This is a genomic window from Pseudomonas sp. FBF18, from assembly GCF_024261405.1.
GTDB classification, from domain to species: Bacteria; Pseudomonadota; Gammaproteobacteria; order Pseudomonadales; family Pseudomonadaceae; genus Aquipseudomonas; species Aquipseudomonas palmensis.
This window is the reverse complement of record NZ_QKRS01000001.1, coordinates 715,695-767,683: the sequence shown is the minus strand read 5'-3', so window position 1 is coordinate 767,683 and position 51,989 is coordinate 715,695. Positions and strand designations below refer to the sequence as shown.

47 protein-coding genes and 2 tRNA genes are annotated in these 51,989 nt (G+C 62.4%); 9 read left to right on the top strand and 40 right to left on the bottom strand.

Annotated features, from left to right (window positions below):
• Positions 1–78: 78 nt before the first annotated feature.
• Together DN387_RS03660 and gltX are read right to left on the bottom strand one after the other, a co-directional pair.
• A tRNA-Ala gene (locus DN387_RS03660) sits at positions 79–154 on the bottom strand.
• 297 nt (positions 155–451) lie between these two features.
• Positions 452–1,933, bottom strand: coding sequence for a glutamate--tRNA ligase (gene gltX / locus DN387_RS03655; RefSeq protein ID WP_043862862.1), 1,482 nt, complete (start codon positions 1,931–1,933; stop codon positions 452–454).
• Positions 1,934–2,076: 143 nt separating this feature from the next.
• Between gltX and DN387_RS03650 the strand changes: the two genes are divergently transcribed.
• Both DN387_RS03650 and DN387_RS03645 read left to right on the top strand, forming a co-directional pair.
• Positions 2,077–3,117 (top strand): HlyD family secretion protein, encoded by a 1,041-nt coding sequence (locus DN387_RS03650; RefSeq protein ID WP_043862863.1) that lies wholly within the window; start codon positions 2,077–2,079, stop codon positions 3,115–3,117.
• 49 nt (positions 3,118–3,166) lie between these two features.
• A complete protein-coding gene (locus tag DN387_RS03645) occupies positions 3,167–4,657 on the top strand; it encodes an MDR family MFS transporter (RefSeq protein WP_173925078.1) in 1,491 nt (496 codons plus the stop codon).
• 103 nt (positions 4,658–4,760) lie between these two features.
• Here DN387_RS03645 and uvrB read toward each other — a convergent pair whose 3' ends face one another.
• Positions 4,761–6,776, bottom strand: coding sequence for an excinuclease ABC subunit UvrB (gene uvrB / locus DN387_RS03640; protein WP_043862865.1), 2,016 nt, complete (start codon positions 6,774–6,776; stop codon positions 4,761–4,763).
• A gap of 294 nt (positions 6,777–7,070) precedes the next feature.
• Here uvrB and DN387_RS03635 point away from each other — a divergent pair, with 294 nt between their 5' ends.
• On the top strand, positions 7,071–8,267 hold the full coding sequence (locus DN387_RS03635; RefSeq protein WP_043862866.1) for an amino acid aminotransferase: 1,197 nt from the start codon (positions 7,071–7,073) through the stop codon (positions 8,265–8,267).
• A gap of 61 nt (positions 8,268–8,328) precedes the next feature.
• Positions 8,329–8,404 (top strand) — tRNA-Asn (locus DN387_RS03630).
• Between the two features lie 125 nt (positions 8,405–8,529).
• Here DN387_RS03630 and DN387_RS03625 read toward each other — a convergent pair.
• The 16 genes from DN387_RS03625 to DN387_RS03550 all read right to left on the bottom strand — a co-directional run bounded on the left by DN387_RS03625 (position 8,530) and on the right by DN387_RS03550 (position 21,699).
• Entirely contained in the window at positions 8,530–9,090 is a 561-nt protein-coding gene (locus tag DN387_RS03625) for a DUF1285 domain-containing protein (protein ID WP_043862867.1), read from the bottom strand.
• 10 nt (positions 9,091–9,100) lie between these two features.
• Positions 9,101–9,703, bottom strand: coding sequence for a DUF4823 domain-containing protein (locus DN387_RS03620; RefSeq protein ID WP_043862868.1), 603 nt, complete (start codon positions 9,701–9,703; stop codon positions 9,101–9,103).
• A gap of 78 nt (positions 9,704–9,781) precedes the next feature.
• Positions 9,782–10,750, bottom strand: coding sequence for a GTP 3',8-cyclase MoaA (locus DN387_RS03615; protein ID WP_043862869.1), 969 nt, complete (start codon positions 10,748–10,750; stop codon positions 9,782–9,784).
• Between the two features lie 105 nt (positions 10,751–10,855).
• Complete coding sequence (locus tag DN387_RS03610) at positions 10,856–11,494, bottom strand: TetR/AcrR family transcriptional regulator (RefSeq protein ID WP_054915804.1); 639 nt, start codon at positions 11,492–11,494, stop codon at positions 10,856–10,858.
• 434 nt (positions 11,495–11,928) lie between these two features.
• Complete coding sequence (locus DN387_RS03605) at positions 11,929–12,717, bottom strand: TatD family hydrolase (protein ID WP_054915805.1); 789 nt, start codon at positions 12,715–12,717, stop codon at positions 11,929–11,931.
• Between the two features lie 43 nt (positions 12,718–12,760).
• Positions 12,761–13,747 carry a DNA polymerase III subunit delta' gene (locus tag DN387_RS03600; protein ID WP_054915806.1) on the bottom strand — a complete coding sequence of 329 codons (987 nt, stop codon included), beginning with the start codon at positions 13,745–13,747 and terminating at the stop codon, positions 12,761–12,763.
• The gene (gene tmk, locus DN387_RS03595; RefSeq protein WP_054915807.1) at positions 13,740–14,372 is read right to left on the bottom strand and encodes a dTMP kinase; all 633 of its coding nucleotides are present in this window, start codon (positions 14,370–14,372) and stop codon (positions 13,740–13,742) included. The genes DN387_RS03600 and tmk overlap by 8 nt, the downstream gene beginning before the upstream one ends.
• Before the next feature lie 19 nt (positions 14,373–14,391).
• Positions 14,392–15,543: an endolytic transglycosylase MltG gene (mltG, locus tag DN387_RS03590; RefSeq protein WP_054915808.1), complete on the bottom strand. Its 1,152-nt coding sequence runs from the start codon at positions 15,541–15,543 to the stop codon at positions 14,392–14,394.
• A gap of 3 nt (positions 15,544–15,546) precedes the next feature.
• A complete protein-coding gene (pabC, locus tag DN387_RS03585; protein WP_054915809.1) occupies positions 15,547–16,362 on the bottom strand; it encodes an aminodeoxychorismate lyase in 816 nt (271 codons plus the stop codon).
• A complete protein-coding gene (gene fabF, locus DN387_RS03580) occupies positions 16,362–17,606 on the bottom strand; it encodes a beta-ketoacyl-ACP synthase II (protein WP_043862876.1) in 1,245 nt (414 codons plus the stop codon). Before fabF ends, pabC begins: the two co-directional genes overlap by 1 nt.
• A gap of 104 nt (positions 17,607–17,710) precedes the next feature.
• Positions 17,711–17,947 (bottom strand): acyl carrier protein, encoded by a 237-nt coding sequence (gene acpP / locus DN387_RS03575; protein ID WP_003175607.1) that lies wholly within the window; start codon positions 17,945–17,947, stop codon positions 17,711–17,713.
• Between the two features lie 195 nt (positions 17,948–18,142).
• Complete coding sequence (gene fabG, locus DN387_RS03570; protein ID WP_043862877.1) at positions 18,143–18,883, bottom strand: 3-oxoacyl-ACP reductase FabG; 741 nt, start codon at positions 18,881–18,883, stop codon at positions 18,143–18,145.
• A gap of 16 nt (positions 18,884–18,899) precedes the next feature.
• Positions 18,900–19,838, bottom strand: coding sequence for an ACP S-malonyltransferase (fabD, locus tag DN387_RS03565; protein WP_043862878.1), 939 nt, complete (start codon positions 19,836–19,838; stop codon positions 18,900–18,902).
• A 126-nt stretch (positions 19,839–19,964) separates the two neighbouring features.
• Positions 19,965–20,972, bottom strand: a complete 1,008-nt coding sequence (gene plsX, locus DN387_RS03560; protein WP_082405766.1) for a phosphate acyltransferase PlsX — start codon at positions 20,970–20,972, stop codon at positions 19,965–19,967.
• Positions 20,973–20,975: 3 nt separating this feature from the next.
• A complete protein-coding gene (gene rpmF / locus DN387_RS03555) occupies positions 20,976–21,158 on the bottom strand; it encodes a 50S ribosomal protein L32 (RefSeq protein WP_010223221.1) in 183 nt (60 codons plus the stop codon).
• A 13-nt stretch (positions 21,159–21,171) separates the two neighbouring features.
• A complete protein-coding gene (locus DN387_RS03550; protein WP_054915811.1) occupies positions 21,172–21,699 on the bottom strand; it encodes a YceD family protein in 528 nt (175 codons plus the stop codon).
• A gap of 95 nt (positions 21,700–21,794) precedes the next feature.
• Between DN387_RS03550 and DN387_RS03545 the strand changes: the two genes are divergently transcribed.
• Positions 21,795–22,373, top strand: a complete 579-nt coding sequence (locus DN387_RS03545; protein ID WP_043862881.1) for a nucleoside triphosphate pyrophosphatase — start codon at positions 21,795–21,797, stop codon at positions 22,371–22,373.
• Positions 22,374–22,436: 63 nt separating this feature from the next.
• Here DN387_RS03545 and sppA read toward each other — a convergent pair whose 3' ends face one another.
• From sppA to rluC, 3 genes are read right to left on the bottom strand one after another with little or no spacing between them, the layout of a single operon-like run.
• Entirely contained in the window at positions 22,437–23,420 is a 984-nt protein-coding gene (gene sppA / locus DN387_RS03540) for a signal peptide peptidase SppA (RefSeq protein ID WP_054915812.1), read from the bottom strand.
• A gap of 6 nt (positions 23,421–23,426) precedes the next feature.
• A complete protein-coding gene (locus tag DN387_RS03535) occupies positions 23,427–24,104 on the bottom strand; it encodes an HAD-IA family hydrolase (RefSeq protein ID WP_054915813.1) in 678 nt (225 codons plus the stop codon).
• The gene (gene rluC, locus DN387_RS03530) at positions 24,094–25,050 is read right to left on the bottom strand and encodes a 23S rRNA pseudouridine(955/2504/2580) synthase RluC (RefSeq protein ID WP_043862884.1); all 957 of its coding nucleotides are present in this window, start codon (positions 25,048–25,050) and stop codon (positions 24,094–24,096) included. The genes DN387_RS03535 and rluC overlap by 11 nt, the downstream gene beginning before the upstream one ends.
• A 744-nt stretch (positions 25,051–25,794) precedes the next feature.
• Here rluC and rne point away from each other — a divergent pair.
• Positions 25,795–29,019 carry a ribonuclease E gene (gene rne, locus DN387_RS03525; RefSeq protein WP_054915814.1) on the top strand — a complete coding sequence of 1,075 codons (3,225 nt, stop codon included), beginning with the start codon at positions 25,795–25,797 and terminating at the stop codon, positions 29,017–29,019.
• A 127-nt stretch (positions 29,020–29,146) separates the two neighbouring features.
• Here the strand turns inward: rne and murB are convergent, their stop codons facing one another.
• The 8 genes from murB to DN387_RS03485 all read right to left on the bottom strand — a co-directional run bounded on the left by murB (position 29,147) and on the right by DN387_RS03485 (position 35,969).
• Entirely contained in the window at positions 29,147–30,166 is a 1,020-nt protein-coding gene (murB, locus tag DN387_RS03520; protein WP_043862886.1) for a UDP-N-acetylmuramate dehydrogenase, read from the bottom strand.
• Positions 30,163–30,627 carry a low molecular weight protein-tyrosine-phosphatase gene (locus tag DN387_RS03515; protein WP_054915815.1) on the bottom strand — a complete coding sequence of 155 codons (465 nt, stop codon included), beginning with the start codon at positions 30,625–30,627 and terminating at the stop codon, positions 30,163–30,165. The genes murB and DN387_RS03515 overlap by 4 nt, the downstream gene beginning before the upstream one ends.
• The gene (gene kdsB, locus DN387_RS03510) at positions 30,627–31,391 is read right to left on the bottom strand and encodes a 3-deoxy-manno-octulosonate cytidylyltransferase (protein ID WP_043862888.1); all 765 of its coding nucleotides are present in this window, start codon (positions 31,389–31,391) and stop codon (positions 30,627–30,629) included. Before kdsB ends, DN387_RS03515 begins: the two co-directional genes overlap by 1 nt.
• Positions 31,388–31,573, bottom strand: a complete 186-nt coding sequence (locus tag DN387_RS03505; protein WP_003247142.1) for a Trm112 family protein — start codon at positions 31,571–31,573, stop codon at positions 31,388–31,390. The genes kdsB and DN387_RS03505 overlap by 4 nt, the downstream gene beginning before the upstream one ends.
• 37 nt (positions 31,574–31,610) lie before the next feature.
• Positions 31,611–32,621, bottom strand: coding sequence for a tetraacyldisaccharide 4'-kinase (lpxK, locus tag DN387_RS03500; protein ID WP_054915816.1), 1,011 nt, complete (start codon positions 32,619–32,621; stop codon positions 31,611–31,613).
• The gene (locus DN387_RS03495) at positions 32,621–33,052 is read right to left on the bottom strand and encodes a biopolymer transporter ExbD (RefSeq protein ID WP_054915817.1); all 432 of its coding nucleotides are present in this window, start codon (positions 33,050–33,052) and stop codon (positions 32,621–32,623) included. Before DN387_RS03495 ends, lpxK begins: the two co-directional genes overlap by 1 nt.
• Positions 33,049–33,684, bottom strand: coding sequence for a MotA/TolQ/ExbB proton channel family protein (locus DN387_RS03490; protein WP_162484877.1), 636 nt, complete (start codon positions 33,682–33,684; stop codon positions 33,049–33,051). The genes DN387_RS03495 and DN387_RS03490 overlap by 4 nt, the downstream gene beginning before the upstream one ends.
• 62 nt (positions 33,685–33,746) lie before the next feature.
• Complete coding sequence (locus tag DN387_RS03485; protein ID WP_082405767.1) at positions 33,747–35,969, bottom strand: DNA internalization-related competence protein ComEC/Rec2; 2,223 nt, start codon at positions 35,967–35,969, stop codon at positions 33,747–33,749.
• A gap of 140 nt (positions 35,970–36,109) precedes the next feature.
• Here DN387_RS03485 and DN387_RS03480 point away from each other — a divergent pair, with 140 nt between their 5' ends.
• On the top strand, positions 36,110–36,649 hold the full coding sequence (locus tag DN387_RS03480) for a DUF2062 domain-containing protein (RefSeq protein ID WP_043862892.1): 540 nt from the start codon (positions 36,110–36,112) through the stop codon (positions 36,647–36,649).
• On the opposite strand, the gene DN387_RS03475 is transcribed toward DN387_RS03480, so the two are convergent.
• The 3 genes from DN387_RS03475 to DN387_RS03465 form a co-directional block, all read right to left on the bottom strand.
• Entirely contained in the window at positions 36,617–37,396 is a 780-nt protein-coding gene (locus tag DN387_RS03475; protein ID WP_043862893.1) for an ABC transporter permease, read from the bottom strand. The two genes, DN387_RS03480 and DN387_RS03475, sit on opposite strands and share 33 nt — an antisense overlap.
• Positions 37,393–38,325 carry an ABC transporter ATP-binding protein gene (locus DN387_RS03470; protein ID WP_043862894.1) on the bottom strand — a complete coding sequence of 311 codons (933 nt, stop codon included), beginning with the start codon at positions 38,323–38,325 and terminating at the stop codon, positions 37,393–37,395. The genes DN387_RS03475 and DN387_RS03470 overlap by 4 nt, the downstream gene beginning before the upstream one ends.
• Before the next feature lie 144 nt (positions 38,326–38,469).
• Positions 38,470–39,093 carry a glutathione S-transferase gene (locus DN387_RS03465; RefSeq protein WP_054915819.1) on the bottom strand — a complete coding sequence of 208 codons (624 nt, stop codon included), beginning with the start codon at positions 39,091–39,093 and terminating at the stop codon, positions 38,470–38,472.
• A gap of 187 nt (positions 39,094–39,280) precedes the next feature.
• Between DN387_RS03465 and DN387_RS03460 the strand changes: the two genes are divergently transcribed.
• Positions 39,281–41,728 carry an acyl-CoA dehydrogenase gene (locus DN387_RS03460; protein ID WP_043862896.1) on the top strand — a complete coding sequence of 816 codons (2,448 nt, stop codon included), beginning with the start codon at positions 39,281–39,283 and terminating at the stop codon, positions 41,726–41,728.
• Positions 41,729–41,804: 76 nt separating this feature from the next.
• Positions 41,805–42,218 carry a PA2817 family protein gene (locus tag DN387_RS03455; RefSeq protein WP_043862897.1) on the top strand — a complete coding sequence of 138 codons (414 nt, stop codon included), beginning with the start codon at positions 41,805–41,807 and terminating at the stop codon, positions 42,216–42,218.
• Positions 42,219–42,412: 194 nt separating this feature from the next.
• Here the strand turns inward: DN387_RS03455 and DN387_RS03450 are convergent, their stop codons facing one another.
• The 7 genes from DN387_RS03450 to DN387_RS03420 all read right to left on the bottom strand — a co-directional run bounded on the left by DN387_RS03450 (position 42,413) and on the right by DN387_RS03420 (position 51,639).
• On the bottom strand, positions 42,413–44,410 hold the full coding sequence (locus DN387_RS03450) for a nucleoside-diphosphate sugar epimerase/dehydratase (protein WP_054915874.1): 1,998 nt from the start codon (positions 44,408–44,410) through the stop codon (positions 42,413–42,415).
• Positions 44,411–44,513: 103 nt separating this feature from the next.
• On the bottom strand, positions 44,514–45,812 hold the full coding sequence (locus tag DN387_RS03445) for a hypothetical protein (RefSeq protein WP_236171948.1): 1,299 nt from the start codon (positions 45,810–45,812) through the stop codon (positions 44,514–44,516).
• A 152-nt stretch (positions 45,813–45,964) separates the two neighbouring features.
• Positions 45,965–46,960 (bottom strand): hypothetical protein, encoded by a 996-nt coding sequence (locus tag DN387_RS03440; RefSeq protein ID WP_054915821.1) that lies wholly within the window; start codon positions 46,958–46,960, stop codon positions 45,965–45,967.
• Positions 46,961–46,970: 10 nt separating this feature from the next.
• Entirely contained in the window at positions 46,971–48,725 is a 1,755-nt protein-coding gene (asnB, locus tag DN387_RS03435; protein WP_054915822.1) for an asparagine synthase (glutamine-hydrolyzing), read from the bottom strand.
• A 1-nt stretch (position 48,726) separates the two neighbouring features.
• Positions 48,727–49,281 carry a sugar transferase gene (locus DN387_RS03430; protein ID WP_052504286.1) on the bottom strand — a complete coding sequence of 185 codons (555 nt, stop codon included), beginning with the start codon at positions 49,279–49,281 and terminating at the stop codon, positions 48,727–48,729.
• Position 49,282: 1 nt separating this feature from the next.
• Positions 49,283–50,806, bottom strand: coding sequence for a lipid II flippase MurJ (locus tag DN387_RS03425; RefSeq protein WP_082405768.1), 1,524 nt, complete (start codon positions 50,804–50,806; stop codon positions 49,283–49,285).
• The gene (locus DN387_RS03420) at positions 50,803–51,639 is read right to left on the bottom strand and encodes an aldolase/citrate lyase family protein (protein ID WP_043862901.1); all 837 of its coding nucleotides are present in this window, start codon (positions 51,637–51,639) and stop codon (positions 50,803–50,805) included. The genes DN387_RS03425 and DN387_RS03420 overlap by 4 nt, the downstream gene beginning before the upstream one ends.
• Positions 51,640–51,989 lie beyond the last annotated feature (350 nt).

Below are 51,989 nucleotides of genomic sequence, written 5' to 3'. Positions count from 1 at the left end.
GAACCTTCTTACCACACAACCCGGCTGCTGGAACCCGGTTGAACCCTGAGTTGTATGACCAACTCCGGATAGGGAATTTGGTGGAGCTAAGCGGGATCGAACCGCTGACCTCCTGCATGCCATGCAGGCGCTCTCCCAGCTGAGCTATAGCCCCACAATGTCGCTTTGAACTGAATCGCTTGGCTGGGTGCTTCGCGCTTCGTTTCGTTCATCGCTGTGGACGGGGCGCATATTAAGATCGGATTGAAGACCTGTCAAATAAATTTTCAACAAAATCCAAAAGAAATTTCCGAGATAACAAACACTTACCGGCCTGGGTCAGGAGAGCCCCCGCAAACTCGGGGGTCTCGCCCTTGCAGGAGCCGGCCTTGCCGGCGAAACAGGCGCTGCGCAATACCGGGTACCGCAGCGCTTTGTTCGCCGGCAAGGCCGGCTCCTACGGGAAAAATGCTCAGGCAATGGTGCCCAACAGCTTTTCCCATTCCTTGTTTTCTTTCTTCGACACACCACCCAGCAGGTCCAGCGCCTGGCGCAGGCGGTAGCGGGTCAGGTCCGGCCCGAGGATCTCCATGGCATCGAGCACCGACACCGAGCTGGCCTGGCCGGAAATCGCGGCGAACATCAGCGGCATCGCGTCACGCAGCTTGAGCTCCAGCGCCTCGACCACCGCCTGGATGCAGCCGGTGATGCGATCCTTCTCCCACTGGCGCAGCCCCTCGAGCTTCCACAGGATCAGCTGGATCACCTGGCGTACCTGGTCGGCCGACAGTTTCTTGTGCTCGAACAGCTTGGCGTCGAGCTTGAGCGCACCTTCGAAGAAGAACCCACCCAGCGGCGCAATCTGGCTGAAGGTCTCTACCCTGCCCTGCACGTGCGGCGCGATCTTCATCATGTAGTCGCTGTTGAACGCCCATTTCTGCACGCGCGCGGCAAACTCTGCGACAGGCAGCTCACGCAGCCACTGGCCGTTGAGCCACGACAGCTTCTCGATGTCGAAGATCGGGCCGCCCAGCGACACACGCGACAGGTCGAAGTGCTCGACCATTTCGGCCAGCGAGAACTTCTCGCGCTCGTCCGGCATCGACCAGCCCATGCGGCCCAGGTAGTTGAGCATGGCTTCGGGCATGAAGCCCATGCGCTCGTAGAAGGTCACCGAGGTCGGGTTCTTGCGCTTGGACAGCTTGCTCTTGTCGGGGTTGCGCAGCAGCGGCATGTAGCACAGGGTTGGCTGCTCCCAACCGAAGTACTCGTACAGCTTGATCAGCTTGGGCGCCGAAGGCAGCCACTCTTCGCCACGCAATACGTGGGTGATGCCCATCAGGTGGTCATCGACCACGTTGGCCAGGAAGTAGGTCGGCAGGCCATCGGTCTTCATCAGTACCTGCATGTCCATGCGGTCCCAAGGAATCTCTACGTCGCCGCGCAGCATGTCCGGTACCACGCACACGCCTTCGGTCGGAACTTTCATGCGGATCACATGGGGCTCGCCGGCGGCCAGGCGACGCTGCACTTCTTCAGGCGAGAGCAGCAAGGCGCGCCCGTCATAGCGCGGGGTTTCGCCGCGGGCCATCTGCTCGGCACGCATCTGGTCCAGTTCTTCGGCGGTACAGAAGCACGGGAAGGCATGGCCCAGATCGACCAGTTGCTGGGCGTACTGCTTGTAGATTTCGCCGCGTTCGCTCTGGCGGTACGGGCCGTGCGGGCCGCCGACATCCGGGCCTTCGCTCCATTCGATACCCAGCCAGCGCAGGGCATCGAAGATCTGCTGCTCGGACTCGCGGGTGGAGCGCAGCTGATCGGTATCTTCGATACGCAGGATGAATTCGCCACCGTGCTGCTTGGCGAAGCAGTAGTTGAACAGGGCGATGTAGGCGGTGCCGACATGGGGATCGCCAGTCGGCGAAGGCGCGATACGCGTGCGAACGGTGGTCATGAGAGTCTCGAACAAGAGGTGAAACAAAGGCTGGATGTTAACAGCACGGGGCCACCCGGCTCCAGCAATGGGCACGATCGGCGCTTGTGTTTGCCAAGGCAAACCTTGTTAAATTTGCTTACATTTTTGGAACGATCGTACCCATGCCTGCCCAACTCAAGCGTCGCCTGCTGATTTTCCTGACCCTGGTTCTGCTCATCGGCCTGGGCTTTCTGGCCCACTGGTACTTCAAGGGGCGCTTCTACGAGAGCACCGACAATGCCTACGTGCAGGGCGAGATCACCCGGGTTTCCAGCCAGTTGGGCGCGCGCATCGAGCAGGTGCTGGTCGAGGACAACCAGCATGTGGCCAAGGGCGACCTGCTGGTACGCCTGGAAGGCAACGACTTCCAGTTTGCCGTGGAGCGCGCCCGCGCCACCCTGGCCACCCGCGAGGCCGAGCGCCTGCAAGCCGACAGCCGCCTGACGCAGCAGGCGAGCCTGATCGCCGCCGGCCAGGCACAGGTGTCGGCCAACCAGGCCACGCTTGGGCGTACCCAGCTGGACCTCAACCGTGCACAGGCGCTGCGCAAGCCAGGCTTTGTCTCGGAAGAACGGGTGACCACCCTGTCGGCCGAAAGCAACGTGGCACGCTCCCAGGTGAGCAAGGCCCAGGCCGACCTGCAGGGTCAACGCCAGCAGGTCAACGCACTGGCTGCCGAACTCAAGCGCCTGGACGCCCAGATCGCCACCGCCCGCACCGACCTGGCCCAGGCCGAGCTGAACCTGAGCCGCAGTGAAATTCGCGCGCCGATCAGCGGCATGATCGGCCAGCGCGCGGCACGCAACGGCCAGTACGTGCAGGCCGGCGCCTACCTGCTGTCGATCGTGCCCGATCAGGACATCTGGGTGCAGGCCAACTTCAAGGAAACCCAGATCGGCAAGATGCAGCCCGGCCAGCGTGCCGAGCTGGTGTTCGACAGCTACCCCGACACGCCGATCGAAGGCCGCGTCGACAGCCTGTTCGCCGCTTCCGGCGCGCAGTTCAGCCTGCTGCCACCCGACAACGCCACCGGCAACTTCACCAAGGTCGTGCAGCGCATCCCGGTCAAGCTGACCTTCGCCGCCGACAACCCGCTGCACGGCAAGATCCGCCCGGGCATGTCGGTGACCGCCACCGTCGATATCCGTACCGATGGCCGGTGATCAACTGATCCGTCCCGCCGGCGAACCCAGCCGGCGCGACTGGATCGCGGTGATGAGCGTGATGCTCGGCGCGTTCATGGCAGTGCTCGACATCCAGATCACCAACTCTTCGCTCAAGGACATCCAGGGCGCCCTGTCGGCGACCCTGGAAGAAGGCTCGTGGATCTCCACCTCCTACCTGGTGGCCGAGATCATCATGATCCCGCTGACCGCCTGGCTGGTGCAGCTGCTGTCGGCGCGGCGCCTGGCGGTGTGGGTGTCGGCGGGTTTTCTGGTGTCGTCGCTGCTGTGCTCGATGGCCTGGAACCTGGAAAGCATGATCGTGTTCCGCGCCCTGCAGGGTTTTACCGGCGGCGCGCTGATCCCGCTGGCCTTCACCCTGACCCTGATCAAGCTGCCCGAGCATCACCGCGCCAAGGGCATGGCGATGTTCGCCATGACCGCCACCTTCGCCCCGTCCATCGGCCCTACCCTGGGCGGCTGGCTGACCGAGAACTGGGGCTGGGAATACATCTTCTACATCAATATCCCGCCCGGCCTGATCATGATCGGCGGCTTGCTGTACGGCCTGGAGAAGAAGGAAGCACACTGGGAGCTGCTCAAAAGCACCGATTACACCGGCATCCTGACGCTGGGCGTCGGGCTTGGCTGCCTGCAGGTGTTTCTTGAGGAGGGGCATCGCAAGGACTGGCTCGAGTCGGGGCTGATCGTCACCCTGGGCAGCATTGCCCTGGTCAGCCTCATTACCTTCGTGATCGTGCAGTTCTCGAAACCCAACCCGCTGATCAACCTGCGCATCCTGCAGAACCGCAATTTCGGGTTGTCGAGCATTGCCAGCCTGGGCATGGGCGTGGGGTTGTACGGTTCGATCTACCTGCTGCCGCTGTACCTGGCGCAGATCCAGAACTACAACGCCCTGCAGATCGGCGAAGTGATCATGTGGATGGGGGTGCCGCAGCTGTTCCTGATCCCGCTGGTCCCGCAACTGATGAAGGTGATTTCGCCGAAGATCCTCTGCACCATCGGCTTCGGGCTGTTCGGGCTGGCGAGTTTCAGCTCGGGGGTATTGAACCCGGACTTTGCCGGCACCCAGTTCAACCATATCCAGATCATCCGTGCGCTGGGGCAGCCGATGATCATGGTGACCATCTCGCTGATTGCCACGGCCTATATCCAGCCGCAGGACGCAGGCTCGGCGTCGAGCCTGTTCAACATCCTGCGCAACCTGGGCGGGGCCATCGGCATTGCGCTGCTGGCCACGCTGCTGGATGCGCGCACCAAGGTGTATTTCGACTACCTGCGCGAGGCGGTGGTACCGACCAACGCCGCAGTGGCCGAGCGGTTGACCTTGCTGACCGAGAAGCTGGGCAGCGAAGGGGCAGCGCTGGCCAGGCTGAGCGAGATCACCCATCAGCAGGCGATGATCATGGCGTACAACGATGCCTTCCATTTTGTCGGCATCGGGCTGGCAATCAGCATGGTGGCGGTGCTGTTGACGAAGAAGCTGCCGCAGGGGTTGAAGGCGGGCGAGGCGCACTAGACCGCGTTGAAGTCTTCGCTGGCAAGCCCGCTCCCGCAGGTACTCCATTGCCCTTGGCGTCAATGTGATCCTGTGGGAGCGGGCTTGACCCGCGAAAGGCCCGTCAGACCGTGAGCAGTCGCTCACGCAACTGCGCGATCTCGTCGCGCATCTGCGCTGCAGCCTCGAACTCCAGGTCCCGCGCCAGCTGGTACATCTTCTCTTCCAGCGCCTTGATGCGCTTGGCGATCTCGCCAGGCGAACGCAACTCGGCCTCGTAACGCTCGCGCTCCTCGGCGGCCTTGGCCATGCCCTTGCGCTTCTTGCTGCGCGAGCCGGGCACGTTGGCGCCTTCCATGATGTCGGTGATGTCCTTGACCACGCCCTTGGGCACGATGCCGTTGGCCTCGTTGAAGGCCATCTGCTTGTCGCGGCGGCGCTCGGTTTCGCCGATCGCCCGCTCCATCGAGCCAGTCATGTTGTCGGCGTACAGGATCGCGCGGCCGTTGAGGTTGCGCGCCGCGCGCCCGATGGTCTGGATCAGCGAGCGCTCCGAACGCAGGAAGCCCTCCTTGTCCGCATCCAGAATCGCCACCAGCGAGACCTCGGGCATGTCCAGGCCCTCGCGCAGCAGGTTGATACCCACCAGCACATCGAAGGTGCCCAGGCGCAGGTCGCGGATGATCTCGACTCGCTCAACGGTATCGATGTCCGAGTGCAGGTAGCGCACCCGCACATCGTGATCGGCCAGGTAGTCGCTGAGGTCTTCGGCCATGCGCTTGGTCAGGGTAGTGACCAGCACCCGCTCCTCCACCGCCACACGCTTGCGAATCTCCGACAGCAGGTCATCCACCTGGGTCGTGGCCGGACGCACCTCCACCTGGGGGTCGACCAGGCCGGTCGGGCGCACCACCTGCTCCACCACACGGCCGGCATGCTCGGCCTCGTAGTTGCCCGGCGTGGCCGAGACGAAGATGGTCTGCGGGCTGACCGACTCCCATTCGTCAAAGCGCATGGGCCGGTTGTCCAGCGCCGAAGGCAGGCGAAAGCCGTACTCCACCAGGGTTTCCTTGCGCGAGCGGTCCCCCTTGTACATGGCCCCCACCTGCGGAACGCTGACGTGGGATTCGTCGATCACCAGCAACGCATCCGGCGGCAGGTAGTCGTACAGGGTCGGCGGCGGCGCGCCGGCCGGACGCCCGGACAGGTAGCGCGAGTAGTTTTCGATGCCGTTGCAGTAGCCCAGCTCCAGGATCATCTCCAGGTCGAACCGGGTGCGCTGCTCCAGGCGCTGGGCCTCGACCAGCTTGTTGTGCTTGTGCAGGTACTCCAGGCGTTCCTTGAGCTCCGCCTTGATCCCGTCCATGGCCTCCAGCAGGGTTTCGCGCGGGGTCACGTAGTGGCTCTTGGGGTAGAAGGTGAAGCGCGGCAGCTTGCGGATCACCTCGCCGGTCAGCGGGTCGAAGGCCGCGATGTTCTCCACCTCGTCATCGAACAGCTCGATGCGGATGGCCTCCAGGTCCGATTCGGCCGGGAAGATGTCGATCACGTCGCCGCGCACACGGAAGGTGGCGCGGGCAAAGTCCATGTCGTTGCGGGTGTACTGCAGGTCGGCCAGACGGCGCAGCAAGGCCCGCTGGTCGAGCTTGTCGCCACGGTCCACGTGCAGCACCATCTTCAAATAGGTTTCCGGGCTGCCCAGACCATAGATGCACGACACCGTGGTGACGATGATCGCGTCACGCCGCTCCAGCAGCGCCTTGGTCGCCGACAGGCGCATCTGCTCGATATGGTCGTTGATCGAGGCGTCCTTCTCGATGAAGGTGTCGGAGGACGGCACGTAGGCTTCGGGCTGGTAGTAGTCGTAGTAGGAAACGAAATACTCCACCGCGTTGTTCGGGAAGAATGACTTGAACTCGCCATACAACTGGGCGGCCAGGGTCTTGTTCGGCGCCAGTACCAGGGTCGGGCGCTGCACCTGGGCAATCACGTTGGCGATGCTGAAGGTCTTGCCCGAACCCGTCACCCCGAGCAGGGTCTGGTGCGCCAGCCCGGCCTCGATCCCCTCGACCATCAGGCGAATGGCTTCGGGCTGATCACCCGCCGGCTGGAAACGGGTGACGAGTTGAAACTCGGACATGGTGAACCCCTGGAAATGAACGGATACAGGCAACTGTATTTATAGACAGTACTTATACCCAATTGGTGGTGCCCGGCGCCAGTTTCAAGGCAAACCACGGCCTGTTTCACAGTATTGACCGGCGCAAGCGACTGACGGTCGAAAAATATTCGCGAAAACAGCAGTAAATGCTGCGACAGACTGTCGCCGTGACCGATGGGTATCACTATACTGACTCCCCGTTTGTGCACCGCTTCAGTGCATTCGGCTGGAGCGTGCCACCTCTATCACTCTCCATTCAGAGCCAAGGTAAAAATGAGCCTGTTTTCCGCTGTCGAGCTGGCACCCCGCGACCCTATCCTGGGCCTCAACGAAGCGTTCAATGCCGATACCCGCACCCACAAGGTGAACCTGGGCGTTGGTGTTTACTGCAACGAAGAAGGGCGTATCCCACTGCTGCGTGCAGTCATCGAAGCCGAAACCCAACGCGCCGCCCAGCACGCCTCCCGCGGCTACCTGCCGATCGACGGCATCGTGGCCTACGACCAGGCCGTGCAGAAGCTGCTGTTCGGTGCCGATTCGCCCCTGCTGGCCGCCGGCCGTGTGGTCACCACCCAGTCCGTCGGTGGTACCGGCGCCCTGAAGATCGGCGCTGACTTCCTCAAGCAGCTGTCGCCCAATGCCACTGTCGCAATCAGCGACCCGAGCTGGGAAAACCACCGCGCCCTGTTCGAAACCGCCGGTTTCCCGGTCAAGAACTACCGCTACTACGACGCCGCCACCCATGACGTCAACCGTGCCGGCATGCTCGAGGACCTGAACGCGCTGCCGTCCGGCTCGATCGTGGTACTGCACGCCTGCTGCCACAACCCGACCGGCGTCGACCTGACCCCGGCCGACTGGAACAACGTGCTCGAGGTGGTCAAGGCCAAGGGTCACATCCCGTTCCTGGACATGGCCTACCAGGGCTTTGGCCAGGGCATCGCCGAAGACGCCGCTGCCGTGCGCCTGTTCGCCGAATCGGGCCTGGACTTCTTCGTCTCCAGCTCGTTCTCCAAGTCGTTCTCGCTGTACGGCGAGCGCGTCGGCGCCCTGTCGATCGTCACCGAGTCCAAGGAAGAGGCCACTCGCGTGCTGTCGCAGGTCAAGCGCGTGATCCGCACCAACTACTCCAACCCGCCGACCCACGGCGCGACCATTGTCGCCACCGTGCTCAACAGCCCCGAGCTGCGCGCAATGTGGGAAGCGGAACTGGCCGAGATGCGCCAGCGCATCCACGGCATGCGCAAGCAGATGGTCGAGCTGCTGGCCCAGTACGGCGCACAGCAGGACTTCAGCTTCGTCGGGCGTCAGTGCGGCATGTTCTCCTACTCGGGCCTGACCGTCGAGCAGGTAGCGCGCCTGAAGGACGAGCATGCGATCTATGCTCTGGATACCGGTCGTATCTGCGTCGCCTCGTTGAACCAGAACAACATTCACGTGGTGACCAAGGCGATCGTCGAGGTCCTGTAACACCTGATTGCTCAGGGGGAGCTTGACTTCCCCTTAGCAATCAGTAAGATACGCCCCAGATTCCGCGATAGCTCAGTCGGTAGAGCAAATGACTGTTAATCATTGGGTCCCAGGTTCGAGTCCTGGTCGCGGAGCCAAACATCGTTTCAGAGCGTGCTTGCACAGCTTCTGAAATACTCGAAAAACCCGCCTTTTGGCGGGATTTTTTCGTTTTGGTCTTCAGCCCGGGCCAGGGCTGCCTGGCGATACAGGCTGCGACAGGCTATTGCTGCCCGATCGGAAAGAACTGCCCCGCACTCCATACGCCCAGCCATGGCTGCCCATCGATGTCGCGCGTTACAGCCAGCTCTACCAGCTGGTAAAACACGCTGCGATGGATCAGCGCCTCGAGGTTGTTGCGCATGTGCACGTAAGGCGAAGGCTCCTGTGTCAGCGGGTCGATCACGAAACGCAGCGGGTGCTCGGGCCCGGCCTCGACCACATCCTCCACATTACTGGTGAAGCGCAGCACCTGCTGCTCACCACTGCCCTGCACGTCCATGAGCACCGCCACGAACGGCGCATCATCGACCTGGATTCCGACCTTTTCCACAGGCGTGACCAGGAAGTAGTCATCCCCGTCGCGACGGATGATGGTGGAGAACAGACGCACCATCGGCTTGCGACCAATCGGGGTGCCCAGGTAGTACCAGGTACCGTCGCGGGCGATTCGCATGTCGATGTCGCCGCAGAAGTCCGGATTCCACAGGTGGACCGGCGCCGGACCTTTGCCGACCTTCGGGAGTTGCGCCAACAGGTCATTGGCCTTGCCGGTATCCACCATCATCTGCTCCTCAGCGGCTCATGCCCAACAAACTGCGAGCGTAATCCTCAAGCGGTGCCGCAATCAAATCCTGCGGCTGATTGTCGTGGAACGTCAGCAAACCGCCACGGCTGCGGATGCTCACGGTATCGATCAGGTAGCGGGTACTGGTTTCGATCAGCATCAGCTGAATTCTTCCGGTGTCGACACCCAGGCGGTCCACCGCCTGCTCGTCGTACCACTCGTCACCATTGCCGATACGGTTGTCGGCCTTGGCAAAACGCGCATACAGCAGGTAATGCGCGCCCACGTCGCGCGCCTGGGACAAGGCATCCTCCAGCCCCAGCGGACCCTCGGCACGTCGCACCAGCGGGAAGTACTCGACAAAGGCCTTGAAGGCTTCCTCGGCCACCACGTTGGGCCGCGGATAGGCATTGCCCGGCGGCACGAACACGCCCTGACCGATGAAGACGAACGAGTCGGGCTGCAGGCGCACCGACAACGAACGGCGGGTTTCGCTATGGTCGAGCAGGCCGGCGTCGCTCATGTGGTAGCGCACACCTTCGCCCATATCGCTCACATTCATGCAGCCACCCAGCGCCATCAGCGCCAGCAGCAGAACCAGGCTACGCATCTTTCCTCCAGAAGCCGGTGACGGAAAACCGGCGAACAGCCGCCAGATGCAGGTTTTGCGCCAGCTGGAGGGTATGGCTCAACCGCCGATGATCTTCATCACCGTGGCACCGCCTGAAAATGCCACGGCCTGCTTGTCGCCCAGGGCCTTCATCAACATGCCCTGCAAGGCCGGCAACGCCTGGTGGCGCGGCTTGTCGAGCAGGTCACCGATGAAATGCCGGTTGCTCGACGACAGGCAGCCATGCAGCCACCCGGTAGAAGACAGACGCAGGCGCGAGCAGGTTCGGCAGAACGGCACGCTTTCGTTGGCGATCACGCCGAAGTGGCCTTGCCCCGGCACCCGGTAGCGCAATGCAGTGGCGTCCACTGGCGCATCGGCCTGGGCGTACTCGTGATGCTCGCCGATCAGTTGCAGCAACTGCTCCAGGCTCACGAACTGCTGCAGGAAAGCGTTGTGGTCGCTGGCCAGGTGCCCCATGCGCATCAGTTCGATAAAGCGCAGTTCATAGCCACGGGCCAGGCAGTAGTCGAGCAGCGGCAGCACCTGATCGAGGTTGCGCCCGCGCAGTGGCACCATGTTCACCTTGATCTTCATGCCGGCGTCGCTGGCCTTGTGCATGCCATCGAGCACGCTGGCCAGATCCCCGCCACGGGAGATCCCGCGGAAGGCATCGGCGTCGAGGGTATCAAGGGAGACGTTCAGGCGCCGGATGCCGGCATCCAGCAGCAATGGCAGCTTGCGCGCGAGCAACTGGCCATTGGTGGTCAGGGCGATGTCATCGAGGCCGAGCACCGACACGCCAGCCAGGAAGGCTTCGAGCTTGGGACTGACCAGGGGTTCGCCACCGGTGATACGCAGGCGCTCGATACCGGCAGCTTCGATCAGCCAGGCCACCCCACGCACCATGGCCTGGGCCGAGAGCTCATCCTGCGCTGCGACCAGACGCTTGCCGTCCGGCACGCAATAGGTGCAGGCATAGTTGCACGCCGCGGTGAGGCTGACGCGCAGGTTGCGAAAACGTCTGCCTTGACGGTCGACGATCATGGAGCACTCCGGCAAGTGTGAATCGGGCCTGCAAAACCTGACTCAGAAATCAGTTTTTTGCAAGCCTCTTACCTGAGTATATGCCTGCACGGCGCCAGCGAGCATTCAGCTGCCAGATGGCTCCGGGTCGCGCTTGCGCTTGTTGCCCATGCGCACGCCAATGTCCATGAGGAACTGGAAGAAGCCTTCCTGGTCCTCCAGCACATTGCTCCAGAACGGCGAGTGATACAGTGCCACCGCGCCATGCACCAGGGCCCAGGCCGCGCAGTAGTGGAAATACGGCGGCACGTCCTCGAGCTTGCCCTCGGTGATGCGACCCTTGATCAGCAGGGTCAGGCGCTCGAAGTTGGAGGCACGGATCTTGTGCAGCTCCTCGACCATTTCCGGCACCTGGTTGCCTTTGACCACCTTCTCTTCGAGGCGGTCGAACAGGCGGTAGCGCTGCGGGTCGCGCATGCGGAATTCGAAGTAGGCACGCGACAGGGCCTCCTTGTCGCGATCCACATCGGCAGAGTGCAGCAGTTCGTTCAAATCGCGCTCGTAGTCGAGCATCAGGCGCAGGTAGATCTCCGCCTTGGACTTGAAGTGCTTGTAGATCGTGCCTTTGCCGATACCCACGGCGTCAGCGATCATCTCGACGGTGACACTGTCTTCACCCTGTTCGAGAAACAGCTTGAGCGCGGTATCGAGAATCTCTTGCTCTCGGCGACGAAACTCACGGACCTTACGAGGTTCTTTCTGCATAAGAAGGACTGGATCAAAATCGAAGCCCGTTATTATGCCTAACTTGCGCAAAAATGCACGGATCATCCGCGCATGCCTATGTTTCTTGATGAGTTTGAGCAGGCCGGCGACCCGGTTGCCCGAAGCGGACCTCCCCTTCCCCCTGCCCCAGACGTGCAATCCAGGCGGTCAGGCGCACGGCAGAGCAATGCGTGCTCAGCAGGGCCGCACGTATTCCAAATCTGTTTAAAAAACGATCAACCCTTGGTGGAATCGCGGCGAACCTGACCAATACTTGAGGTGTTGGCGCGACGCATCCCCCCAAGTGACGCGCCGATAAGGGTGAACACGGACCGCTCGCCTTTGTTTTACTCCTAATGGTCTTAACCCGGATTCCCCCCCAGAACCCGGGTTTTTTTTGCCCGCGCGACCGCCACGGCGCCCGCGCAGCGGGGTCAGGCCACCCGCACCCGCGCCAGGGGGAACAGACGCCTGAAGTTCTCGGTGGTCTGTTGCGCCAGCTGCTCGTAACGCTCCCCCCGCACCAACGCGATGAACTCCGCCACGTCACGCACATACTCCGGCAAGTTCGGCTTGCCGCGGTGCGGAATCGGCGCCAGGTACGGTGAGTCGGTCTCTACCAGCAAACGATCTGCCGGCACCTGCCGCGCCACGTCACGCAACGCGTCGGCATTGCGGAACGTGACAATCCCCGACAACGAAATGTAATACCCCAGGTCCAGCGCTGCCTTGGCCATCTCCCAGTCTTCGGTGAAGCAGTGCAGCACGCCTGCCTGCGGCAATGCCGCCTCGCGCAGCAGGGTCAGGGTATCGGCGCGCGCCGCACGGGTGTGGATGACCACCGGCTTGCCGGTGAGCCTGGCCGCCTCCAGGTGCAGGCGAAACGATGCCTGTTGCAACTGTGCAGCCTCGGGCTCGTAGTGATAGTCCAGCCCGGTCTCACCAATGGCCACTACCTCGGGGTGGTTCAGTTCGCCGAGCAGCCAGTCCAGCGCCGGCGCTTCGCCTGGCGCCAGGTCCAGCGGGTGGATGCCGACCGAGCAGTCCACATCAGGGTAGCGCGCTGCCAGCGCCCTGACCTGGGCTGCATTGTCGGCACTTACGCCGATGCACAGGAAATGCCCGACACCCCGTGCCCGCGCGGCATCCAGCGCGGCATCCAGGGAGCCACCATGGGCGGCGAGGTCGAGACGGTCGAGGTGGCAATGGGAATCTACAAGCATGGGCGTAATGACAACACTGAAAATGGAGGATCGAAAGGCCAGCTCAACGCTGACCCGGCAACAGGGCCCAGGAGGCCAGCAACGCTTCGAGCAACAGCACGCGGTTGAGGTTGGCCTTGTTCAGCACCTTCTGGCGCTGCACAAGAATCCAGTCCTGGATATCCAGCACCTTGCCCTGCGGGCTCTTCTGGGCAAGGTACTGCACGACCTTGCGCATGTCGGCCAGCCCCAGGCCCTCTTCGTCCTGGGTCAGCTGATAGCGCAGGATCAGGTTGGACCAGTCGCAGAACCAGTCGAACAGCAACAACAGCGGGATGCTGTTCCAGCCTTCGGCCAACTGGGTCGCGGACTGCTGCTGCTTGAGCAGCTTCTTGACCCCCTCGACCACCTGCGCGCGCTGCTCGCGCACACCCTGGGCCTGCAGGCTGACAGCCAGCAGTGGCGAACCTGCTGCAAGGCTCAGCAGTTCGTGGCGCTCGGCCTCGTCACTGTCGGGTAACGCGGCTGCCAGCCACGCCTCGCTCTGCGCCTGACTTGGCAACGGGCAGGCCTGTTGCTGGCAACGGCTCCTGATGGTCGGCAGCAACCGGCTGGGCTGGTGACTGACCAGCAACAGCACGGTATCGCCCGAAGGCTCTTCGAGGCTCTTGAGCAAGGCGTTGGCAGCGTTGATGTTCATTGCCTCGACCGGCGCGATGAGAATCACCTTGCGTCCGCCCATCTGCGCGGTCTGCACCACGAAGCTGACCAGGTCGCGCACCTGGTCGACCTTGATCGGCTTGTCGGCCTCTTCAGGCTCCAGGATGTAGTTGTCCGGGTGACTGCCCGCCTTCAGCAACTGGCACGACTTGCAGTGCCCGCACGCCTCAAGCCCCTCGGGCTGGCGGCACAGCAGAAACGCCATCAGGCGCTCGGCCAGCGCCCGCTTGCCGATGCCTTGCGGGCCGTGCAACAGGTACGCATGGGCATGCTGTGTGCGCCCGGCCAGTTGCTGCCAGAGCGTCGCCTGCCACGGGTAGGCCTCAGCCACGGCAACGCTCCAGGATCTGCGGCAGCAACGCATCCAGGGCGAGTTGAACCCGGGCCAGCGGTTGCGCGGCATCGACCAGGTGATAGCGCGCCGGGTCGGCGGCTGCGCGGGCCAGGTAGGCCTGGCGAACAGCCTGGAAAAACGCCTGGCCTTCCTGCTCGAAGCGATCCAGCCGCCCGCGCGCCGCTGCGCGCGAAAGGCCGACCTCCACCGGCAGGTCGAACACAAGGGTCAGGTCGGGGCGCAGGTCGCCCTGGACGAAGGTTTCAAGGGTGGCAATGCGCTCGACCGACAGCCCGCGGCCACCGCCCTGGTAGGCATAGGTGGCATCGGTGAAACGGTCGCACAGGACGATGGCGCCCCGCGCAAGCGCCGGGCGGATCACCTGGGCCAGGTGCTGGGCGCGCGCGGCGAACACCAGCAACAGCTCGGTGTCGGCATCCATCGTCTCATCGCTGGGGGCCAGCAACAGTTCGCGTATGCGCTCGGCCAGCGGGGTGCCGCCCGGCTCGCGGGTCAGCACCACATCCAGCCCGTGGGCGCGCAGGTGCTCGGCCAGGTACTCGCGATTGGTGCTCTTGCCCGCGCCTTCGGGACCTTCCAGGGTGATAAACAAGCCGCTCACAGGCAGTCCTTAATCAGGGTCATTGCGGGGTAGGTTCGCTGGCCGGGGGAACATCCGGCTGCACCGAGGGCTCGGCAGGCTGCGGTGCAGCCTGGGGCGCCTCGGATGCAGGAACCTCGTTCGGGGTGTCGCCGGCGCTTGGCGCCGGGCTTGAACGGTAGTCGGCACGCCGCTTGATCTGGTACTCGCGCACGGCAGAATTGTGCGCCCCCAGGTCATCGGAGAACACATGGCTGCCATCGCCCCGGGCGACGAAGTACAGGCTGCTGCCCGGCTCCGGGTTCAAGGCCGCGTGAATGGCTTCACGCCCGACCATGGCAATCGGCGTCGGCGGCAGGCCGGCGATCACGTAGGTGTTGTAGGGCGTGGGCTCACGCAGGTCGGCGCGGGTGATCTTGCCGTTGTAGCGTTCGCCCATGCCATAGATCACGGTAGGGTCGGTCTGCAGCAGCATGCCGATCTGCAGGCGACGCACGAAGACGCCGGCGATCTGACCACGCTCCTGTGGCACGCCGGTTTCCTTCTCGACCAGCGAGGCCATGATCAGCGCCTGGTAAGGGTCGCGATAGGGCGCAGCCGGGGAGCGCTCGTTCCACTCCTTGGCCAGCACCTCCTCCAGGCGCGCGTACGCCTGCTGCAGGAACTCGACATCGCTCATGCCGCGCACGAACCGATAGGTGTCAGGGAAGAAGCGCCCCTCGGGGAACACGCCCGGGTGCCCGAGCTTGTCCATGACCTCGCTGTCGCTCAGGCCATCCAGGGTCTGGCGGATCTTTTCATGTCTGGCCAGTGCCGAGCGCACCTGGCGGAAATTCCAGCCCTCGACCAGGGTCAGGCTGTACTGCACCACGTCACCACGCCGCCACGCCTCGAACAGGTCGCGCACGTTCATGCCGGGGGTCATGCGGTACTCGCCGGTATGCAAAGCCACGCTCGGCATGTTGAAGCGCCAGTAAAGGCGCAGCCAGAAGGCGTCGCGAATCACGCCGTCCTGCTGCATGCGATAGAACATGCGGTTGGGCGTGGTGCCGGTAGGAACATCGAGCAACCGCTCGCCGGTCAGGTGCAGCGGCTGCTCCAGCGCCGAGTGCACCTTCCAGGCCGAGAAGCCCAATAGCAGGCCGGCCAGGATCAACCCGGTCTCCAGCAGCACCAACAATTTACGTCTCACGAATCAGGCATCCAGTAGCGTACGGGCAATGGCCTGCAGTTTACGGGTGAGCGGCCCCGGCGACCAGTTCAGCGATGCAAATGCACGCACCGGCCATACGCCATACACGCTGTTGCACAGCAACACTTCGTCGGCCTGCTCGAGATCGGCCAGCGCCAGGTCGACCACACGGGCCGTGATACCGTGGCGCGGCGCCTCGTCCAGCAAGGCAGCGCGCATTACCCCGGCCACGCCGCAACGCGCCAGGTCGGCGGTGTACAGCACGCCATCGCGCACCACGAACAGGTTGCTGTAGACACCTTCGATCACGCGCCCGGATACATCACGCATCAAACCTTCAGCGTACTCGGCGCCCTGCCACTCGGCCCGTGCCAGTACCTGCTCCAGGCGATTGAGGTGCTTGAGCCCGGCAAGCAAGGGTTGCTCGGCCAGGCGGGTCTGGCAGGCAAACAGCCTTACCCCCTGCTCGGCGTTCTGCGGCGGGTAGCTGGCGGCGGGGCTGGCCTGAAGAATGCGACGCGGCGGTGCACCGGCAGCCGGGGCATAGCCGCGCTGACTGTCGCCACGGGTGAGAATGAGCTTGAGCACGCCATCACCCAGCAAGCCGGCATAACGGCATACCTCGTCGCGGATGAGTAGGTGATCGGCGTCGATCGCCAGGCGCTGGCAACCCAGCGCCAGGCGGTCGAGGTGATACGTCAGCAGCGAGGGCTGCCCGGCCCGCACGGCGATGGTCTCGAACAGACCATCGCCATAGGCCAGCCCGCGGCTGCTCAACGTCAGGGCGTCAGCCGGCAGGCCATCGACCCAGCTGTGCATCACTCGGCGAACCGGCGGAACACCAGCGAGCCATTGGTACCGCCAAAACCGAAGGAGTTCGACAGCACGACCTCGATCGGCATGTTGCGCGGCTGGTGCGGCACGAAGTCCAGGTCGCAGCCTTCATCCGGCTCATCGAGGTTGATGGTCGGCGGCGCCACTTGCCCATTGATGGACAGCACGCTGAAAATCGCCTCTACCGCGCCGGCAGCCCCCAGCAGGTGACCGGTCATCGACTTGGTCGAGCTCACGGCCAGCTTGTAGGCGTGCTCGCCAAACACCGACTTGATCGCTGCCACTTCGGCCAGGTCGCCGGCAGGCGTCGAGGTACCGTGGGCGTTGATGTAGCCGACTTCGCTGGGGTTCACGCCCGCATCGCGCAAGGCGTTGGCCATGCAGCGGGCCGCACCGGCGCCGTTGTCGGGTGGCGAAGTCATGTGGTAGGCGTCGCCGCTCATGCCAAAACCAACCAGTTCGGCATAGATGGTCGCGCCCCGCGCCTTGGCGTGCTCGAGCTCTTCGAGCACCAGCGCACCGGCACCGTCGGACAGCACGAAACCGTCACGGCCCTTGTCCCACGGCCGGCTGGCACGGGTTGGCTCGTCGTTGCGCGTCGACAGCGCACGCGAAGCGCCAAAACCGCCCATACCCAGGCCACAGGCCGCCATCTCTGCGCCACCGGCGATCATCACGTCGGCTTCGCCGTAGGCGATATTGCGCGCCGCCATGCCGATGCAGTGCGTGCCCGTGGTGCAGGCAGTGGCAATGGCGTAGTTGGGCCCCTGTACACCCAGGTGGATCGACAGGAAACCGGAAATCATGTTGATGATCGAGCCTGGCACGAAGAACGGCGAAATGCGCCGCGGGCCTTGCTCGTGCAAGGTCCGGCTGGTTTCTTCGATATTGGTCAGGCCGCCGATGCCCGAACCCATGGCCACGCCGATACGCTCACGGTTGGCATCGGTGACTTCCAGCCCGGCATTGCGCACCGCCTGGAACCCGGCCGCCAGGCCGTATTGAATGAACAGATCGAGCTTGCGGGCTTCCTTGACCGACAGGTACTGCTCGACTTCAAAGCCCTTTACCGAGCCGCCAAAACGGGTGGAGTAGGCAGACAGGTCAGTATGCTCGATCAGACCTATGCCACTGCGGCCAGCCAGAATGCCTTGCCAACTGCTTGGCACATCCGTGCCCAGTGGCGACAGCATACCCATACCGGTGACCACGACGCGTCTACGCGACACAGCACTCTCCTTATTCTATGGTCTACATCTCATGCAAAGAAAAAACCGCACGCCAGTAACGGCAGTGCGGTTTTTCCATGACAAGAAGCGACGACTACAAAGTCTTAAGCCTGGTGGCTGGTGACGTAGTCGATGGCTGCTTGAACAGTAGTGATCTTCTCGGCTTCTTCGTCAGGGATTTCGGTCTCGAATTCCTCTTCCAGAGCCATCACCAGCTCAACGGTGTCAAGGGAATCGGCACCCAGATCTTCTACGAAGGAAGCGGTGTTGACCACTTCTTCTTCTTTAACGCCCAGTTGCTCGGCGACGATTTTCTTGACGCGTTCTTCGATGGTGCTCATACCTAGTTTTCACTCCTAATGGATATATGTCAGGCAGCTGGCCGGTGTGTAAGTTTATAGAAAGACGCCCGCTTTTCAAGCGTAATGCATCCCTCGAACTTCACACCCACCTGCCGCCTAGAATTTGGTTGCAGCTTTATAACGGATTTTAGACAGCTCGTATGACATTTTTTTGAAGCAATCCGTCACATTTAACTACATGTACATCCCGCCGTTGACCGGGACAGTCGCACCGGTCACGTAAGCTGCGCCGTCAGAGGCCAGGAACGCAACCACTTTCGCGATTTCGTCGACCTGGCCCAGACGACCCAGCGGAATCTGGTTTTGCAGCGCTTCACGCTGCGCCTCTGGCAGTTCGCGGGTCATGTCGGTATCGATGAAACCCGGCGCTACCGAGTTCACGGTGATCGCACGTGAGCCGACTTCACGCGCCAGAGCGCGGCTGAAGCCTTCCAGGCCGGCCTTGGCGGCGGCGTAGTTGACCTGGCCGACGTTACCCATGGCCCCAACGACCGAACCGATGCTGATGATACGACCCCAGCGCGCCTTGGTCATGCCGCGCAGCACGCCCTTGGACAGACGGTAGAGGCTGTTGAGGTTGGTATCGATGACGTCGAACCACTCGTCGTCTTTCATGCGCAGCATCAGGTTGTCGCGGGTGATGCCGGCGTTGTTGACCAGGATGGTCGGCGCACCGAACTGCACCTGGATAGATGCCAGGGTGGCGGTGACCGACTCGTCGCTGGTCACGTTCAGCTCCAGCCCGGTACCGGCGATGCCATGCTCCTTGAGGGTCGCGGCAATACGCTCGGCGCCGGAGGCGGACGTGGCGGTACCGATGACGGTGGCGCCCAGACGCCCCAGTTCCAGGGCGATCGCCTGGCCAATGCCACGGCTGGCGCCGGTGACCAGTGCAACTTTACCTTGCAGGCTCATGCAAGTTTCTCCTAAATCAGGCCAGCGCCGCACGGGTGGCGGCGAAAGCATCCGGGGTATTGAGGTTGAAGGTGTTCACGCCGTCGGCGCAGCGCTTGTTCAAGCCGGCCAGCACCTTGCCGGGGCCGCACTCGACCAGTTGCACCGCGCCATTGGCAGCCAGGGTCTGCACGCATTCGACCCAGCGTACCGGCTTGTACAGCTGCTCCAGCAGGTCGCTTTTGAGGGTTTCGAGATCGCCAGCCACGCCCGCACTGACGTTCTGCACCAGCGGGATCTGCGGGGCCTGCCAGTCGATGGCATTCACCGATTCGGCAAACCGCTCGGCGGCCGGGCGCATCAGCTCGCAGTGCGACGGCACGCTGACCGGCAGCGGCAGCGCGCGTTTGGCGCCGGCGGCCTTGCAGGCTTCCATGGCGCGCTCTACAGCAGCCTTGGCACCGGCAATGACAACCTGGCCCGGGGAGTTGAAGTTGACCGCACTGACCACCTCACCCTGCGCGGCCTGAGCACACAGGTCCACGACCACGGCGTCATCCAGGCCCAGAATCGCAGCCATGGCGCCCTGCCCGGCCGGCACGGCCTCCTGCATGAGCTCGCCGCGACGCTTGACCAGCTTGACCGCGTCACCCAGGCTCAAGCTGCCGGCAGCCACCAGCGCACTGTATTCACCCAGGCTGTGCCCGGAAACGAATGCAGGGCGCGCGCCACCTTCGGCCAGCCACAGGCGCCACAGGGCGATCGAGGCGGTCAGGATGGCCGGCTGGGTTTTGTCCGTCTGGTTGAGTTGTTCTTCCGGGCCCTGCTGGGTCAGTGCCCACAGGTCGTAACCGAGAGCCTCGGAGGCCTCACGGAAGGTATCGATGACCAGCGGGTACTGGGCGCCCAGCTCGGCAAGCATGCCGAGCGACTGCGAACCTTGGCCAGGAAAGACGAATGCGAGGGATGCAGACATTGAACAAGCCCCTAATGATCTTGTCGTCGAAAATAGCGCCCAGCCGGGGCTGAGCGCGAGAAAACTGACAATTGGATGGTAACGAGAACCAAGCGGTCACATTTATGCACGTCGTTGTGCCGATGCCTAAGGCAGCAGATCCTCCAGACGGCCGTGCAAGCGCTGCGGCAGGTTCTCCTGGATCTCGATCAGCGCCCGCTGTATCGCGCTCTGGAAACCCTGCACACCCGCCGAGCCATGACTCTTGATGACGATGCCCTGCAGGCCGAGAAAACTCGCGCCATTGTGGCGCGCCGGCGCAAGGTCGGCCTTCAGGCGACTGAGCAGCGGCATCGCCAGGGCCCCCACCGCCCGCGCCATCAGGCCATGCTTGAACAGCGCCTCGATGCGCCCACCGATCATGGTGGCCAACCCTTCGCTGGACTTGAGCAGGATATTACCGACAAAGCCGTCGCACACCACCACATCCGCTTCGCCACGGTACAGGCCATCGCCTTCGACAAAGCCGATGTAGTTGAGGCCGCGGGCATTTTGCAGCAGCGTCGCAGCCAGCTTGACCTGCTGGTTGCCCTTGATGTCTTCGGTACCGATGTTGAGCAGCGCCACACGCGGCCGGGAAATGCCCAGCGCTTGCGCCGCCACCGAGCCCATCACGGCGAACTGGAACAGGTGCTCGGCGCTGCAGTCGACGTTGGCCCCCAGGTCAAGCAGCTGGCAATAGCCGGTCTGGGTCGGTATGGCCGCCACCATCGCAGGCCGATCGATGCCGGGCAGGGTCTTGAGCACATAGCGCGACAACGCCATCAGCGCGCCGGTGTTGCCGGCGCTCACGCAGGCCTGCACCTTGCCATCACGCAATAGTTCGAGGGCCACGCGCATCGACGAGTCGGGCTTGCCACGCAGCGCCTGGGACGGCCGCTCGTCCATGCCGATCACTTCGCTGGCCGGCACAATATGCAGGCGCGCGCGATCCGCTGCCGACTGGCCAGCGATCAGATCTTCAAGGAGGGAGGGTTGACCGACGAGGGTCAGGTGCAGCGAGGGAGTAGCCGACAGGCAAGCAATGCTGGCCTGAACAATGCTGCGGGGACCGAAGTCCCCGCCCATTGCGTCAATCGCGATCTGAGCGGACAAGGATTACTCGTCAGCGCCCTTGTCGATCACTTTGCGACCACGGTATACGCCTTCTGGCGATACGTGGTGACGCAGGTGCACTTCACCAGTGGTTTTCTCTACGGACAGAGCGTTTTCCGAGAGAGCGTCGTGCGAACGGCGCATGTCACGGGCAGAGCGGGATTTTTTGTTCTGCTGAACAGCCATAATTGATTAACTCCTAAACGTTTGGGTCACGCTTTAACTGCGCCAATACACTGAACGGGTTGGACCGCGTTACCTCGTCCTTGCTCGGTTCGGGCTCATCGGCGCCCGCCGGCTGCTGGCATTCTTCCGGATGATGAGCAGGCACGATGGGCAAGGCGAGCAGAAGCTCTTCCTCGACCAATGCTTGCAGATCCAAAGGATCTTCGCCCAGTTCCAGCACGTCATAACCTTTCGGTAACGACTGGGTATTCGCACCCTCTTTCACCACAGCATATGTAGATTCGCTGTGGATCGGCAGGGTGACCAGCTCAAGACAACGCTGGCAAACCATCTTGACCTCGACGGTCAGAGCACTGTGGATAACCACGGTTTTCTGTTCGTCTCGCTCAAAATCGAATTTAGCCTGCACCGTACCGACATCGTCGGAAAGCGGGTCGCAGAGTCTCTCCAAATCGGCGAGTAGCAGAGTTCCTTCGAGAGAAACACCACGATCGGCCAATTTGCGCGGGTCAACGTGAGGTGGAATCGGGTCATTCAACATAGGCGCAGCATTCTAGGGATGCCCCCCGCCCCTGTCAAAGGAAATTCGGCCCCGTTCAACATGTTAGAATCGGCGCACCTGCTCAGGAGTTCATCATGCTGCCCTTGTTACTGGCTTCCAGCTCACCCTACCGGCGCGAATTGCTGGCGCGACTGCAACTGCCCTTTGCCTGGGCAGCGCCCGATATCGACGAACAGCGCATCGGCGAAGAGCCCGCCCCAGAGCTGGTCAAGCGCCTGGCCAGGCACAAGGCCGAGGCATTGGCTGCCAGCCATCCGGGGCATCTTATCATCGGCTCCGACCAGGTTGCCGTGCTGGGCGAACAGATTCTGGGCAAGCCACACACCTTCGAAAAGGCCTGCGAGCAATTGCTGGCTGCGAGCGGCAATCACGTCACCTTCCTGACCGGCGTGGCGCTGCTCAATACCCAGAGCGGCCATTGCGAGGTCGATTGCGTTCCATTTACCGTGCACATGCGCGAACTGGACCTGCCACGCATCGAACGCTACCTGCACGCCGAGCAACCCTATGACTGCGCCGGCAGCTTCAAGTGCGAAGGGCTGGGGGTGAGCCTGTTCCAAAGCACCCACGGCTGCGATGCCACCAGTCTGGTGGGACTGCCGCTGATCCGACTGGTCGACATGCTGCTCAAGGAAGGGGTGAGCATACCGTGAGGGCAAGCCAATACCAGCAATAAAAAACCGGCCATCTGGCCGGTTTTTCATTAATCAGCACACTCAGCGCAGTGCCGGCCCCTGAAAGCCCATCCACATGGCAAGGTGCTCGGCGACGCTGGCACCCAGGCGCTTGGAGAAGCGATCAAACGGCGACTCTTCGACGGTGAAATCAACCAGGGCCTTCTCCCCCACCACCTCACGCGCCACATAATCGGCATTGCCCAGGGCGTCCACCAGCCCTAGCTGCACGGCCTGCTCACCCGACCAGATCAGCCCGCTGAACAGCTCGGGATGCTCCTTGTCCTTGAGCCGCTCGCCGCGCCCCTGCTTCACACTGGCGATGAACTGCTTGTGGGTGGTGTCCAGCACACCCTGCCAGAAGGCCGTTTCGTCCGGTTTCTGCGGCTGGAATGGATCAAGGAAGGCCTTGTGCTCACCCGCCGTATAGGTACGACGCTCGACACCCAGCTTCTCCATGGTGCCGACAAAGCCGTAGCCAGCTGCCGTCACTCCAATCGAGCCCACCAGGCTGGCCTTGTCGGCATAGATCTGGTCAGCCGCACTGGCGATATAGTAGGCACCCGACGCACCCAGGTCGCTGATGACCGCGTACACCTTGACCGACGGCTTGGCGGCCTGCAGACGACGAATCTCGTCATAGATGTAGCCAGACTGCACCGGGCTGCCGCCCGGGCTGTTGATACGCAGCACCACCGCCTTGGTCTTGGCGTCGTCGAAGGCCGCACGCAGGCTGGCTATCACGTTGTCGGCGCTGGCCGGCTCCTTGTCCGCAATGATCCCGCGCACCTCGATCAGCGCCGTATGGCTCGCGCCACGGGCGGCGGTCTTGTCGATATCCATCAGCGGCGAAAACAGGGCCAGGATGCCGAACAGGTACACGAACGTCAGCAACTTGAAAAAAATACCCCAGCGCCGGGCCCGACGCTGCTCCTGCACGCCCGCCAGCAAGGTCTTCTCGAGCAGCTTCCAGCTGGTGCGCTCTTCGTTCTTTTCGGCGTCAGGCGCCTTCCACTCGTCAGTCATGCTCACCTACCCTGGAAATTCGATTGCAGCGGTTCGGCCTAGCCACGCCTGCAATTGTGAAAAGTGCTGTATGGACAACTGCGGCTCGTAAACGCTCAATGCCTCGAGCGACAGCGCCCCATGCCCCACCGCCACCGAATGCATGCCGGCATTGCGCGCCATCAGCAGGTCGAACGACGAATCGCCCACCATCAACGCACGGCTCGCCGGCACCTGGCAATGGGCCAGGATCTCCTCGAGCATGCGCGGGTGCGGCTTGCCCATGGTTTCGTCGGCAGCCCGGGTAATGTCGAAGAACGTTTCCCAGCCATTGGCCACCAGCACCCGGTCCAGGCCGCGACGCGCCTTGCCGGTAGCGACTGCCAGGCGATAGCCATCGGCCCTGAACGACTCGAGGGCCTCGACCACGCCGGGATACAACGGCGACGGCTGGGTATCCAGGGCCATATAGATGTCGGCGTAATGCTGACGAAACGCCATGACTTCAGGCTGATCCAGATGCGGGTACAGCGTGCTGATCGCCTCGGGCAGCGCCAGGCCGATGATGCCCTTGACCGCCTCGTCCGAGCACAGCGCATAGCCGGCACGCTCGGCCGAGCGATGCATCGCTTCGACGATGCGCCCGATCGAATCGGCCAGCGTGCCGTCCCAATCGAAGATCAGCAGGTCGTAATCACGGCGCACTCAAACGCTCCACGGTCTTGGCCCACATGTCGTCCACCGGCGCCTCCAGCTTCAGCTCGCCGCCATCGGGCAACGGCACGGTCAGCGCATAGGCGTGCAGGAACAGGCGCTTGCCGCCCAGCTCGCGGATCTCGCGAGTGAAATCCTCGTCGCCATACTTGCTGTCGCCGGCGATGCAATGCCCGGCATGCAGGGTATGCACGCGAATCTGGTGGGTACGGCCAGTAATCGGGCGTGCCTCGACCATGGTCGCGAAATCGCCGAAACGGCGCAGCACGCGAAACAGGGTGAGCGCCTCCTTGCCTTCGTCGTTGATTTCCACCATCCGCTCGCCGGAACGCAGGTTGCTCTTGAGCAGCGGCGCATTGACCTGCTTCTTGGCCGTGGCCCAGTGACCACGCACCAGTGCCATGTAGCGCTTGTCGACGCCGTCACCGCGCAACGCGGCATGCAGATGGCGCAACATGCTGCGCTTCTTGGCGATCATCAGCAGACCGGAGGTATCGCGATCGAGCCGATGCACCAGCTCCAGCTCCTTGGTATCCGGGCGCAACTGACGAAAGGCTTCGATCACACCGTAGTTCAGCCCGCTGCCGCCGTGCACGGCGATGCCAGCAGGCTTGTTGAGCACGATGAGGGCCTTGTCTTCGTACACGATGGCCGCTTCGAGTCGCTGAAGCAGGCCCTGTGCCAGCGGCACCGGCTCGTCACGCTCAGGCAGACGAACGGGCGGCACGCGCACGATATCGCCGGCCTGCAATTTGTACTCTGGCTTGATCCGTCCCTTGTTCACCCGCACTTCGCCTTTGCGCAAAATGCGATAAATCAAGGTCTTGGGAACGCCCTTGAGTGCAGTGATCAGGAAGTTGTCGATCCGTTGGCCGGCAAGTTCCGGCGCGACCTCGATCAGCTGGACGCCGGAGGTCGGAGGGGTAGTAGTCGTCATTTGCGAATCATAACAATTTTTTATGGATTTGAAGCACTTAATGATTGCTGCTATAGTCGCGAACGCCGCCAAAAGCGGCTGGCCAGCGGACCAATGGCTTTGAGCCGGCCCTGACCTACGCAATTCTCGAGGACGCGAGGCCGTCCGACGGGGCTTTCGCCAGTTTACAGAAGTGCCTGGAATCGCTACCAGCGCCGATGAGAGAAGACCGATAAAAAACAACAAGAGCGGTGTTTGACCCTCCTGCACGTTTTTTTTCGATGCCCACTCCTTCAGTGCAGTCGCTTTCACGCAGTCACGGCGAATGCTTCGGAAATACCAGCCTTAGCCATAGAAAGCGCGGGCTCCCGTATGGAGCTGGCGATAACTGCAACCCGTTGCGGATTCAGCGCGCGGCAGCACCCGAATTATCAGGGATACGTGTAGGGTGGAGATGCACAACCGTCGGACCGTGTAGCACTGCGTCCAGTCCACAGGCCCTCTGGCCCGCGACCGGACCCGGTCTTGATCAAGATGCCCCAGGGTGTCCACGGCCGAAGGCTGATTCCTCCTCCTGACTGAGTGCATTTGACACCACAGCTAGCAGGACGCGTCGTCGCGACTTCGGCAGCACTGGGCGACCAGTCCGACCGCAAGCCGCTGGACACGGGATGGTCCGCCACCCCTGACGCACCCTGACACCGACCGTGAGAAGTCGTGTGTGCCGAACGCCGTTTCCGGCAGCCCGGAAACCGACGGTACTACATGAAAAGAATGCTGATTAACGCGACTCAACCCGAAGAGTTGCGTGTTGCTCTGGTAGACGGCCAGCGCCTCTACGATCTGGACATCGAGTCCGGTGCACGCGAGCAGAAAAAAGCCAACATCTACAAGGGCAAGATCACCCGCATCGAGCCCAGCCTTGAAGCCGCCTTCGTCGATTTCGGCTCCGAGCGCCACGGCTTTCTGCCCCTCAAGGAAATCTCCCGCGAATACTTCAAGAAGTCGCCCGAAGGCCGGGTGAACATCAAGGAAGTGCTGAGCGAAGGCCAGGAAGTCATCGTCCAGGTCGAGAAGGAAGAGCGCGGCAACAAGGGCGCCGCCCTGACCACCTTCATCAGCCTGGCCGGTCGTTACCTGGTCCTGATGCCTAACAACCCGCGTGCCGGCGGCATCTCCCGTCGCATCGAAGGCGAAGAGCGCAACGAACTGCGCGAAGCGCTCAACGGCCTGGTTGCCCCTGCCGACATGGGCCTGATCGTTCGCACTGCCGGCCTGGGCCGCAGCAGCGAAGAGATGCAGTGGGACCTGGACTACCTGCTGCAACTGTGGACCGCCATCAAGGAAGCGTCCCTCGACCGCGCAGCGCCGTTCCTGATCTACCAGGAAAGCAACGTCATCATCCGCGCCATCCGCGACTACCTGCGCCAGGACATCGGCGAAGTGCTGATCGACAGCGTCGACGCCCAGGAAGAAGCCCTGACCTTCATCCGCCAGGTGATGCCGCAGTACGCCAGCAAGATCAAGCTGTACGAAGACAGCGTGCCGCTGTTCAACCGCTTCCAGATCGAAAGCCAGATCGAGACCGCCTTCCAGCGCGTCGTCGACCTGCCATCGGGCGGCTCGATCGTGATCGACCCGACCGAAGCCCTGGTGTCCATCGACATCAACTCGGCGCGCGCCACCAAAGGCAGCGACATCGAGGAAACCGCCCTGCAGACCAACCTGGAAGCGGCCGAGGAAATCGCCCGCCAACTGCGTCTGCGTGACATCGGCGGCCTGATCGTCATCGACTTCATCGACATGACCCCGGCCAAGAACCAGCGCGCCGTCGAAGAAAAGGTGCGCGAGTGCCTGGAAGCCGACCGTGCCCGCGTACAGGTCGGCCGCATTTCGCGCTTCGGCCTGCTGGAAATGTCCCGACAGCGCCTGCGCCCTTCCCTGGGCGAAAGCAGCGGCATCGTCTGCCCGCGCTGCAGCGGCACCGGCATCATCCGTGACGTCGAATCGCTGTCGCTGGCAATCCTGCGCCTGATCGAGGAAGAAGCCCTGAAGGATCGCACTGCCGAGGTGCGTGCCCAGGTGCCGATCCCGGTCGCCGCGTTCCTGCTCAACGAAAAACGCAACTCGATCACCAAGATCGAACTGCGCACCCGGGCGCGTATCGTCATTCTGCCGAACGACCACCTGGAAACCCCGCATTTCGAAGTGCAGCGCCTGCGCGACGACAGCCCGGAAGCCCTGAACAACCAGTCCAGCTACGAAATCGCTGCGACCGAAACCGAAGAAGTGCAACCGGCTGCCGCCACCCGCACCCTGGTTCGCCAGGAAGCCGCGGTCAAGACTGCACCGGCCCGCGCCAATGCTCCGGTACCGGCTCCGGAAGCCCCTGCTGCCCCAGCCGCCCCGGTACACGCCCTGCCAGAGCCAAGCCTGTTCAAGGGCCTGGTCAAGTCGCTGGTCAGCCTGTTCGCCGGCAAGGAAGAACCTGTGGCCGCCGCACCGGTGGTAACCGAGAAGCCTGCCACCGAGCGTCCTCAGCGCAACGAGGAGCGTCGCAACGGTCGCCAGCAGAGCCGCAACCGCAACGGTCGTCGCGATGAAGAGCGCAAGCCACGCGAAGAGCGTGCCGAGCGCGCGCCACGTGAGCCGCGTGAAGAACGCCAGCCTCGCGAAGCCCGTGAAGAGACCTCGACCCGCGAAGAACGCGCACCACGCGCCCCGCGTGAAGAACGTCAGCCTCGTGCCCCACGCGAAGACCGTCGCCCACGCGAAGATCGCCCGGTACGCGAACTGCGTGAGCCTCTGGATGCCACCCCGGCCCCGGCCGTCCGCGAAGAACGTCCTGAGCGCGCCCCGCGCGAAGAGCGTCAGCCACGTGAAGAGCGTGCACCGCGTGAAGAGCGCGCACCACGTGAAGAACGTGCCCCTCGCGAGGAGCGCGCACCGCGTCCGCCACGCGAAGAGCGTCAGCCACGCCCGGCCGAGCCGGTCGAGGATGCGGCCGAAGAGCAACTGCCAAACGAAGAGCTGCTGCAGGATGACAACCAGGAAGGCGCCGAAGGCGATCGTCCACGTCGTCGCTCGCGCGGTCAGCGTCGTCGCAGCAACCGTCGTGAGCGTCAGCGTGATGCCAACGGCAATGTGGTCGAAGGCAGCGAAGACGGCACCGAAGAAGGCGCCGAACAAGCTGGCGAACAACCTGCTGCTGCGGAAAAACGCAGCGAAGGCAATGCGCAGCCTTCGGGCGTGGAACTGGCTGCCGGCCTGGCCGTGACTGCCGCCGTTGCCACCAGCAACATCAGTGCCGACGCCGAGGCCCAGGCCAACGTTCAGGCCGAGCGTGCAACTGCCGCTGTCGATGACACCCCAGCCGTCGTGGCCGAAACGCCTTTCGAGGCCGGCACCGTCGAGCCAGTGGTTGTCGAAACCAGCACCGAGTCGAACGAAACCGTTCAACAGCCCGCTGCCGAAGAACCTGTTGCTGAACAAGCGGCCATCGCCCCTGTGATCGAACAACCGTTCGAAGCACCGGTGCAGGCAGTCGAGTCGAGCATCGAGCCTGTCGTCGAAGTTGCTCCGCAACCAGTCGAGGCCCAGATCGAGACCGAGGCCAAGGTAGAGGCCCTGGTGGAAGCACCGGCTCAAGCCCCTGAGCAGGCGCCAGCTGTCGAAGCGCCCGTCGAGGCACCTGTAGCTGCCGAGCCGGTCATCGCTCTGCCGAGCGAGCCTGAAGCGCCGCCTGCAGTCGAAGCCGAGCCGGTCATTGCCGCTGAGCCAGCACTGGTCGCCGAGGCACAGGCACCGATCGCCGAGCCTGCCGAGGTTGAGGCACCGGTCGTCACGCTGGCCAACGGCCGTGCACCGAACGACCCGCGTGAAGTGCGTCGCCGCAAGCGCGAAGCTGAAGCCGCAGCGGCCGCTGCTGCTGCTGCTGCTGCTGCCGAGCAGTCGCAGGAAGCTGCAGAAGAGCATAAACCGCTCGTCTGACGGCCATTAAAAAGCCCCGCCAGTGCAAACTGGCGGGGCTTTTTAATGCCTGCTGCCTGGTGGTGGATGTGTCACCGACAACGCCGAACCCGCAGGAATCGGCCTTGCCAGCGAACAAGTCGCCCAGTCAATACAAGTTGGGTTCCATCTCCAGCGCGACGCCGAAGCGCGCCAGCACATCAGCCTGAATCCGCTGCGCCAGCGCATGCAACTGCTTGCCACTGGCCTGCCCGTAGTTCACCAGCACCAGCGACTGCAAACGGTGCACCCCGGCATCGCCCTCGCGAAACCCCTTCCAGCCCGCCTGCTCGATCAACCACCCCGCCGCCAGCTTTACCTGACCATCGGCCTGTGGATAACCTACCGCATCCGGATACGCCTCGCGCACGCGCTGCGCCAGCTCGGCGCTCACCACCGGGTTCTTGAAGAAGCTTCCGGCATTGCCCAGCTCGGCCGGGTCTGGCAGTTTCTCGCGACGAATGCTGCAGATGGCATCGCTGACATTCTGTGCGGTCGGCTGACCGATGCCCTGCTCACTCAGCCGCTGGCGTACCGGGCCGTAGTCCAGGTGCAGGTGCTCGGCGCGATTGAGCACGAAGCGAACCCGCAGGATCAGCCAGCGCCCGGGATTACGCTTGAACACACTGTCACGGTAGGCAAAATCACACTGTTCCAGCGCAAACTCGTGCAACTGGCCGGTTTCCCGATCCAGTGCCGTCAGCCCGGCAAACACGTCCTTGATCTCCACGCCATAGGCGCCGATGTTCTGCATCGGCGCCGCCCCGACGGTACCGGGGATCAGGCTGAGGTTTTCCAGCCCCGACAGTCCCTGGGCCAGGGTCCACTGCACGAAGGGATGCCAGGGCTCACCCGCCTCTGCCTCGACCACCACGCGTTGGCCATCATCCGACAGTATCCGCACACCGACACTGGCCATGCGCAGCACCAGCGCCTGGATATCGGCAGTCAGCAGCAGGTTGCTGCCGCCACCGATCACCAGCACCGGCAGGTGCTGTTCGGCTGCGTGCGCCAGCAGCTGGCGCACTTCGTCATCGTTGTGTGCCTGGGCGAAATACTGCGCCTTCACCTCGATTCCGAAGGTGTTGTAAGGCTTGAGTGAAACCTGCGATTGCACCTGCACGCTCATAGCCGGCCCTTCAGCTCGACCACCAGCTTGCTACAAGCCAGCTCAATGAGATCAAGCACCTGTTCGAAGCCCTCTTCGCCGCCGTAGTACGGGTCGGGCACTTCATCCAGCTCACCCTCGTAGCGGCGCAGGAACAGGTCCAGTTCGGCGGTACCGGCAGACGGTTGCAGCGCCTTGAGGTGGCCAAGGTTGCTGGTGTCCATTGCCAGGATCAGGTCGTACCGGCTGAAGTCCTGCGCGCTCACCTGCTGTGCACGCTGTGCGGACAGGTCGTAGCCGCGCGCCAGCGCAGCGCGGCGGGTTCGGCTGTCGGGCGGCTTGCCCACATGCCAGTCTCCCGTACCCGCCGAGGCCACTTCGACCTGATCCTCGAGGCCTGCCAGCTTCAACTGATGGCGCAACACGCCCTCGGCCGTCGGCGAGCGGCAGATGTTGCCCAGGCATACGAACAGGACGCGCATCAGGCCTCCAGCAAGCGCCGAACGCGCTCCAGGTCTTCAGGTGTGTCGACGCCCACAGGCGGCGCCTGCAAGGCATCGGCCACGTGGATGCGCACGCCATTCCACAGCGCACGCAACTGCTCCAGCGACTCGGTCTGCTCCAGGCCGCAGGGGCCCCAGGCGACGAAGTCCTGCAACAGGCCTGCGCGATAGGCGTACATGCCGATATGCCGGCGATAAGGCACACCCGCCGGCAATTGCTCGCGGCTCTGGGCAAACGCATCACGCGCCCACGGCAAGGGCGCACGGCTGAAGGTCAGGGCCAGGCCGTTGCGGTCGGTGCTCACCTTGACCGCATTGGGGTTGAACAGCACTTCGACGTCTTCGATCGGCTCGGCCAGCGTGGCAATGCCCGCTTCAGGATGCGCCGCCAGGTTGGCCGCCACCTGGTCGATGATCGCCGGGGGAATCAACGGCTCGTCACCCTGCACATTGACCACGATCGCATCTGCCGACAGGCCCAGCTGGGTGGCGACTTCGGCCAGGCGGTCGGTGCCCGACTGATGGTCCTCACGGGTCAGCAGCACCTCGGCGCCAAACCCCTGGCATGCAGCGACGATACTCGGGTCATCGGTGGCAATCACCACGCGGGTGGCGCTGCTTCTGCGCGCCTGCTCCCAGACGTGCTGCACCATCGGCTTGCCGGCAATCGACAGCAATGGCTTGCCCGGCAGACGGGTGGAGCGCAGGCGTGCTGGAATCACAACGGTGAAATCCAGGCTCATTTGTCCAGGCGCTCGTCATCGGTCAGGGTTCGGGCTTCGCTCTCGAGCATCACCGGGATACCGTCACGAATCGGGTACGCCAGGCCGGCCCCCTTGCTGATCAGCTCGGTCTTGTCGGCGCTGAGCTTGAGCGGGCCTTTGGTGATCGGGCAAGCAAGGATGTCGAGCAATTTGGTGTCCATGGATATTCCTCAGGCCTGTGGCCGGAAAAAGAAAATGTCAGGGCTGGCGAGGCCCGGGCAGCAGACGCGCCAGCTGCGCGTCGAGCCAGGCCACGAAGGCCGGCGAAGGCAGTGCGTCGACCGCAAGATACCACCAGTCATCGGCGGCGAAAGCACGGCATTTCACCGCATCCTTCTCAGTCATGACCAGCGGCAATGACGGGGTGAAGCTCAGGGCCTGGGCGTTGTACGCCGCATGGTCGGCAAACGCATGCGGCACAGGCTGCCAGCCCAGCCCCTGCAGGGTGTTGAAAAATCGCTGAGGGTTGCCAATGCCGGCCACCGCGTGCAATGCCTGGCCCGGCGCAAAATGCTCCAGGCCTCGGCGCTCGCCGCTGCGCAGGTTGACCAGTGCCATAGGGGCCAGGGTGAAGGCAAATCCATCATCACGGTCGCTGAGGGCGCCGTTGTAGAGCACGGCGTCCACTTCATCCAGGCGCTCCACCGGCTCACGCAGCGGCCCGGCAGGCAGGCAGCGGCGATTGCCGAGGCCGCGGGCCGCGTCGATCAGCACCAGCTCGAGATCACGCGCCAGGCGGTAGTGCTGCATGCCGTCGTCGCACAGGATCAGGTCCAGCGGCTCGGCGTCGAGCAAGGCCCGCACGGCCTGGCTTCGATCGGGGTCGATCATCAGCGGCACGCCGGTGCGCTGCACGATCAGCAAGGGTTCGTCACCGGCCTGTTCGGCCGGTTGATCGGCACGCACGCGCCACGGCAGTTGCGGCGCAGTGGCCCCATAGCCTCGGCTGACCACCCCCACGCGCAGGCCGCGCTGGCGACAGTGCTCGATCAGAAACAGGATAAGCGGGGTCTTGCCGGTGCCACCCACGGTGATGTTGCCCACCACCAGCACCGGCACCGGTGCGCGATAGATGTCGCCCTGCCCGGCCAGAAAACGCTCGCGCTTGCCCCGCACCACCCGACGGTACAGGGCCTCGAGCGGGCGCAACAATACCAATGCCGGGTGGCCGGCATACCAGGCATGCAACAGGCGATCGGCAAGCGCCATCAAGGTGTCCCCTGGGCGGCCTCGACCGTGGTCATGCGCAACTGGCTGAAGCCGAGCTTGCCAGCGGCATCCATGGCGGTGACCACGGCCTGGTGCGGAGTCTTGCCGTCAGCGCTGATCGACAGCGGCATCTTGGTGTCGCCCTGTGATTCCTTCTGCAGGGCCTCGGTCAGGGTGCCCAGGTCGCTCTTGGGCAACAGGTGGTTGTTGACCGAGTACACGCCTTCGGCGCTGATGGTGATTTCCAGCTGCTTGGCCTCGGCGTCGGGCGCCGGAGCGCCGCTGACCGCCTCGGGCAGTTCGACACGCAACTGGGTTTCACGGGTGAAGGTGGTGGTCACCACGAAAAACAGCAGCAGGATGAACACCACGTCGATCAGCGAAGCGAGGTTGATGTCCACGGTCTCCCGTGGCTTGCGCCGGAATTTCACGCCTTGCCCTCGCTCAGGTCGACATCACGGTCCCCCTGGACCACTTCCACCAGCTTGATGGCCTCCTGCTCCATGCCCACCACCAGCTCATCGATGCGCCGTTGCAGGAAACGATGGAAGAATACCGCCGGGATACCCACCATCAGGCCGGCTGCCGTGGTGATCAATGCCTTGGAGATCCCCCCCGCCAATACCGAGGCATTGGTGGTCATGCCGGACCCGGTAAAGGCACTGAAGATATCGATCATGCCCAGCACGGTGCCCAGCAGGCCCAGCAGCGGCGCCATGGCCGCGATGGTGCCCAGTGCGTTGATGTAGCGCTCCAGCTCGTGGATGACACGGGCGGCGGCTTCCTCGATGCACTCCTTCATGATTTCGCGACCATGGCGGGAGTTGGCCAGGCCCGCGGCCAGGATCTCGCCCAGCGGCGAGTCGGCGCGCAGGGTCTTGAGCTTCTCGCTGGTGAGCTGTTTGTCCTTGATCCAGCGCCACACCTGGCCGAGCAGGTGCGGCGGGGTGACACGACTGGCGCGCAGGGTCCACAGGCGTTCGGCGACGATAGCCATGGCAGCGATGGAACTCAGAATGATCGGCAGCATCATCCAGCCACCGGACTTGACCAATTCCCACACAGTAGCGACCCCCTCGAAAAAGTCCGCCACTTTACCATAGGGGGCCACGGGGCCGAACAGCGTCATGTCGGCTCCCGCCAGAAGCGGCGCTGGCTGCGTTGCCCGACCGCCTGGCCAAAGCTGCCCAGCACCAGGCGCACCGCCCCGTGCAGGGCGCTGTCGTGCACGGTGATACCCAGCGCCTGGTAACGCGCCATCACCTGTGCGTGCGGATGCCCGAATGCATTGTGGCGCCCTCGCGAAATCAGCACGCCCCGGGGCCGGGTTCGTTCGAGAAAGGCCTGGCTCGACGAGGTGCGGCTGCCATGATGGGGCGCCTGCAACCAGTCGACCGGGCCGGCTGTCGACTCGCGCAGCCAGGCGCGCTCGGCCTGGGCATCGATGTCACCGGTCAGCAGCAGGGTTTCGCCGCCGGCATCCACATGCAACACACAGGAGCGCTGATTGCTGTCGCCGGCCTGCTGCCAGCGCCACAGGCTGAAGAGCACGCCATCCCACTGCCATTGCTCGCCACTGGCGCAGGCCTGGGCCTGCAGTTGCCCGGGCAGCTCATCCGGGTCGCCGCCCACCACGCGCACCAGCGGCACGCTGCGCTGCACCGCCAGGGCGCCGCTGGCATGGTCGGCATGGGCATGGCTGATCAGCGCCAGGTACAGCTCGCGCACCCCCAGCTTGCGCAGAGTCGGCACGACCACCCGCTCACCCAAGTCGCTGCCACGGGTGGCCGGGCCTGCGTCATACAGCATCGCATGGTGACGGGTACGCAGCACAAACGCCTGGCCCTGGCCGACATCCAGCTGCCACACCTCCAGTTGCCCATGGGCGATCTCGTTGCGAGGCGCACAGCCGGCCAGCAGCAGCAAGGGCCAGCCCAGCACCCGCATCGGCAGCCCGCCCGGCAACAGCAGCAGTACCGCGCCACCGCCCACCATCAACCATGCCCATATCGGCAAGGCGACCGGTGTCCAGGCCGGTTGCCAATGTGCCACCTGTGCCAGTGTCCAGAACAAGGCTGCCAGCAAACCTCCAGCCAGCCACAACAGGGCCTCCCCCAGCAACGGGAGCCCCTGCAGCAGTGTGCCGGCCAGCGCCAGGGGCAACACCGCGATACTGACCCAGGGCACCGCAACCAGATTGGCCAGCGGTGCCGAGAGACTGATCGGCAGCCCCAGCGCCAGCAGCACCGGCAACAGGCCGATCGCGATCAGCCATTGGGCCCGGCACCATGCCAGCCAGGGGTTCCAGGCCCCCAGCCGGCCGCCGAACACATACACCAGCACCGCCACCGCCGCGAACGACAGCCAGAACCCCGGCTGCAGGCTGGCCAATGGCTCCACCAGCAATACACCGTTGAGGGCGAGCAGCAAGGGAATCCAGGCCCCCAGGTGGCGAAAACGCAGGCGCCACAACAGCACCACCGCCAGCATGATGCAGGCGCGTCGTACCGGTACCTGAAAGCCCGCCATCAAGCCGTACGCCAGGGCCGCCGCAAACGCCAGGCCGCACGCCCAGGGTAGCCAGGGCAGCGCCCTGGGCCATGCCCCCACACGTGCCAACCCGGCCACCAGGCCGTACACCAGACCGGCCAGCAAGCCGATGTGCTGACCGGAAATCACCAGCAGGTGCACCGTGCCGGTTGCCTGGAGCACCTGCCAGTCCTCCTGTGCCAGCGCTCCGCCGTCACCCAGCACCAGCGCCGCCAGCGCACCTTCGCGCCCATGGGCCTGAGCCCCGAGCAGGCGCTGGCGCACCGAATCACGCCACGCATGGCTGGCCGGGGCCAGTCGTTCACCTGCCCTTACGCGGCCGGTGGCACCGATTCGCCGAGCCAGCATGGCCGCTTCCTGGTCAGGCCCATGGGGGTTGAGCAGGCCGGAGGGGCGCTGCAGCTGCACCGCCAGGCGCCAACGCTCGCCACTGTTGACCGGCGGCCCGCCAAACCAGCTCAGGCTCAGCCGCTGCGGCAACTGGGCGCGGCGCGAGGAGGCTTCGGCCAGCTCGAAACGCACCGAATGTGGGCCCTGCTGCGCCAGGCCCACTACCCGACCTTCCAGCCACAGGGTGCGCCCCTCCAGCTCGGGCCGCAGTCGATCGTCCAGCGCCCATTGCGCCGAGCAACAGGCCCAGGCAAAACCAAGCAGGAACAGACCGGGCACTGCCCATCGACACACCAGGCATAACATTCCCGTCATGCCGATGCCCCAGAGCCAGCCGACCGACGGCAAGGCAGGTAGCACGTTGAGCGCCAACAGCCCCAAGGCCAGCGCCAACATCCTTGTGCGCATGGGTAAAGCTCCTGAGCAGATCTCACCCCAGAGGCTTAGATCACCCAGGCCCGCACCTTGCTTATTAATTGTCACAAAGTCTGAATTGGCGCTGTTTACAATCCGTGCATACTGGCCACTTCAGAACGCCGAGAGCCCACATGCCGCGTCGACTTTTCAAACGCTACATGCCAGATCCGACGAGCATTCGGGAACATAAATCCTTACGCTTTCTCGGCCGGCTGCTGCACGACCCCAACCTCTGGCACCTGAATCGCCATTCGGTGGCACGGGCCATGGCCGTAGGCCTTTTCGCAGCCTTCATCCCTATCCCGATGCAGATGCTGCTGGCCGCCAGCCTGGCGGTTCTGGTGCGTGGCAACATGCCCATCGCCGTCAGCCTGGTGTGGCTGACCAACCCCATCACCATGCCGCCGGTGTTCTACTGCACCTACCAGGTGGGGGCATGGCTGATGCAGATACCGCCACGCACGCTGCCTGAGGAACTCACCTTCGAATGGATCACCGACCAGCTGTCGACGCTGTGGCAGCCCTTTCTGCTGGGCTCGGTGGTGTGCGGCGTGCTGCTGGGGGCGCTGGCCTACTGCCTGACCATGCTCTACTGGCGCTGGTGGGTGGGCAGGCAGTGGCGCAGGCGCAAGCAGAAATCAGCTGCGCATTCCTCGCCCGCTGACCAGTAGGCGCACGCAGCCGATGTACAGCACCGCGGTGGCCACCAGCATGAAGGTGATGGCCACGCCGATGCGGATGTCCGAGACGCCCAGGATGCCATAGCGGAACGAGTTGACCATGTGCAGCACCGGGTTGGCCAGCGACACGGTCTGCCAGAATGGCGGCAGCAGGGTGATGGAGTAGAACACCCCACCCAGGTACGTCAGTGGCGTGAGCACGAAGGTCGGGATGATCGAGATGTCATCGAAGTTGCGCGCAAACACTGCGTTGATGAAGCCCAGCAGCGAGAAGATCGTCGCGGTCAGCACCACCACCAGCACCGTCACGCCCATGTGATGCACCTGCAGATGGGTGAAGAACAGCGACAGCAGGGTCACGATCACTCCCACCGCCAACCCGCGCAGCACGCCGCCCAGGGTGTAGCCGATGAGGATGGTGTGCGGCGACACCGGCGACACCATCAGCTCCTCGATCGAACGCTGGAACTTGCTGCCGAAGAAACTCGACACCACGTTGCCGTAGGAGTTGGTGATCACCGACATCATGATCAGGCCCGGCACGATGTACTCCATGTAGGTGAAGCCACCCATGTCGCCGATCTGCCGGCCGATGAGGTTCCCGAAGATCACGAAGTACAGCACCATGGTGATCGCCGGGGGCAGCAGGGTCTGCGGCCAGATCCGCGTGAACCGCCGCACTTCTCGATAGACGATGGTATTGAGGGCAACCAGGTTGGCGCGCAGTTCCGAACTCATACCGCCACCTTCGCCAGGTTTTTTTCCACCAGGGACACGAACAGCTCCTCGAGACGATTGGTCTTGTTGCGCAGGCTCAGCACCTCGATGTTCTGCAGGGCCAACTGGCCGAACAGCGCGGTGATGCCCACGTCCTTGTCCACCTGCACTTCCAGGGTGTGCGGAGTGATCAGCCGGCACGGGTAGCCGGCCAGTTGCGGCGCCTGGGCCAGGTCATGCTTGAGGTCGAGCAGGAAGGTCTCCACATGCAACGTGCCCAGCAACTGACGCATGCTGGTGTTCTGCACGATGGTGCCGTGGTCGATGATGCCGATGTTGCGGCACAGCTGCTCGGCCTCTTCCAGGTAGTGGGTGGTCAGGATGATGGTGATGCCCTTCTGGTTGAGCTCGGTCAGAAAGCTCCACATCGAACGGCGCAGCTCGATGTCGACGCCAGCGGTAGGCTCGTCGAGGATCAGCAGGCGCGGTTCGTGGATCAGCGCGCGGGCAATCATCAGGCGGCGCTTCATGCCGCCGGACAGCGAGCGCGATGGCACGTCACGCTTGTCCCACAGGCCCAGCTGGGTCAGGTACTGCTCGGCGCGCTCCCTGGCCACCTTCATCGGGATGCCGTAGTAACCCGCCTGGGTCACGACGATATCGAAGGTCTTTTCGAACTGATTGAAGTTGAACTCCTGGGGCACCACACCGATGCAGCGCTTGAGCGCGGCTGGCTCTCGGTCCAGGTCATGGCCGAACACATTCACCGTGCCGCTGGTCTTGTTGACCAGGGTCGAGAGAATGCCGATGGTGGTGGATTTGCCGGCGCCATTGGGGCCGAGCAAGGCGAAGAAATCACCTTCGGCGACATCCAGGTCGATGCCCTTGAGGGCCTGGAAGCCATTGCCGTAGGTCTTGGTTAGCTGCCGAATGGACAGAGCAGAACTCATAGCAGGTCTACACACCAGGTTGAAGGGTTCACAAGGCAGGCGGTCAGACAGGGCCGACCGCGACGAATGTGGCCATGGTGCTTGCCCAGGCCACGCAAGTACAGTGAAGTGTATCGATATTGACTATCAGGGTAATCGACAGGTTCAGGTCAGCGCGGTCATTACCGCCGCCTGGTAGGCCGGCCGTTGCCTGAGGCGCTCGTACCACGCACGCAGGTGCTTCATTTCCGGACGCTCGATGGGCATCTCGAACCAGGCATACACGAAGCAGCCCAGCGGGATGTCGCCCATGCCGATCGCTTCCCCCGACAGGTAGGGTTGCATGGCCAGGGCCTGATCGGCGATCGACAGCAGTTCGGCGCATTGCTTGTGCGCGGCGTTGATCTGCACCCAGTCCTGCTGGTCAGACGGTGTACGCAGGATGCCCCAGAACAGCGGACGGAATGGCGTAGCCAGCGATGACGTGGTCCAGTCCATCCACTTGTCTGCGCTGGCCCGGGCCGCCGGGTCGGCGGGGTACCAGTCAGTGTTTGGGGCATACCGGCCACACAGGTAGCGAACGATGGTATTGGATTCCCACAGCACCAGCTCGCCATCCTCGATCATCGGCACCCGGCCGTTGGGGTTGAGGGCACGGTAGTGCGGCTCGTCGACCACGCCGAACTCGCCACCGGCATCGATCGACTGGTAACCCAGGCCCAGCTCCTGGGCGCACCACAGCGCCTTCCTGACGTTTGACGAGTTCTTGCGTCCCCAGATCTTCAGCATGACGACTCCTGACATAGGCGGTGGGCACTCAGTCTACCCGAGCTGGCGAGGCTGACAATCGCTGGCCCGCGGCCCGAAAACGCGAACTTCCACAGGTCGCGTCCTGTCACTGTTCTGACGGGTTGTTTGGCACAGGCGGTCTAAGCTCTGTCGGATAGCTATTTCTGGAGCTCACGGAGGAAAGCATATGTTGCTGTTGTGGTTAGTGGTGCTGGTGGTCGGTATTGCCTACCTGGCGCACCGGCGGGTTGCCCCCCTGCCCGCACTGGGCGTGGTTGCCGTCTACCTGGTGGCGATGGGCGCATTCAGCCATGCCCCCGGCTGGCTGTTGACGATCTTCTGGCTGCTGCTGGTGGCCACTGCCGTGCCTCTGGTGCTGCCCGATCTGCGCCGCAAATGGCTGACTGCCCCGCTGTTCGGCTGGTTTCGCAAAACCTTGCCGCCGATGTCGCAGACCGAGCGTGAGGCCATCGATGCCGGCACGGTCTGGTGGGACGGCGAGCTCTTCAGTGGCCGCCCCGACTGGAACACCCTGCTGGCCTATCCCAAGGTGCAACTGAGCGCAGAAGAGCAAGCCTTCATCGACGGGCCCACCGAGGAGCTCTGCGCCATGGTCAGCGACTGGCAGATCGGCCAGGACATGGACCTTCCCGCCGAAGCCTGGGCGCACATCAAGACCCATGGCTTCTTTGCCCTGATCATTCCCAAGGAATACGGTGGCAAGGGCTTTTCCGCCTTCGCTCATTCACAGGTCGCGATGAAACTGGCCACCCGCAGCGGCGACCTGGCCTCCACGGTGATGGTGCCCAACTCGCTCGGCCCGGCCGAACTGCTGCTGCACTACGGCACCGACGAGCAACGCAACCATTACCTGCCCCGCCTGGCCCGCGGTGACGACATCCCGTGCTTCGCCCTCACCGGTCCGCTGGCCGGCTCCGACGCCGGCGCCATGCCCGACACCGGGGTCATCTGCAAGGGCCAGTGGCAGGGCGAGGAAGTACTGGGCCTGCGCCTGAACTGGGAGAAGCGCTATATCACCCTGGGCCCGGTGGCGACGCTGCTGGGTCTAGCGTTCAAGGCCTACGACCCCGATCACCTGCTGGGTGACAAGGAGGAGCTGGGTATCAGTCTGGCTCTCATCCCGACCGACACCCCAGGTGTCGAGATCGGTCAGCGCCATCTGCCGCTGGGCGCCGCGTTCATGAACGGCCCCAACAGCGGCAAGGACGTGTTCGTCCCGCTGAGTTTTCTGATTGGCGGGCAGGAGATGCTCGGCAAGGGCTGGATGATGCTGATGAACTGCCTGTCGGTGGGACGCTCGATCTCCTTGCCGGCAGTCGGTACCGGTGCCGCCAAGTACACCAGCCTGGTAACGGGCCAGTACGCACAGGTGCGCGAGCAGTTCAACGTACCGCTGGCCGCGTTCGAGGGCATTCAGGAGGCTCTGGCCCGCATCGGCGGCAATGCCTGGCTGATGGACAGCGCACGCATGCTCACCGCCAACGCGGTGGACCTGGGTGAAAAACCCTCGGTGCTGTCGGCGATCCTCAAGTACCACCTCACCGAACGGGGGCGCGAATGCATCCAGCACGCCATGGACGTGCACGGGGGCAAGGGCATCATCATGGGCCCGAACAACTACCTGGGTCGCAGCTGGCAGGGGGCACCGATCTTCATCACCGTCGAGGGCGCCAACATCCTCTCGCGCAACCTGATGATCTTTGGCCAGGGGGCGATTCGCTGCCACCCGTTCGTGCTCAAGGAGATGGCCCTGGCCGCACGTGAAGACCACGACCAGGCGCTCAAGGAGTTCGACGCCCTGCTGCTCAGGCATGTGGGCTTTGCGGTGGGTAACGCGGCCAGCACGCTGGTCCTTGGGTTGGGCCTGGGGCGCTTTGAAAAGGCACCCGGCGATGCATTGAGCCAGGGATACTTTCGCGCACTCGATCGCCAGGCGGCGGCCTTCGCCCTGCTGGCCGACCTGTGCATGATGCTGCTCGGTGGCGAGCTGAAACGCCGTGAGCGCCTGTCGGCGCGCCTTGGCGACGTATTGAGCAACCTGTACCTGGGTTCGGCAGCCCTCAAGCGCTACCACGATCTCGATTCGCCCGAGTACCTGCGGCCGCTGTTGCGCTGGGCCATGGAAGAAAGCCTGGGCCAGGCCGAAAAAGCCCTGGACCGCCTGCTCGACAACTTCCCCAATCGGTTCCTCGGTGGCGCGCTGCGCTTGGTGGTGTTCCCGTTCGGGCGCCGTCATACCGGCCCGTCGGACGAACTGGATGCCGAGGTTGCTGCGCTGCTGGGTCGCGCCAAGGGTGATCCGGCACTCGAACAACTGCTGGCTGGCTGCTATCGCCCCACCGATGCAAGCGACCCGGTGGGCGCGTTGCAACAGGCCAGCGACCTGCTAAGGGCCAGCGCCCCGCTGCACAAGAAGCTGCACCAGGCCCACAAGGGCGGCCAATTGGCGCCGGCTCCCGGCGAATCGCTGATCGACGCAGCCTTGCACGCCAACACCTTGCAGGCCGGCGAAGCTCAAAGCCTGCACGAGGCCGAAGCCGCACGGCGCCGTGTGATCGACGTGGATGCGTTCAGCAAGGACGAGCTGCTGCCCACCGAGGGCAAGGTGCGCTGAGCATCACTCCAACGGGACATCGGGCGCGGGGAGCCTTATACTCCCGCGCCCGATTTTGCTCTAGAGGATCGCCCGCATGGCCAACGCCACTGCTCAACTGGAATACCACCTCGCCCTGCTCACCCACCTGCGCACCATCCTTGCAGCCCTGGGTGAGGCCGAACAGGTACCGGAAGAAAGCCACGCGCTGTTTCTGGAGCGTTTCGACGACCTGATGCAACAGTTGCCGGTCGACCCGGAGAGCACCTACCTGGGTCAGGACCTCATCTGCCAGGTCATCCAGCGCTACCCGCAGATCGCGCACCTTATCCCCCGCGACCTGCTGTGGTTCTTTGGCGGCGATTGCCTGCACTACATGCCGGAAGAAGAACTGGCCATGTACCAGGAGCTGGAAGAACGCCGCTACGAAGCCGAGCAGAACGACGAACCGTTCGACTGGAACCAGGAGAAGCAGTTGTTGAGCATGTCGGGCGACGACAGCAAGCACTGAGACATTTGCTACGCATGGCCTGCTACCCATCCTCAAGCGCAGCAAAAGTGCGACATGTCTGCGCTGATAGGCTGGCCATTTCCCAGCCGAGACATACGGGGAGAGCTGCCAGATTGACGGCCTTGCAACAGCAAATTTTTTATCGAAACAAAAAACGCCGTTCACATGAACGGCGTTTTTTCAGCTGGAAGGCGTCAATGAAGTGATTCGCCACCTCCACAGCGCTGCTGATAGATCCAATCGACTATGTCGTCTTCAGGCGTGTATCCACTGACCATTTCCAGCAACAAGGCTCGAATGCGCGGATAGTCATCGGCATCAACCGCGGCGTTCATCTTGGCAAGTATCGCCTTGAGCGCCTCCCAGGTGAGGTGTTCCTCATTGGCACACATGATCATGGGATGCTCGGTGGAGTTGACGTTCTCACCGATCAGCAACTCTTCGTACAGCTTTTCACCGGGGCGCAATCCGGTGAATTCCAGTGCAATATCCCCAGTCGGATTCTTGTGACTACGCACGCTCATACCAGAGAGATGGATCATCTTTTGCGCCAGATCAGCGATAAGCACCGGCTGGCCCATGTCCAGCACAAACACATCTCCACCCTGTCCCATCGAGCCCGCCTGAATCACCAACTGCGCGGCTTCCGGAATAGTCATGAAATAGCGAGTAATCTTGGGATGCGTCACGGTAACCGGGCCACCCGTGCGGATCTGTTCATGGAAACGCGGAATTACCGAGCCGGAAGAGCCCAGCACATTTCCAAAGCGCACCATTGTGAAGCGTGTCTTATTGACGTGATGCACAGCCGCATCATCCCCAAAAAGCACCGGTGCCTGCTCGTGGCTGAGAGCCTGCAAGATCATTTCCGCTACACGCTTGGTACTCCCCATCACATTGGTCGGGCGCACAGCCTTGTCAGTGGAAATCAGCACGAAATTGGCCACCCCTGCCTTCACCGCCGCCTGGGCCGTATGCAGCGTACCGAAAATATTGTTCAGCACTCCCTCGGAGACGTTGTGCTCCACCATCGGCACATGCTTGTAGGCAGCCGCATGATAGATCGTCTCCACACCCCAGGTGTGCAGAACATCGAGCATGCGGGACGGGTTTCGAATCGACCCCAGGATAGGAATCAGTCTGGTAGGCAGTGACTCGCTGGAGATGCGTCGCTCCAGCTCCATGTGCACCGCGTACAGATTGAACTCGCTGTGTTCAAACAGCAACAATACGCGCGGCTGGCTGAACAGGATCTGCCGACACAGCTCCGAACCGATCGAACCTCCCGCCCCGGTTACCATCACCACCTTGTCACGAATACATTGCTGGAACAGGGCCTGCAGTGGCGGAACCGATTCTCGCCCGAGCAGGTCGCTGATATCCACCTCCTGGATATCCTCCACCTTGACCCGCCCGCTGGCCAGATCCATGAAACCGGGCACGCTGCGCACGTGCAGCGGGAAAGACTCGAGCGCCAACAGAACCTCACGTCGACGCGCCCGTGTCGCCGAAGGGATCGCCAGCAAGATCTGGTGTGCACCGGTTTCGTCGAGCATCTGCTGAATATGCTTGGCTGAATACACCCGCAACCCGGCAATTGCACGATTGTACAAGCTGGGGTCATCATCGATGAATGCCACCGGGCGCATAACCCGACCTAACCGCAGGGCGGCGACCAGCTGATTGCCCGCCGCACCTGCGCCATATACCGCGACCTTGGGCAGACAAGCGTCCCTGTTTCTCAAGCGCAAGGGGGAGCCTGGGGAAAACCATTCACCGATAAAGTACTGGCGCAACCCAAGGCGTACGCCACCGATCAGAAAAATGCTCAGCCACCAGTAGTTGAACACCATCGAACGGGGCAATGGCTTGGGTGCGTCAACGTGCCAATAGATGGACAGCGCCAGAAGCAATGCAGAAATGGACACAGCCTTGACGATGGCGATCAGCGCATCGTTCCCCATGTAGCGCATCACCACCCGATACAGGCCAAAGCACCCGAACAGCGGAATGGCAAACAGCGGAGCAAGGGCAAACAACCAGGCATGTTTGCCAAACACATCGATTTCGTCCGCATCGCCGAGGCGCACCACAAAAGCCAGCCACAACGAGACCCACACAAGTACGACATCCACCAGTACAAGAATGATCCGTTTCTGCTTACGGGGCAGATCAATCAAGCGACGCCGCATCTGTTCAGCAAGCCTCAACACCACAACACTCCTTTTCTTCAATTGATCGACCCAGGGGTACTCCCCCGCGACCTGCTTGGTATCCTCCAAGCCATGACCCGTCTTACGAGAGGGGAGAAACCGTGCCTTCTGACCCTAGCAGCGATTCGGCTAGCTCGACGATGTTATGCGTGGCGCTGGCCATCAAGGGACCAGCCGAAACCATTGACGGGCGCTGCTCAGACTTGAGCTGGACGCGGCTCAGCGCCGCGCCCAGCCCTTCAGGTGAGCTCACTTCGGTGGCAATGCCCATTTTCCCGTAGGGCGCATCCTGGTTGAAAACAGATCCACCCACAGAAAGAACACAACGCCCGGCCAGATGCGCTTCGAGGCCCACCGTGGAACTGGTCACGACCACGATATCGAGAGCATGCAGCAAAGTTGCAAGGTCTTCACTGGGTGGACTGAGCTCGACACGCGCCTGGCCTGAGTGGAACTGGGCACTTTCACTGGGGTGATAGCGCAACACCAATCGATAATCTGCATGAGTGCTGACAAACTCCCGCAAGACTGCCTCGATCCTGCGCGGCAATGTCGGATCGCCGATTCGCCCATCGAAAGGATGGCGCTCGGGTTCAACTTGCGAAGCCCACAGAATGACGGTTTCGTCCTTGCCCCAACCTTTGGCAGCACGCATTGCACGTCCCGCTTCCTGTACCTGAGGCTGCTGCAATCGATCGAACGCCGGGTTGCCAGTGACAACTATCGCGTCGGGGTGACAGCCTTTTTCCACGAACATATCCCGTACCTGCTGATTCAGTACACAGATTCGACTCGCATACCCGGGGCGGTTGATCCACTGGATTTCCTGCAGACCAAAAAGATCCACGGCACAGATCGATGCAATCCCCAGCGCGCTGGCGGCTTCGAGCGCGGCTCTCTCGCTACGCGGGGCACTGGTCGCTATAACCAGCGACGGGCGCAGCTCGGCCAGCCACCGCTTGAACAGACCGATCGGACAGAACACCCGGCGTCCCTTCTCGGCGAACAATTGTGCCGCACCTTCCAGACCATGTTCTACCACCAGTTCGCGATAATTCAGCCCCATGTAGGCGACCGATTCGGCCAGCTCAATACTGCCACCGGACGGTAGTTCGCTGGTCAGCTTGCGCCCCCATGCAACGACATCAGCCTGGTCAGCATCCGGCAGGTGCCGGTAGCCAATAAATGGAATGCCCGCACGTTCCAGATACCCGACAGCGGTGGTCAAAGCAAGAACCAACACCGGATGTCCCTTTGCTATAAGACTACGTGCCACCGGCGTCAGCATGGCAACGTGTCCGCCGCCATAGGTAACTATCAAAATCGGGCCTTTCTCTGCAACAGGCAAATCGGCAACAGCTACAACGTCATCACTTGTCATCTAGGGTGCTCATAATACGATCGGCCTGACCTAGTGCAATGCACGGGTACAGGACTCCTCAACCAAACTGTTGCAATCACTCACGCTGTGCTACCCATGAATACTGCATGCAATCAGGCAAACACCTTAAAAGGGTATGGGATCCCTTGCAATCAATCAGTCACATTCAAACCACGGGCACCGACCACTGGAGCAAAAGGTTGACGCTGCAGCCCGAGAAACCTCAATACTCGTCGCATGGCGCTGCCGGCTTCACAGAGCAAGAGCGGTATGGCAAGAGTAAGCACGGTAAAACCGAACAGCCCACCCGCCATTGAGATGATCAACAGCTTGCGTACAGGGCGTATGCGAGGGCCGAAAAAGAAAATCAGAGCTCCAAGGGCACCGATCGGTAGGGCTAACAGCAACAGGATCAGACCCAGACCGCCGTCTGCAAAGAAGATCTTGCCCATCCCATGCTTGAGCATGAGCATCAGGCCCTGTATACCGCCTCCATAGAAGTCCAGGTTCTTCTCGATTGCCACAATGAAGTAGGACAAGAACACATAGCCGCAGAGCATCAGCAGTATCAACGCCACCAGCCCACTGAAGTTCCTGAGCTTGACGCCGCCTGCTTTCCAGCGCTCGAGAAAGAAAAGGAAGATGGCAAACAGCACGATGACGAATACACCTGTACTGACGGTCCCCAGGAAACAGGCAACGGCACCTCGCAAGACCGGCCATTTTATAGGAACCTGCGCCCGACTCATGTCAATGCACAACGAGACGCCCAAAAGCCAGGCGCTCCAGGCGATCACACCGCGCCCGTTCATGAACATGTGAACCAGGAAAAACAATCCCCAGATCACGTAGGACGGGCTGACCTGGTGAGTCTTGCGCACGATAGCCGACCACACCGATGCATTGAGCAACATGAAAAGGCAGCAGTACAGTGAGAATCCAAGCCCCGGATAGTCCCGCTCCAGCATCAACCCCGGATAGGCGACCATGTACCGGAAAAGATGCGGGTGCCCGGTGAGAGTCGCCGGAGTTGCCCGCTGCAGCCACAGGTCCACGACCTGCGGCCACGCTGAAAACTCCTTCACACCGGACAACGTAATGCCCAACAGCAGCAACAGAATCACGAGCGTTGAGATACGTACTTTCATGCTTCGGGTCCTAGCAGTTCTTCTGCCAATGGCTCAAAGCAATAAGCGCACGAATTTCCCGCGTCCTGTTCTCCTCACCTGAAATATGCGCCTCGTTCATGCGGGACATCGCTGCCTGGTCAAACACTCCGACAGGCATGTTTTCACGACAGTAATCCGCTTTGGTGGTCTTGAACCACTCGCCGACTGGCACCGTGAACATCTGCTTCTTGCGGTAGGCCAGGTTATCGCCGATCAGCGGCGCGACCGCTTTTTTGTACAGATACTTTGTGATGCCGTCCTTGAGCTTGAGCGAACCAGGCATGCGGAAGGCGAACTCCATCATGCGGTAGTCCAGGAAAGGCGTACGCGCTTCGAGCGACACGGCCATGCCCATTCGGTCAGGCTTGACCAGATTATTGCCCGAAAGCAGCAATTGCATGTCCAGATACAAGGCCTGGTTGATTCGGTCCTGGTGCGCCACCGCCTTGAAGTAAGGCGCTGCTACGTCGAAGGAATCTATTGCTTTTAACCGCGCCGCGCGCTCCGGCGTGTACAAGGCCTGTTTACCGTGGTGGGTAAACAGCGAAATACTGTCGAAATAGTTGCGTTGAAACTCTTCGTCGGACCAGGTGGCCGCTTCAGGACGCGCGAAGAAATCTCGATGTTTATCATAACCGGCAAACAGTTCGTCGCCGCCATCACCGGTCAGCACTACCTTCACATGTTTGGCGGCCAACGCTGAAACGCGATAGGTGGGCAGGAATGAAACATCCCCGTGGGGCTGGTCGCAGTGATAGGTAGCCATTGGCCACAGATCAAGCATGTCAGGCTCTACTCGCTCCATGACGTGCTCGGCCCCAAAACGCTCGGCAGCTTCCTGCGCGTAGGCTGACTCATCGTAGCGCGGGTCGTCGAAACCGATACAAAAGGTCTTTACCGGATCGGTCATGTGTCGAGCCATCAAGCCAACGACGGTGCTCGAATCAACGCCGCCGGAAAGAAACGCACCGAACGGCACATCGCAACGCAGCCGCAAGCGCACGGCGTCGTCCAAAATGGCGTTGAATTCTTCGATCCATTCCTCCTCGCTGCGTCCGTGAACGGGCTGGACCGCCGCAAGGTCCCACCAGCACGACACCTCGACACCCTGCGAGGTGATCTTCATCAGGTGACCCGGCATCAAATGACGCACACCCTGATACAAAGTGAACGGCGCCGGCACGTAGTTGAACGTGAGGTAGTGGTGCAAAGCCTCTTCGTCCATTGGCGGATGTGGCATGCCAGCCTTGAGCACCGACTTGATTTCCGACGCAAAGGTGATCTGCTCGCCATCATCGTGTACATACAGCGGCTTTACCCCGATCCGATCACGCACCAGGTACAGCGCCTGCTCGCGGGCATCGTAGATGGCGATGGCGAACATCCCATTGAGTTTCTCGACAAAGGCAATACCTTCACGCTCGTAAAGGCGCAGCAGCACCTCGGTGTCCGAATGCGTGCGACAAGCGTATGGTGTGCCTTCCAGCTCCTGCGCCAGCTCAAGGTGATTGAAAATTTCACCATTCTGTACTACGACGATGTTCTGGTCATCGGAAATGAACGGCTGATGCCCACCAGCCAGGTCGATGATGGACAGGCGCTGATTGCCCAGTGCCACACCCGGAGCACTGAATACACCCTGATCATCTGGTCCGCGATGACGAATCGACTCTCCCATCGACCGCACCGTGTCAGGGGCCAGCGACTTGCCCCGGCGATTAAAATATCCAAAAATTCCGCACATTTCAGTTGCCGCCTTTTCCGAAAACCTGTTTGAACGTCAGCATGATGATTTCAAGGTCCTTCATCAGCGACGCCTCTTGGGCATATTGCAGATCCAATTGCTTGCGCTGCTGCTCGGTTGCAGCCGAGCGCAATGTCGCCTGCGCAAGCCCGGTGATACCTGGTCGCACACTATGTCGCACGCGCCACTCTTCTTCCGTGTATAGCGGGCGCTGCGCGGGCACATCCGGGCGCGGCCCGACCACGCTCATGTCACCCAGCAATACATTGAACAACTGCGGCAGTTCATCAAGGCTTGTACGCCGAATGAACCGACCGACCCGGGTGATCCGCGGATCGCCTTCTGCAGTGGAGAACCCGCCGAGACTCTCGGCGTTGAGCACCATGCTTCGGAACTTGTAGATGAAAAACTCACGCCCTGCACGCCCGACCCTCCGCTGCTTGAACAGCACTGGTCCGAAGTCGGAGAAATAGATGACTGCCGCGACCCCGAGTAAAATCGGCGACAACACCACGATAGCCCCACCAGCACAGAACAAGTCAAAAAGCCTTTTCACGTTATCTCCTACGCCTGTCAGCAAAGCGCAACACCAATAGACCCGCAGCCACTGCGCCAGCAAAGACCCCACCCGCGAGCAGCACGCGCCAAATATCAAGGGAACCGGGCAACAGCACGGCAAATGGTTTCACTACCAGAACGTCAGTGAGCCAGCCGACGATAGCGACACTGCCGATGGCGAACAAACAGCTCAAAACTCTATACAACTGCGCACGAGCAGACCGCACGCCTTCGCGGCCCAAGGCCTGCATAAGGCTGATCGCCAGGATACAATGAAACACCGGCAGTGCCCCCATCAGCGCGATGGGGTCGGCCATCAGCAACCCTGGCAGGCACAACAATGGGAACATCAGCATGATCAGGGCAGTTCGGCGCAGCACCTGCGCCGGCAGCCTGCGCGCGTTGAGTGCCGCTGCCGCCAGGCTGGCAATGCCCACCCACGGTACACTCAGCAGGGCGATCTGGGTCAGACTGGTGATGTGCGCCAGCCCATCGACACCGACACGCCCCGCACCAAAGAGTATCGCCACCACCGCGTCGACAAACGGTATTCCGCACAGCACAACGGCGAAAGACAACACCAGCGCACGCTGCAGGCCCGACTTCAGGATACCGTCGAAGGCCGTCGCGTCGTTGTGATCGTGAGCCTCACTCAGGCGTGGAAATGCCACGGTGGCCAAGGTGGTGATCAGGATGCCCAGCGGCAACTCGACCAGCTTTATTGCATAGTTGAACGCCGCCAATTCCCCCTTGCCCAGCCAACTGGCCCCTGCACGCAAAGCCACCGGCACCAGAATCAGCAACGATGCCGAAGCCAGCCCGGCGACAAAACCCTGTATCAGACGACGGTCAAGCAGCAGACCATGATGTGCCTGCATTACCCGTGGTGCGCCTCCACGCAGCGCAATCCACTGGCTGACCCAGCGCAGCAGCGCTCCTGCCAGGATGCCCGCGCAGAGCAACGACAGGTAACTTCTGGACCAGAACATGGCCATCAGTAACGCGGCAATGATGCTCAGATTAAAGAATAGCGTGCCGCATCCGGCCACGAAGAAACGGTCACGGGCGTTGAGTGCTGCTGTGCTGACGCCAGAGAGCGCAGCAAGCGGGATCGCCAGCGCAATGGCATAGATCATCCAGCTGTCCAGCCATTGCGTGGGCGCTTGCAAGCCTGGCGCGAACAGCCAAAACCACAATCCCGGCAGCAACGCAAAACACAGGCCGAACACTGCGAACAAGGCGCCAAATGCCAGTGAAGCCTGCCTGAAAAGGGCCGCAGCCTGTGCCGGGCTTGCCGCGCGCAGCGCCGGGACCAGAGCCACACCGATGCCACCGGAAAGTAGGAGGTTGACCAGCAGATCAGGCACCGTCAACAGCACAATGGCGATATCGGCCTGCTCGGACAATCCCAATGATGATGCCAGCAACACCTCGCGCCCGAAGCCAGCCAGACGCCCAGCCATCAATGCCAGACTCAGGAACAGCCCTGCGCTCAACAAACTACGCTGTCCTGGCGACGTCATTCACCATTCACCCGACGAGCCCGGATCGCGGCGACAATCGCCTGCACACCCGTCTGCACGCTAGCATGAGCGGCTTGCAACTGCTCCGGTGCTGCGCATCGATAGTGCTCATAGACGTCGCGTAACTTCTGCACTTCGCCTGCAAAATCCATCTCGGCCCGGATCTGTTCCACCGAGGAGGCATTGCGATGGAAGGCTCTGGACAGAATTGCCGCGCTGGAGCCAAGCCGTGCATGTTCCGCCACCAGCAATTCGGCCGGCAGCATGCCGTCACCCACCCGCGCAAGACCACCGATACCGAACGGCAGGCCGGCATCGCGCAGTACCGCCGCCAGACCATCTACCGTGCCGTTGGCTACCAGCTCGAACATGAAGTCCAGCCCCTGTTCGAGGTGAAGGTCGTTCAGACCGATATGCACCTCGTCCACGCCCGGCACCCGCACACATTCTGCCAGCGTTGCAGCCGCACCCACTGTCTCGACCAGCAGACTGCAGCGCACCCTGCCCCGTACCGCCTGAGTGAACGTGCGAACTTCGTCAGGCCCCCTGAACATGGGAAGCATCAGGATATCGGCCCCTGCATCAATAGCCTGATCGATCTCGGCCTGGCTGCCTTCGTGGACAGGATTTATGCGCACAAGCAAACGACCTGACGGCACGGCGGGCCTGACACGTCGCACGTCATCGAGGGTGTGCTTGCTGATAACTGTGTTCAGGTGGCCCTGACGTGCCTCTTTGCCAGTGATTTCCGTGTCCACGAAAATGCGGTCTACACCATTCTCGACAGCGAAACCTGCCATCTGCGGGCAGTTGGTGATCATGAGAAGCTTCATTAAGGCTCCCTTGTGCCAGTAATGGGTTTAGCCTGATCTATATGAAAATAGAGGCCACGATTTTCGACGCTATGATTAAGTCCATTAATCTTTCGAGTGAACAAACAGGCGCAAGACAAGCAGCGGGCACCTGTCGGGGTGATCGGCTTCACCTGCATTGAGGGGGCTGAAAATCAACCAGAGCAAGTTCGCACGACCGACAAATAAGAGCGGCATTCTACCTCAATCCGAAGTGTCGGACAGCCCCGCACCACCTGCATCGGAGCACCTTCCTACAGACTTGCGAAAAAAGAACTTTAATCGAGACAAAAAAAAACGCCGTTCATACGAACGGCGTTTTCTTTGAATTT

Excerpts from the sequence above, each read along its gene's own strand:
- DN387_RS03505 (WP_003247142.1), bottom strand. The coding sequence starts at position 31,573 with ATGGACACCAAATTGCTCGACATCCTTGCTTGCCCGATCACCAAAGGC.
- DN387_RS03450 (WP_054915874.1), bottom strand. The coding sequence starts at position 44,410 with ATGCGGCGTCGCTTGATTGATCTGCCCCGTAAGCAGAAACGGATCATT.
- gltX (WP_043862862.1), bottom strand. The coding sequence starts at position 1,933 with ATGACCACCGTTCGCACGCGTATCGCGCCTTCGCCGACTGGCGATCCC.
- DN387_RS03650 (WP_043862863.1), top strand. The coding sequence starts at position 2,077 with ATGCCTGCCCAACTCAAGCGTCGCCTGCTGATTTTCCTGACCCTGGTT.
- DN387_RS03470 (WP_043862894.1), bottom strand. The coding sequence starts at position 38,325 with ATGAGTTCTGCTCTGTCCATTCGGCAGCTAACCAAGACCTACGGCAAT.
- asnB (WP_054915822.1), bottom strand. The coding sequence starts at position 48,725 with ATGTGCGGAATTTTTGGATATTTTAATCGCCGGGGCAAGTCGCTGGCC.
- kdsB (WP_043862888.1), bottom strand. The coding sequence starts at position 31,391 with ATGAGCCTGGATTTCACCGTTGTGATTCCAGCACGCCTGCGCTCCACC.
- acpP (WP_003175607.1), bottom strand. The coding sequence starts at position 17,947 with ATGAGCACCATCGAAGAACGCGTCAAGAAAATCGTCGCCGAGCAACTG.
- DN387_RS03480 (WP_043862892.1), top strand. The coding sequence starts at position 36,110 with ATGCCGCGTCGACTTTTCAAACGCTACATGCCAGATCCGACGAGCATT.
- DN387_RS03615 (WP_043862869.1), bottom strand. The coding sequence starts at position 10,750 with ATGATCGTCGACCGTCAAGGCAGACGTTTTCGCAACCTGCGCGTCAGC.
- rluC (WP_043862884.1), bottom strand. The coding sequence starts at position 25,050 with ATGACGACTACTACCCCTCCGACCTCCGGCGTCCAGCTGATCGAGGTC.
- rpmF (WP_010223221.1), bottom strand. The coding sequence starts at position 21,158 with ATGGCTGTTCAGCAGAACAAAAAATCCCGCTCTGCCCGTGACATGCGC.
- murB (WP_043862886.1), bottom strand. The coding sequence starts at position 30,166 with ATGAGCGTGCAGGTGCAATCGCAGGTTTCACTCAAGCCTTACAACACC.
- DN387_RS03550 (WP_054915811.1), bottom strand. The coding sequence starts at position 21,699 with ATGTTGAATGACCCGATTCCACCTCACGTTGACCCGCGCAAATTGGCC.
- pabC (WP_054915809.1), bottom strand. The coding sequence starts at position 16,362 with ATGCACAGCTGGGTCGATGGCCTGCCGGCTGACGCCCTGACGTTGAGC.
- lpxK (WP_054915816.1), bottom strand. The coding sequence starts at position 32,621 with ATGGCGCTTGCCGATCGCCTGTTGCATGCCTGGTATGCCGGCCACCCG.
- DN387_RS03425 (WP_082405768.1), bottom strand. The coding sequence starts at position 50,806 with ATGACGTCGCCAGGACAGCGTAGTTTGTTGAGCGCAGGGCTGTTCCTG.
- DN387_RS03460 (WP_043862896.1), top strand. The coding sequence starts at position 39,281 with ATGTTGCTGTTGTGGTTAGTGGTGCTGGTGGTCGGTATTGCCTACCTG.
- DN387_RS03475 (WP_043862893.1), bottom strand. The coding sequence starts at position 37,396 with ATGAGTTCGGAACTGCGCGCCAACCTGGTTGCCCTCAATACCATCGTC.
- DN387_RS03485 (WP_082405767.1), bottom strand. The coding sequence starts at position 35,969 with ATGCGCACAAGGATGTTGGCGCTGGCCTTGGGGCTGTTGGCGCTCAAC.
- DN387_RS03455 (WP_043862897.1), top strand. The coding sequence starts at position 41,805 with ATGGCCAACGCCACTGCTCAACTGGAATACCACCTCGCCCTGCTCACC.
- DN387_RS03545 (WP_043862881.1), top strand. The coding sequence starts at position 21,795 with ATGCTGCCCTTGTTACTGGCTTCCAGCTCACCCTACCGGCGCGAATTG.
- DN387_RS03440 (WP_054915821.1), bottom strand. The coding sequence starts at position 46,960 with ATGAAAGTACGTATCTCAACGCTCGTGATTCTGTTGCTGCTGTTGGGC.
- DN387_RS03620 (WP_043862868.1), bottom strand. The coding sequence starts at position 9,703 with ATGCGTAGCCTGGTTCTGCTGCTGGCGCTGATGGCGCTGGGTGGCTGC.
- DN387_RS03605 (WP_054915805.1), bottom strand. The coding sequence starts at position 12,717 with ATGCTTGTAGATTCCCATTGCCACCTCGACCGTCTCGACCTCGCCGCC.
- DN387_RS03445 (WP_236171948.1), bottom strand. The coding sequence starts at position 45,812 with ATGACAAGTGATGACGTTGTAGCTGTTGCCGATTTGCCTGTTGCAGAG.
- uvrB (WP_043862865.1), bottom strand. The coding sequence starts at position 6,776 with ATGTCCGAGTTTCAACTCGTCACCCGTTTCCAGCCGGCGGGTGATCAG.
- DN387_RS03515 (WP_054915815.1), bottom strand. The coding sequence starts at position 30,627 with ATGCGCGTCCTGTTCGTATGCCTGGGCAACATCTGCCGCTCGCCGACG.
- DN387_RS03610 (WP_054915804.1), bottom strand. The coding sequence starts at position 11,494 with ATGCAGAAAGAACCTCGTAAGGTCCGTGAGTTTCGTCGCCGAGAGCAA.
- sppA (WP_054915812.1), bottom strand. The coding sequence starts at position 23,420 with ATGACTGACGAGTGGAAGGCGCCTGACGCCGAAAAGAACGAAGAGCGC.
- rne (WP_054915814.1), top strand. The coding sequence starts at position 25,795 with ATGAAAAGAATGCTGATTAACGCGACTCAACCCGAAGAGTTGCGTGTT.
- fabG (WP_043862877.1), bottom strand. The coding sequence starts at position 18,883 with ATGAGCCTGCAAGGTAAAGTTGCACTGGTCACCGGCGCCAGCCGTGGC.
- DN387_RS03625 (WP_043862867.1), bottom strand. The coding sequence starts at position 9,090 with ATGGTGGATACCGGCAAGGCCAATGACCTGTTGGCGCAACTCCCGAAG.
- fabD (WP_043862878.1), bottom strand. The coding sequence starts at position 19,838 with ATGTCTGCATCCCTCGCATTCGTCTTTCCTGGCCAAGGTTCGCAGTCG.
- DN387_RS03420 (WP_043862901.1), bottom strand. The coding sequence starts at position 51,639 with ATGAAGCTTCTCATGATCACCAACTGCCCGCAGATGGCAGGTTTCGCT.
- DN387_RS03465 (WP_054915819.1), bottom strand. The coding sequence starts at position 39,093 with ATGCTGAAGATCTGGGGACGCAAGAACTCGTCAAACGTCAGGAAGGCG.
- DN387_RS03635 (WP_043862866.1), top strand. The coding sequence starts at position 7,071 with ATGAGCCTGTTTTCCGCTGTCGAGCTGGCACCCCGCGACCCTATCCTG.